At 44.5% G+C, this 57,671-nt stretch carries 48 protein-coding genes and 2 pseudogenes (2 of these 50 running past the window's edge); 20 read left to right on the forward strand and 30 right to left on the reverse strand.

What is annotated here, in order from left to right; translation table 11 throughout:
* Positions 1-210 carry the start of a response regulator gene (locus dnm_RS27875; protein WP_207680147.1) on the reverse strand. It extends 639 nt beyond the left edge of the window, so only the first 210 of its 849 coding nucleotides appear in the window; it begins with the start codon at positions 208-210; the stop codon falls past the left edge of the window.
* A 503-nt stretch (positions 211-713) separates the two neighbouring features.
* Between dnm_RS27875 and dnm_RS27880 the strand changes: the two genes are divergently transcribed.
* Positions 714-2,300 (forward strand): AAA-like domain-containing protein, encoded by a 1,587-nt coding sequence (locus dnm_RS27880; protein WP_207680148.1) that lies wholly within the window; start codon positions 714-716, stop codon positions 2,298-2,300.
* Positions 2,301-2,596: 296 nt separating this feature from the next.
* Here dnm_RS27880 and dnm_RS27885 read toward each other — a convergent pair whose 3' ends face one another.
* The 3 genes from dnm_RS27885 to dnm_RS27895 form a co-directional block, all read right to left on the reverse strand.
* Positions 2,597-3,379 carry a hypothetical protein gene (locus dnm_RS27885; protein WP_207680149.1) on the reverse strand — a complete coding sequence of 261 codons (783 nt, stop codon included), beginning with the start codon at positions 3,377-3,379 and terminating at the stop codon, positions 2,597-2,599.
* Positions 3,380-4,088: 709 nt separating this feature from the next.
* Complete coding sequence (locus dnm_RS27890) at positions 4,089-4,862, reverse strand: IS630 family transposase (protein WP_207683779.1); 774 nt, start codon at positions 4,860-4,862, stop codon at positions 4,089-4,091.
* The gene (locus tag dnm_RS27895; protein WP_207680150.1) at positions 4,787-5,020 is read right to left on the reverse strand and encodes a hypothetical protein; all 234 of its coding nucleotides are present in this window, start codon (positions 5,018-5,020) and stop codon (positions 4,787-4,789) included. The genes dnm_RS27890 and dnm_RS27895 overlap by 76 nt, the downstream gene beginning before the upstream one ends.
* Before the next feature lie 486 nt (positions 5,021-5,506).
* Between dnm_RS27895 and glnD the strand changes: the two genes are divergently transcribed.
* Both glnD and dnm_RS27905 read left to right on the forward strand, forming a co-directional pair.
* Entirely contained in the window at positions 5,507-8,119 is a 2,613-nt protein-coding gene (glnD, locus tag dnm_RS27900; protein ID WP_207680151.1) for a [protein-PII] uridylyltransferase, read from the forward strand.
* A gap of 147 nt (positions 8,120-8,266) precedes the next feature.
* Positions 8,267-8,956: a hypothetical protein gene (locus dnm_RS27905; protein WP_207680152.1), complete on the forward strand. Its 690-nt coding sequence runs from the start codon at positions 8,267-8,269 to the stop codon at positions 8,954-8,956.
* 251 nt (positions 8,957-9,207) lie between these two features.
* On the opposite strand, the gene dnm_RS27910 is transcribed toward dnm_RS27905, so the two are convergent.
* The 3 genes from dnm_RS27910 to dnm_RS27920 form a co-directional block, all read right to left on the reverse strand.
* Positions 9,208-9,855, reverse strand: a complete 648-nt coding sequence (locus tag dnm_RS27910; protein WP_207680153.1) for a hypothetical protein — start codon at positions 9,853-9,855, stop codon at positions 9,208-9,210.
* A gap of 491 nt (positions 9,856-10,346) precedes the next feature.
* Positions 10,347-11,354: a hypothetical protein gene (locus dnm_RS27915; protein WP_207680154.1), complete on the reverse strand. Its 1,008-nt coding sequence runs from the start codon at positions 11,352-11,354 to the stop codon at positions 10,347-10,349.
* Positions 11,355-11,451: 97 nt separating this feature from the next.
* Positions 11,452-11,802, reverse strand: coding sequence for a cupin domain-containing protein (locus dnm_RS27920; protein ID WP_207680155.1), 351 nt, complete (start codon positions 11,800-11,802; stop codon positions 11,452-11,454).
* Positions 11,803-12,055: 253 nt separating this feature from the next.
* Here dnm_RS27920 and pbpC point away from each other — a divergent pair, with 253 nt between their 5' ends.
* From pbpC to dnm_RS27940, 4 genes are all read left to right on the forward strand, one after another.
* On the forward strand, positions 12,056-14,467 hold the full coding sequence (gene pbpC / locus dnm_RS27925) for a penicillin-binding protein 1C (RefSeq protein WP_207680156.1): 2,412 nt from the start codon (positions 12,056-12,058) through the stop codon (positions 14,465-14,467).
* 302 nt (positions 14,468-14,769) lie between these two features.
* Entirely contained in the window at positions 14,770-15,027 is a 258-nt protein-coding gene (locus tag dnm_RS27930; RefSeq protein WP_207680157.1) for a DUF4258 domain-containing protein, read from the forward strand.
* Entirely contained in the window at positions 15,008-15,208 is a 201-nt protein-coding gene (locus tag dnm_RS27935; protein WP_207680158.1) for a DUF2283 domain-containing protein, read from the forward strand. The genes dnm_RS27930 and dnm_RS27935 overlap by 20 nt, the downstream gene beginning before the upstream one ends.
* Positions 15,209-15,580: 372 nt before the next feature.
* Entirely contained in the window at positions 15,581-16,183 is a 603-nt protein-coding gene (locus tag dnm_RS27940; protein ID WP_246556123.1) for a hypothetical protein, read from the forward strand.
* A 54-nt stretch (positions 16,184-16,237) separates the two neighbouring features.
* On the opposite strand, the gene dnm_RS27945 is transcribed toward dnm_RS27940, so the two are convergent.
* The 4 genes from dnm_RS27945 to dnm_RS27960 all read right to left on the reverse strand — a co-directional run bounded on the left by dnm_RS27945 (position 16,238) and on the right by dnm_RS27960 (position 20,562).
* Positions 16,238-17,116: a PEP-CTERM sorting domain-containing protein gene (locus tag dnm_RS27945; RefSeq protein WP_207680159.1), complete on the reverse strand. Its 879-nt coding sequence runs from the start codon at positions 17,114-17,116 to the stop codon at positions 16,238-16,240.
* A 1,332-nt stretch (positions 17,117-18,448) separates the two neighbouring features.
* The gene (locus dnm_RS27950) at positions 18,449-19,342 is read right to left on the reverse strand and encodes a hypothetical protein (protein WP_207680160.1); all 894 of its coding nucleotides are present in this window, start codon (positions 19,340-19,342) and stop codon (positions 18,449-18,451) included.
* Between the two features lie 319 nt (positions 19,343-19,661).
* Entirely contained in the window at positions 19,662-20,258 is a 597-nt protein-coding gene (locus tag dnm_RS27955) for a transposase (protein ID WP_207680161.1), read from the reverse strand.
* Positions 20,242-20,562 carry a hypothetical protein gene (locus tag dnm_RS27960; protein WP_207680162.1) on the reverse strand — a complete coding sequence of 107 codons (321 nt, stop codon included), beginning with the start codon at positions 20,560-20,562 and terminating at the stop codon, positions 20,242-20,244. The genes dnm_RS27955 and dnm_RS27960 overlap by 17 nt, the downstream gene beginning before the upstream one ends.
* A gap of 114 nt (positions 20,563-20,676) precedes the next feature.
* On the opposite strand from dnm_RS27960, the gene dnm_RS31820 reads away from it, so the two are divergent.
* Complete coding sequence (locus dnm_RS31820; protein ID WP_246556124.1) at positions 20,677-20,892, forward strand: hypothetical protein; 216 nt, start codon at positions 20,677-20,679, stop codon at positions 20,890-20,892.
* Positions 20,893-21,226: 334 nt separating this feature from the next.
* Here the strand turns inward: dnm_RS31820 and dnm_RS27970 are convergent, their stop codons facing one another.
* Together dnm_RS27970 and dnm_RS27975 are read right to left on the reverse strand one after the other, a co-directional pair.
* Positions 21,227-21,799 carry a UbiX family flavin prenyltransferase gene (locus dnm_RS27970; RefSeq protein ID WP_207680164.1) on the reverse strand — a complete coding sequence of 191 codons (573 nt, stop codon included), beginning with the start codon at positions 21,797-21,799 and terminating at the stop codon, positions 21,227-21,229.
* On the reverse strand, positions 21,784-22,353 hold the full coding sequence (locus dnm_RS27975; protein ID WP_207680165.1) for a hypothetical protein: 570 nt from the start codon (positions 22,351-22,353) through the stop codon (positions 21,784-21,786). Before dnm_RS27975 ends, dnm_RS27970 begins: the two co-directional genes overlap by 16 nt.
* A gap of 182 nt (positions 22,354-22,535) precedes the next feature.
* On the opposite strand from dnm_RS27975, the gene dnm_RS27980 reads away from it, so the two are divergent.
* On the forward strand, positions 22,536-23,852 hold the full coding sequence (locus dnm_RS27980; RefSeq protein ID WP_207680166.1) for a transposase: 1,317 nt from the start codon (positions 22,536-22,538) through the stop codon (positions 23,850-23,852).
* A gap of 329 nt (positions 23,853-24,181) precedes the next feature.
* Here the strand turns inward: dnm_RS27980 and dnm_RS27985 are convergent, their stop codons facing one another.
* The 6 genes and pseudogenes from dnm_RS27985 to dnm_RS31825 form a co-directional block, all read right to left on the reverse strand.
* A complete protein-coding gene (locus dnm_RS27985; RefSeq protein WP_246555998.1) occupies positions 24,182-25,423 on the reverse strand; it encodes an ISAzo13 family transposase in 1,242 nt (413 codons plus the stop codon).
* A gap of 175 nt (positions 25,424-25,598) precedes the next feature.
* On the reverse strand, positions 25,599-25,985 hold the full coding sequence (gene lpdD, locus dnm_RS27990; RefSeq protein ID WP_207680167.1) for a prenylated flavin chaperone LpdD: 387 nt from the start codon (positions 25,983-25,985) through the stop codon (positions 25,599-25,601).
* A gap of 104 nt (positions 25,986-26,089) precedes the next feature.
* On the reverse strand, positions 26,090-26,698 hold the full coding sequence (locus dnm_RS27995) for an HD domain-containing protein (RefSeq protein WP_207680168.1): 609 nt from the start codon (positions 26,696-26,698) through the stop codon (positions 26,090-26,092).
* Positions 26,699-27,097 (reverse strand): annotated as a pseudogene (locus tag dnm_RS28000) (Tm-1-like ATP-binding domain-containing protein); the annotation flags it as partial.
* Positions 27,061-27,318, reverse strand: a complete 258-nt coding sequence (locus dnm_RS31740) for a Tm-1-like ATP-binding domain-containing protein (RefSeq protein WP_207683782.1) — start codon at positions 27,316-27,318, stop codon at positions 27,061-27,063. The pseudogene dnm_RS28000 and the gene dnm_RS31740, both read right to left, overlap by 37 nt.
* 1 nt (position 27,319) lies before the next feature.
* A pseudogene (locus dnm_RS31825) lies at positions 27,320-28,845 on the reverse strand (ISKra4 family transposase).
* Positions 28,846-28,968: 123 nt separating this feature from the next.
* Here dnm_RS31825 and dnm_RS28025 point away from each other — a divergent pair.
* The 8 genes from dnm_RS28025 (at position 28,969) to dnm_RS28060 (ending at position 39,101) form a co-directional block, all read left to right on the forward strand.
* Entirely contained in the window at positions 28,969-29,109 is a 141-nt protein-coding gene (locus dnm_RS28025) for a hypothetical protein (protein ID WP_207680172.1), read from the forward strand.
* A 136-nt stretch (positions 29,110-29,245) separates the two neighbouring features.
* A complete protein-coding gene (locus dnm_RS28030) occupies positions 29,246-29,614 on the forward strand; it encodes a helix-turn-helix domain-containing protein (protein WP_207680173.1) in 369 nt (122 codons plus the stop codon).
* A gap of 5 nt (positions 29,615-29,619) precedes the next feature.
* Positions 29,620-30,189 (forward strand): transposase, encoded by a 570-nt coding sequence (locus dnm_RS28035; RefSeq protein ID WP_207680174.1) that lies wholly within the window; start codon positions 29,620-29,622, stop codon positions 30,187-30,189.
* A gap of 526 nt (positions 30,190-30,715) precedes the next feature.
* On the forward strand, positions 30,716-33,616 hold the full coding sequence (gene recQ / locus dnm_RS28040) for a DNA helicase RecQ (protein ID WP_207680175.1): 2,901 nt from the start codon (positions 30,716-30,718) through the stop codon (positions 33,614-33,616).
* A 158-nt stretch (positions 33,617-33,774) separates the two neighbouring features.
* Positions 33,775-34,371: a DUF488 domain-containing protein gene (locus dnm_RS28045; protein WP_207680176.1), complete on the forward strand. Its 597-nt coding sequence runs from the start codon at positions 33,775-33,777 to the stop codon at positions 34,369-34,371.
* A complete protein-coding gene (locus tag dnm_RS28050) occupies positions 34,364-34,810 on the forward strand; it encodes a DUF488 domain-containing protein (RefSeq protein ID WP_246556127.1) in 447 nt (148 codons plus the stop codon). Before dnm_RS28045 ends, dnm_RS28050 begins: the two co-directional genes overlap by 8 nt.
* Before the next feature lie 50 nt (positions 34,811-34,860).
* A complete protein-coding gene (locus dnm_RS28055; protein ID WP_207680177.1) occupies positions 34,861-36,381 on the forward strand; it encodes a methyl-accepting chemotaxis protein in 1,521 nt (506 codons plus the stop codon).
* A 20-nt stretch (positions 36,382-36,401) separates the two neighbouring features.
* On the forward strand, positions 36,402-39,101 hold the full coding sequence (locus tag dnm_RS28060; RefSeq protein WP_207680178.1) for an ATP-dependent DNA helicase: 2,700 nt from the start codon (positions 36,402-36,404) through the stop codon (positions 39,099-39,101).
* A 303-nt stretch (positions 39,102-39,404) separates the two neighbouring features.
* Here the strand turns inward: dnm_RS28060 and dnm_RS28065 are convergent, their stop codons facing one another.
* Positions 39,405-40,565: a transposase gene (locus tag dnm_RS28065; RefSeq protein WP_207678360.1), complete on the reverse strand. Its 1,161-nt coding sequence runs from the start codon at positions 40,563-40,565 to the stop codon at positions 39,405-39,407.
* Between the two features lie 261 nt (positions 40,566-40,826).
* On the opposite strand from dnm_RS28065, the gene dnm_RS28070 reads away from it, so the two are divergent.
* Together dnm_RS28070 and dnm_RS28075 are read left to right on the forward strand one after the other, a co-directional pair.
* Positions 40,827-41,126: a hypothetical protein gene (locus dnm_RS28070; RefSeq protein ID WP_207680179.1), complete on the forward strand. Its 300-nt coding sequence runs from the start codon at positions 40,827-40,829 to the stop codon at positions 41,124-41,126.
* Positions 41,123-41,800 carry a Shedu anti-phage system protein SduA domain-containing protein gene (locus dnm_RS28075; RefSeq protein WP_207680180.1) on the forward strand — a complete coding sequence of 226 codons (678 nt, stop codon included), beginning with the start codon at positions 41,123-41,125 and terminating at the stop codon, positions 41,798-41,800. Before dnm_RS28070 ends, dnm_RS28075 begins: the two co-directional genes overlap by 4 nt.
* Positions 41,801-42,373: 573 nt before the next feature.
* On the opposite strand, the gene dnm_RS28080 is transcribed toward dnm_RS28075, so the two are convergent.
* The 8 genes from dnm_RS28080 to dnm_RS28115 all read right to left on the reverse strand — a co-directional run bounded on the left by dnm_RS28080 (position 42,374) and on the right by dnm_RS28115 (position 54,366).
* Entirely contained in the window at positions 42,374-42,985 is a 612-nt protein-coding gene (locus dnm_RS28080; protein ID WP_207680181.1) for an alpha/beta hydrolase, read from the reverse strand.
* 38 nt (positions 42,986-43,023) lie between these two features.
* Positions 43,024-44,172, reverse strand: coding sequence for a ribonuclease D (locus tag dnm_RS28085; protein WP_207680182.1), 1,149 nt, complete (start codon positions 44,170-44,172; stop codon positions 43,024-43,026).
* Between the two features lie 203 nt (positions 44,173-44,375).
* On the reverse strand, positions 44,376-44,669 hold the full coding sequence (locus dnm_RS28090) for a hypothetical protein (protein WP_207680183.1): 294 nt from the start codon (positions 44,667-44,669) through the stop codon (positions 44,376-44,378).
* A complete protein-coding gene (locus dnm_RS28095) occupies positions 44,647-45,630 on the reverse strand; it encodes a UDP-glucuronic acid decarboxylase family protein (protein WP_207680184.1) in 984 nt (327 codons plus the stop codon). Before dnm_RS28095 ends, dnm_RS28090 begins: the two co-directional genes overlap by 23 nt.
* 89 nt (positions 45,631-45,719) lie before the next feature.
* Positions 45,720-46,523: a fumarylacetoacetate hydrolase family protein gene (locus dnm_RS28100; RefSeq protein ID WP_207680185.1), complete on the reverse strand. Its 804-nt coding sequence runs from the start codon at positions 46,521-46,523 to the stop codon at positions 45,720-45,722.
* A gap of 250 nt (positions 46,524-46,773) precedes the next feature.
* Positions 46,774-49,206 (reverse strand): GAF domain-containing protein, encoded by a 2,433-nt coding sequence (locus dnm_RS28105; protein ID WP_207680186.1) that lies wholly within the window; start codon positions 49,204-49,206, stop codon positions 46,774-46,776.
* A 499-nt stretch (positions 49,207-49,705) separates the two neighbouring features.
* Entirely contained in the window at positions 49,706-51,271 is a 1,566-nt protein-coding gene (locus tag dnm_RS28110) for a coiled-coil domain-containing protein (protein WP_207680187.1), read from the reverse strand.
* A 785-nt stretch (positions 51,272-52,056) separates the two neighbouring features.
* Positions 52,057-54,366, reverse strand: coding sequence for a pentapeptide repeat-containing protein (locus tag dnm_RS28115; RefSeq protein WP_207680188.1), 2,310 nt, complete (start codon positions 54,364-54,366; stop codon positions 52,057-52,059).
* Between the two features lie 738 nt (positions 54,367-55,104).
* Here dnm_RS28115 and dnm_RS28120 point away from each other — a divergent pair.
* The gene (locus dnm_RS28120; protein WP_207680189.1) at positions 55,105-56,076 is read left to right on the forward strand and encodes a 2-hydroxyacid dehydrogenase; all 972 of its coding nucleotides are present in this window, start codon (positions 55,105-55,107) and stop codon (positions 56,074-56,076) included.
* Positions 56,077-56,084: 8 nt separating this feature from the next.
* Here dnm_RS28120 and dnm_RS28125 read toward each other — a convergent pair whose 3' ends face one another.
* On the reverse strand, positions 56,085-56,891 hold the full coding sequence (locus tag dnm_RS28125) for a carbon-nitrogen hydrolase family protein (RefSeq protein WP_207680190.1): 807 nt from the start codon (positions 56,889-56,891) through the stop codon (positions 56,085-56,087).
* Positions 56,892-57,080: 189 nt separating this feature from the next.
* Positions 57,081-57,671, reverse strand: the 3' portion of a protein-coding gene (locus dnm_RS28130) for an energy-coupling factor ABC transporter ATP-binding protein (RefSeq protein WP_207680191.1). It continues 159 nt past the right edge of the window; the window shows 591 of its 750 coding nt (coding positions 160-750); its start codon lies off the right edge, out of view; it ends in the stop codon at positions 57,081-57,083.

Genomic DNA, 57,671 nt, shown 5'->3' on the forward strand with positions numbered 1-57,671 from the left:
GGCCCTCCGGATAAGTTCGATGCCGTCCATCCCGGGCATACGAATATCAGCAATAAGGATATCAATATCTGTTCTGCTCAGAATATCCAGAGCCTTTTCACCGGCCGGAGCTGTATGAACCGCATAAGAAAGGGTTTCAAGCTGCCAGCTCACAAATTCCACAAAATCAGGTTCGTCATCAACGAGGAGAATTTTTCCTTTTGAGTCCATCTGCTTATCCTTTTTCATTATCTTTTGATGTGGTGCAGAATGCTACAAACATGCCGCCCCGACGGGGCTTTACCAGCCCGGCACGATGAATGCTGTTACAAATATGTCACCCCCCACGGGGCTTGGCCGGCCCTCCCCTAAATCCGTTATAATCAGAAAATCTTTAACACACAATTGGCAGATACGACAAGAAATAAAGATGAAATAAGATACTCTCTCTTGACTTCGGGAATATGCCTATGGTTAGATGAAAAACAGTTTCAGACTGTTCCCTGATATCAGGAGTTTTACCAATTTCAGCAGATCAGAAAGTTTTAACCCCTGGTCAGATCCGTTAGCACTCATGTGACAGGGTAATATTCATCGGACAGTGTGAAAAATTTTCAATCTGCTGAATTTAATTCATTATCAGCAGATTGAAAATTTTTGAACACCTTCGGTTCTGATGATGCAGGCTGAATAAAAATTTTTCCATCTGCCAGATTATCAAAAGGAAGCACTTCATGAGACACTTTCATTCTTACGGACCAGTAAACAGCAAAACACATTTCTATGTGGAACGCAGATATCTGGTGGATCACTGCAGAGATCAGATGATCGGAGATATGGCGGACGGCGGTTATTATTTTACCATATGGGGACCAAGACAATCAGGAAAAACCTGGCTCATGGAGCAGGTGAAGAAGGAAATCGAAAATCGTTACGGTGGCAGGTTTGTCATCGGTACCATATCCATGCAGGGAATTGTCATGGAAGATGATGACCCCGACGAAGTATTTTTAAAAAAAGTCCCAAAGCTTATGCTGGACGGATTTGAACTGAACGTGGATGCGCCGGCATCGTGGGAAGACTGGTCCCTGCTTTTTCACAAAAGCAGGGGGCTTTTCAATCGGCCTGTTCTGATGTTTATGGACGAATTTGACAGTTTGCCTGCAAAGGTCATTGATAAATTGGCCACGCTTTTCCGAGATATGTATATAAATCAGAAAAATTATTTGCTTCAGGGGCTGTGTCTGATCGGGGTGCGTGCGGCAGTCGGGGTTGAAGGCAGCCGGGGCATGCCCTTTAATGTTCGGAAATCTTTGCATGTGCCCAACTTTACAATAGATGAGGTGCAAGAAATTTTTCAGCACTACCAGGAAGAAAGTCACCAGAAAATAGAGCCGGAGGTGGTGATGAGTATCTTTGATGTTACCCGGGGACATCCCGGACTGGTTTGCTGGTTTGGTGAACTTCTCACCGAGAATTATCAGCCGGGTCCTGACAAAATAATAGATCAGAAGGTCTGGAACCGTGTCTATGGCCGAGCCTGTAATGTGGAGTGGAACAATATGTTTCTGAATCTCATAAAAATGACCAAAAAAAAATACCGGCCCCAGATGCTTGAAATTTTTGCCCGGTCAGATATTCCTTTCAAGCTGGATGCGGATTGGTGCAATCATCTGTATCTGAACGGCATTATTGATGCTGAAGGCTATGTGGATGACAGGGGGGAAGAGCTGGAAGTCTGTCGTTTTTCATGTCCTTTTGTTCAGAAACGTCTCTACAAAACCCTGACAGATGATCTTGTGGGAAATTTTACGCCTGTCCTGGCGCTGAACCCGTTTGATGAAATGGAAGATGTGTTCAACGGGCAGGAACTGAACTTTCAGGCCCTGATCACCCGCTACAAAAATTATGTGGTCCGGCTCAAATCAAAAGGATTTACCCCGTGGAAAGAGCGATTCCGGAAATCAGATTTACGGTTAAGAGAGTCTTCCGGATATTTCCATTTGTATTCGTGGCTTCACAGTGTGTTAGGCAAACAATGCCTGATCAGCCCCGAATTTCCCACTGGCAGCGGCAAGGTTGCGCTGCATTTGAAATGCGAAGACAAAAAAGGCATTATCGAGGTCAGGCAATTCATAAATGCATCTGAATTCAGAAGAGCAAAACACGAGGCTGCAAAATACGCGACAGAATCCGGCCTGGAGGGCATCGCCCTGATTATTTTTGTGCCGATAGATGATGAAGATATTTTGTCAAAACTGTCAGGAGAAGAGATTATAGAGGATGTACTTGTGACGGTTATTGCCATCGGGTGGATGTAAAAGAATTGAGAATTGAAAATTGAAAATTGAAAATTGAAAATTGAAAATTGAAAATTGAAAATTGAAAATTCATTTTGTTCCCATGCATCGGCTCATCTCGTTCCCATGCCTCTGTCGGACGGGGTTTTCAACCCTGTCCGGCAAAATGTTATGCTTCTGAAAGTAGTACAGGGAAAAGGGATAAGAAAGGGAAGGTGCGTTTTCCTTTTCTTATCCCCTTTCCCTGTACTTTCGGCCGGACTGTCAACAAAATCCGTCAGAATCAGAAAAAAAGAATGTCATGCAACGTCTTCAAATTATTCTCCGATACTCACCTCAACTTCGGCGGACTGAATTAAAACCCCGTTAAAACTGATCTGAGGCTTAATCACTTTGGTAATGATTTGCTCTCCCGGGCCGAATTCATCTGACGGAACAAACCTTGCATGAATTGTCATTCCCTCTGCAAAGGGTTTTCCGAGCAGTTCAGTGAGTTCATAGCCTTTGTCATTAAACGCCTGTTCCAGCCTTTTTAATGAATTTTTCAATGCTGTGAGGCCCTTTGTATGTTCCGGCATATGCTCTGTTCTTTTACGCATCCGATGAATCTCCTGACCGACTCGGAGTGCTAATGTGTGATCGGTTGAAACAGGGAATTCCGAAGGCGGAGAATGGTCCGAAGGCCCGATAAGTCCTGTCAATTCTGATGCTGATTTAATAATCTGCGAAATAAGTGTGTTTTCAGTTTGATGAATTTTTTCGCATAAAATATCCAGAATAAAGCCTAACTTTTTTTTCAGCATGAGTAAAACGATAATCATTGCCGACAAAAGCGCGAGAACAGAAAATATCCCATATAAAAGCAGATCATGTTGAAAATTATCAGTCTGTCTTACCTCCTTTTTCCGCAACATACCCTGAATCACTTTGATCCTTTGGTTTTGTTCGAGAATTGTGTTTCTTAAAACAGCGACTGACTTTTCAAGCGAGCTGATTGTCTCGGTGAGTTTAAGGATTTCTGTTTGAAACAGCTTTCTGTCAATAAGTAAAAAGATTATCATCAAAAGCAAAAAGGATATTATGGTTATATTTTTTTTCATTTTTTACTTTTCATTTCTCAGTTTCTATACCTGATAACTTCTGATTATATACTCACCACTGGCATAATCTGAGATTTTTTCAGAAGCCTGATTTCCGGTTCCGGCAGGCAGTACTGTCACATATCCGGACTGCGAAAATTATTTTTCGAACACACACTGCGCGAACAGCGAAAAATAAGTACTTATCCATAAGTTTTCGATAGTTGACCGGGGAAGAAACTCGGTTTTTTTTTCCGGAATGACCCTCCGCCCGTGACGGAAAAAGCCGGGTTTTCTTGCCGCCCACAGAAAAAAATGTATAAAAAATTTCGCACTCCGGACGGCTGGCGTTCGTTACGGGTCTCCGTGAACCGAATATCCGGCATATTTGTTTCTTCTCAAGCTGCTGTTTTCCGGGAATATCCGCCCGGAGCTTTGTAAAAACAGATTCCCGAAATCAGAGCCTGAAACTTATTATAATCAGGATAATTTTCAAAAGCAAGCCCCGCGAGGATGATATCATTTCGGTGATACGGGTCAGGGAGAGTTGAACCAAACTAAGAAGATAATAAGCACCTATCCATAAATTTTCTGATATTTTTTATGATTCGGAGTGCTGAAATGAAATAAGTACCTGACCAAAAGTTTTTTATAAATATTTAATCAAAAATTTTTTAACTATTATGAGAACTCGACAGTATACTGAGAACCCAGATTCAATAAAATATTATCAAGATGTTCTTCCAGTTTGGAGAATGAAATATACGCGGAGAAAGGGCAGCCACTCGTATTTGATTTTACGCCACAGTATTTCGATAAGATTCAGTTCGGGAGAATATGTGGGTAAGAATTTTATATTCAGCCCTTTTTTATGCCACTCAGGCAGACATGACAGGAACTTTCTGCTCTTATGAACGGGTGAATTGTCCATGATTACAAAGGTTTTTTGCGAAATCGCCTCGCTGAAGCTGTCGAAACAGGCGATCACGAGATCAGCGTCCGTTCCTCCGCCTTCGAATATGAAAGGTGTGAAATTGTTCTCTTTGTTCATAAATGCGAGAACATTGAGACGGGAACCGGCGGCGGAGGGGACTTCGATATATTCGCCCTTCGGCTGCCAGGCGTAAGGCACACAGGGGGTCGGACAGAAACCGGATTCGTCAAAATAGCGGACATCGATTTCTCCGTTCTCCCGACGTTTCTCCAGGTCGGCGATTTTTTCCTGTGCCTTCTCAAATTTCTCATCGTCCCGTTTTCCTCTGAGAGATTTGCGGATCCGTTTCCAGGTCCGTTTCTTTTTAATCACACGTCTCACAGCGGATTTGCTGACTTTCTTACCCCGGTCATCTTCGAGGACGGCGATGATTTTGTTCACCGAACGGGGTTCCTCCTCAACCATCTGATGAATGTGATCCTCATCCTCCGGGGTCAGAACACAGGGGCGGCCGGAACGCGGACGGTCATACAGTCCTCTGAGACCGTTTTCCTCCCACCTGTCTGGCAGGTCATCTCACAGATATCCGCTATTTTTTTCACCTGCCGACCTTTGTTGCTGAGAATTATGACACGCGCCCTGTCGCGCACCCTGGCACACGGGTGATTCTTCTGCGCGGACTGCAGGGTGGTCAGTTCGGGTTCCGTCAGATCGAGGACTTTTTTCATAACGCAGACTCCTTTCGGCAAATTTCGGATTATTTTCATGTCTGCCATAAACTATATGTCATATTTTTTTATTGTCAATAAATTATTGAACAAATATTTAAATAAATATAAAAAATTTTTGGTCAGATACTTAAATCCATTATAATCAGTTTTTTTCTTGTGAATCAGTCGCTAATCTGAAATAATATATAAATATCTGATTTCAGGGCCTCAGGTTCGTATCAGTGCGCCCGCCCGGCTCGGTTTGAAAAAACTGAGCCATATTTGCCAATCTGGCAAGAGTATTAAGATAAGAATTACCTGCTGATTCTGCTTAGAAATCTTACGATTCTGTAATTAATATGGCCGAACTCTTACAATTTTGCAAGGTCTGAGCACCTTGTTTCTATGTTTTTTTCAATCATATCCATCTGAACTGAAACATAATTTAATATTTTTTATCATAATGGCATGTCTTTTGCTAATAATTAAATCAGGAGTCAGATAATGAGAAACACAAATGAACACACTTCAGATATACTTCGGAAAAATCGGGAGCAGCTGATATCAAATTTTTTAAACGGAGACGTTCCTGATTTCCTGGAGCAGAATGCCCGGCTTTTGGATGATTATTTCCGTGAAAGCTTTGAAAAAAGCATGGTGGGTCTCAGGATGGTCATAAATAAAACCCCCTATGCCATTATTGCTCTGGGGGGATATGGCAGAGGAGAACAGTGCATCCATTCAGATGTGGATATTCTTTTTCTTTTTGAAAAAAATGTTCCGGATGTGGCTGAGGAACTGATTCAGGAAGTTGTGTATCCGCTTTGGGATATCGGGCTTGATGTGGGCCATGCGACACGGTCGCTTGAAGAATGTGTGGAGCTTGCGGGTCTTGACATTGAGGTGATGACATCTCTTCTGGACTCCAGATTCATATGCGGCATGTCTTTTCTGTATTCAAAGCTGACAGAGAAGCTCAGGAAAAAAATTGTTCTCAGACGAGCAGACAAGTTTATTCGCTGGCTGATTGAAAAAAACCGGGAGCGGCATGAGTATTTCGGAGATTCAGCATATCTGCTTGAGCCGAATCTCAAGGAGGGTCAGGGGGGATTAAGAGACTACCATACGCTGTTATGGATTGCCCGGATAAGAACAAATGTCAGGCAGCCCAGGGATATGGAATACTACGGATGCCTTTCCCATGACGAATTTAACTCGCTCACAGAGTCGCTTTCATTTATCTGGGAAGTGAGAAATCGTCTGCACTTTATGGCCGGGAGAAAATATGACCAGCTTCATTTTGAATATCAGGAAAAACTTGCCAGTGCCATGAACTTCAGAAAAGTAAACGGACAGCAGTCCGTGGAGGTCTTTTTAGGCAGGCTTCATGCACAAATGGAGTTTATAAAACAGCGGCATCTCTTGTTTCTTTATGAATTGGAGAATACAAAAACGCAAAAACGCAAAAAAAAGCTTACGCAGCAGACCAAAACAGAAGGTCTGGAAGTGAAAAAAGGAACGCTTCAGTTTGCTTTTCCCGAGGAAATTTTTAACACGCCTGATCTTATGATAAAAATATTCGAGGAAAGCGCCCGCCTGAAACTCCCCTTAGGCCCGGAGGCCAGGCGTCTTATGAAAGATTTTATACATCTTATTGACGATGACTTCAGAAATTCTCCTTCTGCTGTGAAATCATTTGAACGAATTCTGGCCACGCCCGCGCCCACATTCAACGTGCTGAATGAAATGTTAAACACAGGATTCCTGATTCAGTTTATTCCTGAATTCAGCCACATTGAGAGTCGGATTCAATACGACGAATATCATCTTTATCCTGTGGATAAACATTCGCTGCGTACTGTTCGGATCATAAAAAAATTCGGCACATCCGAAGACCCTTTGAATGACCGTTTATGCGCTGATCTGTATGAGGAAATTACTGACAAAATCCTGCTGCTCTGGGGAGCGCTGCTTCATGATATTGGCAAGGGAGAGCCAGGGGGAAATCATTCGCAAAAAGGCGAGGAGATCGTTTGCAACATACTCACGAAAAAAGGTTACAGTCCTGAAGCTGTTGAAACGGTGTCATTTCTGGTTCGGGAACATTTGCTTCTGATAAAGACTGCCACAAGAAGGGATATCAATGATGAAGAAACAGCTATTTTCTGTGCCAGAAAGATAAAGGACACCCAGCGTCTGAAGATGCTTTACCTGCTGACCGTCGCAGATTCCGTTTCCACCGGGCCCAAGGCTTGGAATGACTGGACATCAACTCTCTTAAGAGACCTTTTCCTGAAAGTGTTAAGTATTCTGGAAAAAGGGGAACTTGCAACAACCGAGGCCGTTGAGATCATTGAAAAGAAAAAAGCGGATATTCTGAGGTCAGCGTCAGCATCACAGGAGCGGGAGGATATGGAAACGCTTTTTAATGTCATGTCCCCCCGATACTTGCTGAATACCCTTTCCCAGGATATTCTGGACCATATCAGACTGTATGAAAAACTCGGGAATGCTGATTTTGTGTGGGAAGTGGTCAGTAATCCTGATTTAAACACAAGGACGCTTACCATCTGTGCAAAGGACCGTCCCGGGCTTGTTTCAAAGATTGCAGGCGTATTCACATTAAACAGCATCAATATTCTCGATGTCCGGATATTTACATGGCGAAACAATATTGCCCTTGATGTGTTTGAAGTCAATCCTCCTCCGGATCAGGTCTTTGAGGAAGAAAAATGGCAGCACGCAAAGGAAAATCTTCAGGCAGCCCTGTCAGGCCAGTTGGAACTCGCTGCAAAACTCAGTGAGAAGATGTCTGATTATGGTATCTCCAAACCCCGAACACAGGAACGACCGCTTAAAATTGTTGTGGATAATGACAGCTCCAGTTTTTTCACTATTGTCGAAGTGTTCACCTACGACTTTCCCGGACTGCTGTTCAGAATTACGGATGCACTTTTCAGATGCAAGCTTGATGTATGGGTTGCCAAAATTGCCACAAAAATTGATCAGGTGGTTGATGTCTTTTATATCAGGGATTTTGACGGACAAAAGGCGGATTCTCCGGATCAGATAGCAGCAATAAAGGCGGCCATAGAGGAGATACTGCCAAATGAATGATTCGCAGCCTGATCCGGAATGACTTCAACGGACAAAATGCGGATTCCCCGGAACAAATATTGATAATAAAAAGATACAAAAAATGTACGTTTCTGATTCGGAATCGGTCCAGCATATTAGCTAAATTACGAAAGGAAATAAATCAGCATGAAAGCAGTATTGTCCTCACAACGTCCCTGTTACACCTCGGAATACAATACTTGGGAGGAAACGTGTATGAGTAAAAATACAGGCAGGTTTCTTTGGGAAGTAAAACAGCAAACCTCCTTTTCAAACATAAAAACGGTAAAAGTCAGTATCAGATATTGTCCTGGCATATTTTCAAAGCTTGTAGGAGTACTCACTTTAAACAATTTTGATATTTTTAATGCAATAAGTTACAGACAGGATGATAAGACTTCTCATATTTTCAATGTTCGCGCAATTCCTGGTCAGGTTCTTGATGATAAAGGATTTGTGCGTGCGGAAAACCAACTGGAAGCTGTTTTGTCCGGCAAATTGGATTTGTCGCTGTTAGTTCATACTAAAATGCCTGTGCCCAGGATTTTCAATTCTGGAGAGCTTCTGCAAACACCGCATGAGGTGATCGTGAGGAATGAAATTGATCTGACATTTTCAACGATTGAGGTGCATACTTATGACTTTCCGGGAGTTCTTTTCAGAATTAGCGATGCACTCTTCAGATCTGGTTTTTATGTTTGGACTGCCAAAATCAGCACAAAAGGCAACCGGGTGTATGATGTTTTTTATGTAAAAGATTTTAAAGACCAGCAGATAAAATCGCCAGAACAGGTGGCGGCAGTAAAGACAGCCATAAAAAAAGCACTGTCGATATAATGACAAAAGTGGAGAAGAGTGCGAAAATAAAATTTTCGCATAAATTTTTCGGTATAACGGAGTGCGAAAATAAAATTTTCGCATGAATTTCTCGGTGTAACGGAGTGCGAAAATTTTATTTTCGCATACATCCCCCCGTGTAACGGAGTGCAAAAATTTTATTTTTGCAAAGCCCGCAGAAACAAAAACCTTGCGAAAATAAAATTTCCACACTCCTTCTCTCATCAAACTGATGAGTATTATCAGCCCCCTCAGCCCCCGTCGCTATCACCGTCATCACTGTCATCACCGCTATCACCGCTGTCATTGTCATCTGAAGAAACCAGTGACTCCAAAGTCTGTTTAAAGTGGGCTGAGGCCTGGTCTGCTGAGATCAGAGAGCGTTCATTTGTGTCAGGAAAGTAACCAAGCATGTTCAGGGTCTCAAACAGTCCCCGAACCTCATCATCGTTTTCAAAATCTTCACATGACTGAGTAAAAACAATGGAATAATTCCCAAACTCATCCCGAACTTCAGGAGAAATGAGAATACCATTATCAGGATCAGCATCTGCATCCAGAGATTGCAGAAATCTGCACATATTGATAACATGAGGATGGGTTTCATCATAAGCGCCGCTGATCAGATCCACCGGTGTAATGATTTCTTTTGCTTTTGTCTGGCCGAGCAATATGCCTTCCAGAAAAAATGAGATTATTTCTCCCTCACCGTAGTAAAAAAGACCTTCTGCATCGGTCGTGCCGGATTGCGTCATTGTTTCGTACTCCACCCCTTCTACCGCGCTGTCCAAAAGGGTCCCTGTTTTTACAACAAAATCCGAATTGTCACAACCGGAAAATATGAACAGCAAGCTGGCAATCATCAACGCCAGGATTGAATGATTCAATGAAGTTTTCAAAACTTGTCTCCTTTCTTTATGCTGAATGTTTTATTAATACTCGATGATCAGATTTTCTGACCTGAGCCGGACAGCCTGTCATTCCTGCGAAAGCAGGAAACCGTTTTTTGCTGATGCCGAGGTTCCGGGAGCTGTGGATTCCTGCTTTCGCAAGAATGACAAAAAAAACTTGCTGATCGAGTAATAAGTGTTCCGATCCTGAATATAAAGCATGTAACAGATTGGCTTAATCTGGTAATTATGGGATTACATCCGGTTTTGGAACACTGCTCATTATCTTGAAACCTATAGTTACCATAAACTTGTTGAAAATGGAAATGAAAAAAGAATAGTCCCATCTGTTTTTTTATTTGGGAAAAGTTTTGTGTGCAGGTGCATTCCCAAACCCGAAGTTTGGGAACGATGAAAATTGGGAGGTGACGAAATAACGTTTTGAAAAATTAAAATATTATCGTATAAAAATATTTCGGAAACAGAAAATTGAAAATCTTTTAACGCTTATTTTTTTTCACCTTGGAACGCTTTAAACTTCCTTCGTACATTCTCATGGCTGCCAGCAGCTGCTTCTTTGTGGGGGTGGTTCTTAGGAATGTCTCTGCCTGTTTTTCATCACCGTTCAGCCCCAGAATCAGCGGCTTAATTATTTTTTTAACCACGCGTTCGCCTTTTCTCGTAAGTTTGCAAATGGAGTGGTTTCCCTTGCTCAACCGTATCACAAACCCCTGTTTATGGAGTTGTCTGACCGCATTTTTGGTATAGCTTTCACTTGCATATCCGGCTAAGTCGGCGAGTTCCGAGGGTCCCATGGTACGATCCGATGCTGACAGGATATCCACAATTTTTTTTATGGCAATCCGATACTTATCTTTTCCGCCGACCGGATAATCATAAGACACATCTTTTGGATTTTTTCCCGGTATCCACTGATATCCGATATGGTTTTCCCGGGAGGAAAATAAAGTATGTTCGATCAGACCTGCCTCGGCTAATTTTGCCACATGCCGGCATTTTCCGTTGCTGTCCCACACAGCGCTGTCACCGCTCAGATCCGAGACTTCCCGGGGCCCGTTTTCGTAAATATCCAGCAGCACCTGAATTCTGTTAAAATTATGCTTTTCACTGCTGTTTTTTCGGCTTGCCAGAAAGGATTCGCAATTTACTCCGATTTCAATACATTTGGTCAGCAAAAATCCCGCGACAGGCTGGATCGAATCGTCAATCAGCTGCCATGTGGGCATTTCCTTTTGAAATGATTTGTATTCCCAATAAGTATATCCCCTGATGACAATCCGCTTGAGAGATCGTTTGCAATACTGGTTAAAATTGTTCTTATTCAGGAATACAAAACCGCTAAGATAAGGAAATTCTTTTTTTAATTTTTCATCCATTTCCACGGGTCTTTGGCTTTTCATATCCAGAATGCCCCATACAAAAAACGCCTTGGGAAAAGTGTTCAGCACATGAAGTATTGTTGTGATATCCAGTTCCTTGTCTCTCATTTTCTTGTTTTTCCAAAGTTTGAATTTAAGTGTTTAAGTGTCTGATGGCCTGTGAAAATTTTGCCAGGAAAGAAACATTCAGACACTCAGACATTCATCACATTTCAGGATATCCCGAAGGAATCAGGCAGACAAAAACCAGTTGTCCATCCCCCGTGTTTTTTATCTGATGGTCTTCATTTCCGGGAATAAAAATGACACTGCCGGGGCTAACAGGTATCCATTTGTCATCACATAATACTTCGCCATTGCCTGAATGGATAAATATTTCATGTTCCCAGTCATGAGAGTGCCGGGGAGAATATCCGTTTTCTGACAATTCAAAAACTCTCATGCAAAAATGATCGGCCCCGTCAGCTTTGCCAATGGCGACCCGCCCTGTAACCCCTTTTACTGTGTCGGTATTCAAATATGTGGCTTCTGCCTCGGAATAGTGCATGATCTTCATTGTTTTTTCCTTAAGATTATGATATTTTTATCAGATAATAATTCAGAGGATTTCCGGAAAAGAACATACCGGCATATCTTTTTAGTTCGTAGTTCCGCCTTTAGGCAGTGTGACACCGCCTAAAGGCGGAACTACGAACTTATGGTATATTCATTTTTGGAAATCGCCTTATTTCCAATCAGTTGCTTCCGCATATACCATGTATCAGAAGCTTTGGCAACAATATTTTAATGAATGATAGCAGTTGGTTCTGATGAAAAAAAAATACGCATCACCAAATCCTTTTTACAGTGTCGCCATTCCTGTGGCATTTATTTTTATTCCTTTTATCATTTTTCTGATGATGGATAAAATGTTCCCGCTCTCCATGCCGGAAGATGAAAAAAGCTTCGCTGTGACAGTCATCGCCCGGGACGGCACACCGCTTAGGAGTTTCCCTGATGAAAAAGGCGTGTGGCGATATCCTGTCAGAGTGAGCGAAGTGTCACCCCTTTATCTTAAAGCCCTGCTCAGTTATGAAGACCGGTTGTTCTGGCATCATCCGGGAGTTAATATCTATGCGCTGTTTCGTGCGGTGTTTCAATATGTTCAGACTGGCAAACCGCAGTCCGGGGGATCCACCATCACCATGCAGGTGGCACGGCTTTTTCATCCTCACTCCAAAACCATACCTGGCAAGCTCAGACAAATGTTTCGTGCCCTTCAGTTGGAATTTTATTACAGCAAAAAAGAAATTCTGACCATGTACTTAAATTATGCGCCTTTTGGCGGACCCGTCGAGGGGGTTCAGGCTGCCAGCTTTGCCTATTTGGGAAAATCTGCCAAAGAATTAAGCCATGCCGAAGCTGCTTTGTTAGCGGTGCTTCCCCAGGCTCCCAGCCGTCTTCGACCAGATCGGCATGCGGGACGGGCTACCCGAGCGCGCAATAAGGTGCTGAACCGCATGGCACAGTTCGGGGTGTGGGACAGGGAAACCGTGGAAGAAGCCAAAATTGAACGGGTAACGCCGCGGTTTAATCCCCGGCCCATGATGGTGCCGCTTCTTGCCAGGCGTCTTAAATCTGAAACTCGAAACTCGAAATTTGAAACTCGAAACTCGGAGGTTGAAATTCGAAACTCGATTATTCGCACGTTTATTGATCCTTATATGCAGCAGGCTGTGGCAGACTTGGTTTATGGATTCATTCAGGGCACGCCCGAGCATACTTCCGCGGCTGCTCTGGTTGTTGAAAATAAGTCTTTGGCTGTAAAAGCTTATGTCGGGTCCGGGGATTTTTTGGATGACAGCCGTTTCGGGCATGTGGATATGATTCGCGCATACCGCTCCCCGGGTTCCACATTGAAATCCTTTTTATACGGGTTTGCTTTGGAAGAGGGGCTGATTCATTCGGAAAGTCTGCTTGTGGATGCGCCTTTCTCATTCAGCGGATATCGTCCTGAGAATTTTACCCAGGCTTTTTCAGGTCCGGTCAGTGTGAGTGAGGCATTGCAACGCTCCCTTAATATTCCGGCTGTGGATATTCTGGATCGTCTGGGCCCTAAATTCTTTGATACCCGGCTTCGTCAGGGGGGACTGCGCTTGCGCTTTCCGCCGCACCAGGAGCCAAATCTGACCATGATTCTGGGCGGGGTCGGGGCCTCGTTAGAGGATTTGGTCAGCGCATATACCGCTTTTGCCTGCCAGGGGCTGGCTGGCAAGCTTCGTTATACAACAGATGATCCCATAAGCGAGCGCCGTCTTCTGAGTCCGGGGGCAGCCTATATCATCCGACAGATTTTGCAGGAACATCGGCGCCCGGATTTGCCCGGGGGGCGTGTGTCTTTGGAGCATTCCCGGGGGGTGGCCTGGAAAACCGGAACCAGCTATGGTTTCCGAGATGCCTGGTCCGTGGGGGTTACGGATCGTCATACCATCGGGGTATGGGTGGGGCGGCCCGACGGAACGCCGTCTCCGGGCCAGTATGGCAGGGCAACGGCTGCACCGCTGCTGTTCTCCATTGTTGACAGCTTGCCCCGGGGATACGGGCCGCCTCCCTCAGTCCCGGAAAGTGTGGCACGGGCTGAGATTTGCTGGCCCCTGGGGACTCGTCCTTCTGGCAAAGAGGATTCCCTGTGTCACCAGCGCCGCCATGCCTGGATTCTGAATGATGTCATTCCTCCGACTTTTCCGGATCGTGCGGACCGCCATTGGCTGAGTAATCCCATGACAATTCTGGTTCATCCGGAGAGCGGCCTGCGTGTGGATGCGGATTGTCCGGTTCCGAATCCGGTGCGTAAAACCATTGCCCGATGGCCCAGGGCTGCGGAACCCTGGCTGAATCCTTGTACGAGAGCGGCTTGCCGTCCGCCTCGCCTGGACCCGGTTTGCAAGAAACCAGTCTCTTCCTGCGCTGAAAATATCCGGATTATGGGGATTGAATCGGACACTGTTTTTCGTCCTCCGGGCGCGGAAACCAAGCTGCCGACCATTACGCTTCAGGCTCAGGGCGGACAGGGGCGGCTCTACTGGCTGCTGAACGGAGAGCTTGTTCATCAGACCGGAATCGGTGAGACACGGTTTTATCAGTTCAAACGTCCGGGGCGATACCAGCTCACGGTAATGGATCTGGGCGGAAATTATGATGCTGTGGAGATTGTTGTGCTGGGGGGGAATTTTAGGGGCTGAAGTCGTCATACTGGGTGAATCTGCCATCTTTTCCGAAAATGATCCTGAACCGCTACCGGGGATTGATAAGTACCTCACCATAAGTTTTTAATATCTGCCCGGGGAAGAAACCCGGCTTTTTTTTCCGGAATGATGCTTTTCCGACAAAGGGAAAACCCGGGTTTCTCTGTCGCTCACAGAAAAAAAGCTGTATAAAAAACTTTTGATCAGGTACTTAAATCCGCCGGAGTAATATGAATTTTAAGATGAGAAAATTGAACAGGAACATGGGTAATCACTTTTTAAACTAACGGAAATTGTTCATGGAATATACCAGACATTTCAACGAAATGCTCGAAGAACGGAATATCCGCCGGTCATGGGCGGAGGAGACCCTTCAGAACCCGGACAGGACTGAAGACCATGAGGACGGCACACGCCATTTTATCAGACAAATTTCAGAATATGGAAATCGCTGGCTGCGCGTGGTCATCAATGTGAACGCTGACCCGAACCGTGCAGTGACAGCCTTTTTTGACAGACGACTAAGGAGAAAAAGCCATGAGAATCAGAGTAGATAAGGAAAACGACGCTCTCTATTTCCGCCTTGACGAAACCCGGATCGTTGAATCCGAAGAGGTTCAGCCGGGTGTCATTCTCGATTTTGACGAAAACAATCAGGTGGTCGGGGTCGAGTTCCTGAACATATCTTCCAGAGTTTCCGGGGAAGAGCTGGCTTCCATACAATTCCGGGCAGCATGAAAACGGAATTTGGAAATGATCCCGAAAATCCCGCAAACTTCGGAGGTCTGACAGAAATCCTGTAAATCCACTTAACAGATTATAACGGATTTAGGGGAGGGAGGGCCGATCAAGCCCTGTAAGTGCGGTATATTTGTAGCAGGTTTGCAAGCCCCGTAGGGGCGACATATTTGTAGTAGTAGTAAATCATGCTGAAAATATGCCGCCCCTGCGGGGCTTGGCCGGGCCTGCATGATGAATGCTACAAATATGCCGCCCCTGCGGGGCTTGACCGGCCTTCCCTAAATCCGTTTATAATCAGACAATAATGATGTGACTGTGATAGGCTTTGGGTTGTTGAAAAGAACACCAAAGAATAAGGAAAGGAATATTTTGCAATTAGAAAAAATTACATTACCGTCTGAAAAATATTTGCCTTTTTCAGACAAATTAAAATCACTTTACGCGGCCATGAATGAAAAATACAAAGAAGCTGCGGATTTCTATGGTTTTCATTGTTCCGGATGCGAAGATAACTGTTGTCTCACCCGGTTCTGTCATCATACGTTTTCGGAGTATTTTTATATTCTGGAAGGATATAAAACACTTAAGCATGAACAACAGACAGAAGTCAGAAAAAAAGCCTCGGATGTATGCAGAAAAACGGCTGAAGCTGACGAAAAAGGTATGCCGGTGCGGCTGATGTGCCCTCTGAATTTTGACGGTCTTTGTGTATTATATGATTATCGTCCCATGATATGCAGGCTGCACGGCATTTCCCATGAACTTCGGCGGCCAGGACAGAATGCCGTTTACAGTCCGGGATGCGAAGCTTTCACAAAACAGTCTGAGGGAAAAGGGTATTTCCAATTTGATCGGACCCCCTTTTATATTGAAATGGCAAAATTAGAAGCAGAACTGAAACAAGCCTTTGGTATTAAACAAAAATTCAAAATGACCGTTGCGGAGATGCTGACCTCGGAAATGTTCGAATAAAAAAAGCAGAGCCGGTTTCGGCTCTGCCTTTTTGTCAATGGATAATTATATCAATTATTTAAATTTTTTTCTCAGTACTGCAAGACCCGCAAGACCGGAGGCCAGCAGAAACATGGTGGCCGGTTCGGGAGTAGCCGCGCTTCCGCTTCCGCCTGAGACGCCTGTTGTATTCCCGGATGTATGGGTTTCATTGACAGCCTCAGTGACAGTACTCGGATCTATCTCGTTAAACGTATCATCAACATAAGTGGTCTCCTCAGCCGGAGTCGTTATTTCATTTTCTGTTGCCGGAGGTGTTTCCTCCTCAGTCGGAGAAGAAACGTCCATAGGCTCATCAGTTGTATATTCCGGAGGCAGGGAAGCGATTTCATCCGTTGCCGGCGGAACAGCAGACGGTGTATCTGCCGGAGCTGGAGCCGAACTTACAGGGTTAAAAGCTGCCTCTGGAACATAACCTGTGTTATACGCCGTACCAGCTTTGGCCATTACCTGAAATTCCACTTTCTCCACATCATAATCCTGAGAGAATTTTTCATAGTCTATCTTAAAAGAAAATTCAGCTTCTTTAAACTCATTCGGTGTATCCCACTTGAGAATGTTGACACTGTCCCAATTCGTGCTTCCGTCATTTCCCACACTGGGTTGGCCAGGGCCTTCCATGTTGCTTGCCTCAACATATTTTGTCATATCAATGAAGCTTCCCTCATACATGAAGCCCAGGTTCCAGTGACTCAGCGCCTTGCCATTATTTTGGGTCACTTTGTATTTCCAAGTCGTATTATCCTCTGACACGCCTGCGAAATCAATGTTGTAAGTTGAGGTTGTCGTCTTCTTTTTGCCCTCATGAGTCAGCTGCACCTCCACAGCGCCGGCAACACTGACCATCCCTGCAACCAATAACATAATTGTTAATGCTGCTAAAAACTTTTTCATTTGACACCTCCTGCAATTTTACTTTTAAATAACCTGTTCTTAAAATCCTGACTTTAGCCTTATTTATACTTAAAGCAAGAACGGTACCAAATCGTGTCAAAAAATATTTTTTATAAAATATATTTTATATTCAATCTGTTAAAAGGTATATGTTGAAAAACACAAAAATATACACTTCTGCTGTAAGTGTTCAATTTAAACATTTTGTCTAGTCAAAGTGTTCAAATTGAACACTTATTGAAAGGATAACTCAGATATTGTTTAAAAAATTTTGGCAGGGACAGCATGTTTGTAGTTTAAAAGATAAGTATTCATAAAATAAATCTTATTTCTTAGATATTGGTTATTCTGCCAGTTTTTGTGGTTTCTCAGCCTGAAGCTAAAATTATTTATTTTTAATGATATTTTATAGGTTATGATAAAGTTGCGCTATTCCGGCTAATAACAGAAATGCTTTTAAATTAGTGAGCAAATTTCGGGTTACCGACAGCAGCCAACCGTCAGCTACCAGCCATCAAAGACCATGTCATCTCGTAAATCCCTCCCCTCTCAGCAAAACATAAACAGCCTGATATTATATTTTTCATCCAATTAAATAGCACGGCTTTATCATAAAAATATAAAATATAATTTCAAGAAGTTAAAAAATTACCAATTCCGGCTTCCGCCTGAGAAATCGGGTGGGTCCCGCCTTTTACACATCCGAAAAAATCAGCCACAAAGCCACAAAGGAACCACAAAGAGACTTCGTGAAATTTTGCGCCTTCGCGGCTTCGTGGCAAAAAAACGGATGTGTCCCGCCTTTTACACATCCGAAAAAATCAGCCACAAAGCCACAAAGACACAGAGGAACCGCAAAGAGACTTCGTGAAACTTTGCGCCTTCGCGGCTTCGTGGCAGAAAAACGGATGTGTCCCGCCTTTTACACATCCGAAAAAATCAGCCGCAAAGACACAAAGACACAAAGGAACCGCAAAGAGACTTCGTGAGACTTTGCGCCTTCGCGGCTTCGTGGCAAAAAAACGGATGTGTCCCGCCTTTCACACATAAAACCTGTCCTTGTGTAAAAGGTGGGACATACCCGAGAAATCACAGAAGCCTGCCGGATAACCGATGTCTGAAAAATCAGGTTCATTTTATGCATAAGTATTTGGTGGTGTTCTAAAACTGGACTTGTTCCGATATTTACCAAATTGATTCAGAGGGTTAAAAAATTTAGCTCCACTTTTAGAACATTACCTAAGTATTTTTACGGATTATCAGGATATTACAGATTCAGATGCCTGTTCGGATATCCTGCCTGTATAACCTCTTCAAAATTTTTACTTATTTTTATGAGAAAGCCATACTGTCATTCCCGAGTTCGCATTTCAGAACGGCGGCGGTCTTATGCTTTATATCATATATGAAACAGGTTTCCTCATGCTTCCCGCAAAATTTGCCGATTCCCGATTTCAGGTCAGTTCCGTGATCCGCTATGATTTCTCTCGGTACTCCGGTTATTTTCGCGGCATGTTCGAGCTGTTGCCAGACGATCTCTCCGTCCGATTTTGTCACCGGAAGCAGGGAAATCGGCTCCGCATCCTCATGGCTGACGCATCTTTCGGGGCATGGCAGAGAGGAAAGAGGGATGCCGAGGATCACCAGACACTTCTCCGCTCCGATCTGAATCGTGTGATCGACTATCCATACCCACTTCGCCGCCTTCGTCTTCGGTCTTGTGAGCTTGTAATATCCCAGGCGGAGCAGCCACAGTCTGCCGGAATACCATGACGGAGAAGACATCGGAAGACGGAGGAACGAGATGAATATCTCAATGGCGCGGGCCGCGCCCCGGAGACATGTCGCCGATGACAGAACCAGAGAGACAAAGAGGAAAATGTGGGCAACAGAATAACTGTGGCCGGAAGGAAAAATGTCAAACTCCTCGGCATATCCCGGCATATCTGCCTTCCCGTCATCTTTTTTTTTCAATGTCTCATACTCTTTCTCTCTTTTCCGTTCCTCCGATTTTATCCGGGCAAGTTCCGCCCTGAGATCTCTCACCTGATTTTTAAGTTTCTCCCTGCCTTTTTCCAGAAAACGGACTCTGTTGCTGAGACGTTTGTTCCTCACTCTGGCGTCACGGCATTTCTCTTTCCACTGATCGCGACTTTTCTCAAAAAATCTGACCAGCTTTCTTCGGGGGCTTTTATAAATTTTTTCTCCGTTTTGCGCATCTCTCATTTTTTTTGCCCTCCTTTTTTTCTTATTTTATACAAACTGGCAGATAATATCATAAGTCAGTTTAAAACACAATCATATGACGGAACAAAAATCACAACATTTTTATAAAAGAAATCTCTCTGAATATAGCTAATTTTCATCACCCCACCCCGTACCTTATTATGCCTTCGGTTCGGAGTTCGAAATCTGAGTTCTGAGGTGCTTTTTTATGATTTTTATGAAATTTCGGGAAAAACAATGCCGGAAATCCGGCTTTTCGGACAGACCTCTCCTTCCTTCGGAATACCGGAGTGAAAGCGGAATGTCCGTGACTGTGAAATCAGCCGGGTCCGAGCTTTGTCAGGCTCTCCTCACTGATTTCGTCCGCGAACCAAAGCAGGAGAAATTTTTTCAGATTGTATGCGGTCTGACAAAGCAGGGACCATATGCGGTGTCCCTTCAGCCCCCGGTAAAGACTCCTTCCGAAGCCCCGGAGATTTTTTGCAACTGCGATGAATCCTTCCGTCGCGGAGCGGGCGCTCAGGCAGAAGTCACGCTGGTCCGCGCACACGTCGGAACTGCGTCCCATGAACACATTCTCAGTTTGCGGGGGCAGATTCTCAATATTGCCCGGGTTGCGGTATCCGCCGTCCGTGACAACCGTGACGGGAAATCCTTGCATACGGTCTGTGAAAAGGTCATAAGTGTCGGCGAAAATTTTCTTATCACCGGGATTTCCGATAAAATTTTCGACTGTTATCATAAAACCGTCACGGTTGAAAGTCATCTGCGCTGTCGTGCCGAATTCGCAGTCAGGATGACTTTTTCCCTTTTTAATCGGACGCATATCCGGATCGCTGAGAGAGACTGTCCTGTCTTTTATATGTCTCTCTCCCGCGATTTTCTGTTCGTTCTGTTCGTTAAGCCGTGTCAGCAACGTCAGCAGTTCCCGGGCTTTTTCCTTTTTCGCTGTCCGGTGCGGAGAGGTCCGCGACCTTTTCTCCGAATACAGGGAGGGCACTGAGAAAAATCATTGCGAATCCGAAAAGATATTCCGCTGTTCCGCTTCTGTCCTTATTCATATTATATTCGCGGCGGAGTTCTTTCACCTCTTTCTCATCCCACCACGGAGGGATTCCGTGATGTTCGGCAAGCCGGCTCATTTTTCCGAAAGCGTCGCAGATCAGTCCGATATCCGTGGGATAGGCAATATTGCCCGGAAGCACCGTGGAATCAGCCATTATTGTATCTCCTTTTATAACACCGGCGAGACGGAGAATTTCGGATACCTCCGATCCGATAACGGCAATTCCCTCTTCTCCGAGCCGCTGCCGTATTCTGCAGAGAGTGCTGTCATGCATGAAAGTATGCAGATCACTGTCGGCAACATTTCAGAAATACTGCATATAACGGTTCTCCCTGACCTGACTGACAACCTGCCGGTCACTGAGCAGCCGGAGTCCGGCAATAATCAGGACAGCAACGACTGTCCGGAGCGACACACCGACGCGTCCCTTTGTATCATTATAAAAAGGGGGTCAGCCTCTCCGCTATTTTCTGTCACGGAATGATTTTTCTCAGGACAACGAGTTCGTTTGCCTGATCGGTTATATTATTGCTTACCCATTCCGGGGTGAAAGCTTCCTCAAAATTTTTTTCAATCATTTTTTTCCTCCTCCGTGTTACAATTTTGTCAGAACTCCGTCTCAGGCTCACAGAAGCCTTTCAGAACGATGAGTAAACTGTACCATATAAGAGTATGGAAATCAAAAGAAAATAGAAAATCAGCAGATACTACTTACCTTCTGAGGAGAGTGGTATCGGAAAAGCGGTAGTGACAGTAACCTGCATGGCGAGCCTTGTCTTGGCAGACGCTCTGCATCGGGTAACAGATATTATTTCCCACTACAACAATGATCCGTCCCATCGTCTGAAAAGATCATGTTCGATTCCCATGTAGTCAAATATCTTTCCGATGGTCTGATTGAGAATATCGTCAATGGTTTTTGGCTGGTGATAAAAGGAAGGAACCGGGGGCAGAATATGTGCGCCCATGTCCGCGGCCATTGTCATGAGCCGGAGATGTCCTTTGTGAAGCGGTGTTTCCCTCACCACCAAAACCAGTTTCCGCTTTTCTTTTAATGTCACATCAGAAGCCCTCACAAGGAGATTAGTGGTGTAGGAATTGGCAATTCCGGAAAGGGTCTTGATGGTACACGGAATAACCACCATGCCTTCGGTCAGGAAGGAGCCGCTCGCCAGAGCCGCCCCCACTTCTTTGTTATCATAAACAAAGTCCGCCATGGACTCAACTTGCTCCGCACTGTACTCTGTTTCAATCTCAATGTTTCTTTTTCCGGATTCAGATATGATGAGGTGCGATTCGATATCTGTCCTGTCTCTGAGCAGAGTGAGCATTTTTACGCCGTAAGTCACACCGCTTGCCCCTGCAATTCCGATAATTATTCGTCTTGCCATGATTTTTTTTCCTTTCTGTCTTGGACAGATTCGCAACGGCTCTGAGGCTGCCAATCGTCATAAGGGCGGTCAATAGATCTCATTATGTTTTCGTACCTACCACTTTGACGTAATTTTTTTATCTCGGATGTGAGGATATTGTCTGTTTCTCCTCCCTGTCCGCCTTTGGGTAAAACTATTTTTACTTCAAAAACCTGGTATAACTCTCTTCTGATATTTTTAAAATTGTGTTTCCTAATGAGCGGATCCGAGGCCGTATCTGCAAAAATAAAACCGTCTGTCCTGCCCATATTTACTTTTGTCAAACTGCTTTTAATTCTTGAGGAAGGATGAATCGGAAAGTCAAAATATTGTGTATGGGCCAGATCTGTTTCTATGTAATAATCCTTAAGCCTTTGTTTGTGAAGCACCTTGTTTTTATTTGAGTACAGAACAAAATTGACATGAAAAATCGTTTCCGCAGAATGGTCATAATCCAAGGAGTCTTCACTGACAGTAGGATTTTTTATCAGCGGAATATGAAAATCCGCCTTACCGATTTTGACATAATACAAGGACCTTTTGAAGGGAACCACTCTGATGTTTATAGTACAGCAACTTGTAAATTCGTCCCCCCCTTTTCAGGATATTTTACCGGATAAAATTCCTTTGCTTTTGCCAAAAATTCTGATATGTGGCGAACAGAATGTTCGTGTTGCATATGAAGATAATTAACAAATTCCCAAGGAGGTCTCAGATGTTCGTTGAAGGCGCGGCAGAAAACAGTTCTTCGGAAATACCCTGCGAAAGTGTGACGGAAAGCAGGGAAGATACGGAATTTCCCATGACGGAGAAACAGAGAGATATCCTTGAACAGATGACTCGTCGTACCGCATGTGAGAAACGGCTGTGGGAAAGAAGTGAGATTATTCTTCTGCATGCGGACGGGATGCCGAAGAAACAGATTGCGGAGGAGACGGAAACGGATATAAAAACAGTTCGCAAATGGTGTAAAAGATGGGAAGAATCTCAGCCGAATCTGAAGAATGCGGAAGAAGCGGGAGAAAAGGAAATCAGCCCCGCCGAGTATGAGAAAAAGGTTGCGGAAATTCTCGGCGATGCTCCGCGTCCGGGCGCTCCGCCCCGTTTCTCGCCGGAACAGGTCGTACACATCGTGGCCATCGCCTGCGAGGTCCTCGACGACTCCGACGGACCGGTCAGCGGCAGGACTTATAAGGATATTGCCCGGGAGGGGGTAAGCCGGGAGATTGTGGAAACGATATCGCCGGACAGCGTGGGACGGTTTCTGAGAGAGGCTCAGGTGAAACCGCATAAATCGAGGTACTGGCTGAATGCGAAGTATGATGATGAGGAGCAGTTCGGAGAAGAGGTCAGGGCCGTCTGCGACATATATCGGCAGGCGTCCGAACTTCACAAACAGGGGACACATGTTGTCTGCAACGATGAGAAGACGGGCATTCAGGCGCTGGAAAGGTGTCACGTCACGCACCCCGCCGAACCCGGAGGAAAACCGGAACGTGTCGAATACAACTATGAACGCCACGGCACGCTCTGTCTGATCGCCAACCTCGAAGTCGCCACCGGACGGATCATCGCACCGACGATCAGCCCGACAAGAACCGAGGATGACTATGCCCGGCATATCGGGCGGACGATTGACACAGATCCCGAGGCAAAGTGGATATTCATCACGGACAATCTCAACACACATCAGTCCGAATCCCTGGCGGAACTGGTCGCCCGGAGATGCTCCATCGGCACTTTTCTCGGAATAAAAGGAGAAAGCGGAATACTGAAATCGATGGAAACTCGCAAGGAATTTTTGTCCGATCCTTCGCATCGCATTCATTTTATATATACTCCGAAACATGCGTCCTGGCTGAACCAGGTTGAAATATGGTTCTCAGTTCTTTCCCGGCGTCTTATAAGACGGGGAAACTTTTCTTCCACGGAACATCTCCGACTTCGGATGAGAAAATTCATCGACTTTTTCAATGAGACCATGGCCAAGCCCTTCAAACGGACTTATACCGGCCGTCCCCTGGCAGCTTAAAATTCCTGTTCAGGGGGGGGACGAATTTACAAGTTGCTGTAATAGTATGTTCAGATACCTCATCTATCGCCTTAATCAGGTCTGTCAAAACACCTTTATTTTCACTTTCAGCATAAATTGGCATGTGGGCGATAGTTGCCCTCAGCATTTTTGCATATGCTGGTATTTTCCCGGCACTCAGAATTAATGTTACCAAGAATAAGAAGGCTGTTCTCTTGAAGAAAAACATATTCATTCCCCCCAGAGGCGAATAAAAAAATATTAGCTTGCTGAGTATTATATGTCAGGAGCAAATGTCTAAGGAATCGGTATTAAATAACTTTCCCATTTTAATTTATTGGAATTGCACGATAATTCCATTTGGGTAAAATTTTGTCGAATACAATTCGCATTTCTGATTTAAAAGTTTCAGCAACTTTTCGACCGGTTTCATAGACTTTATCAATAACATGGACAAAGACTTTTAAACCTTTTTTGGTATGTGTTTTGGCTATCAGATCAGTCACCACCTCCAAACTTGAAAAGATTACTCCCTGACACGCACGAGTAATATGAGGAAACAGGCGATGTTCGATCGGATTAAATTTGGAACAATAGGGCGGGTAATGAGCGATTCGGATTTCAATCCCGATTTCATCCGCCAGAATTTGTAAATCTTGTTTGAAAAGGTAATGTCGGGAACTGTTGCTGCCGCCACCATCGCACAATATCAAAACTGACGTGGCATTTGGATATATTCGGCAACCGTAACCATACCACCAATGACGGAAACTGTCACAGGCAAATTCACTGGTATCATGACTTGTTCCCACCTGAACATACCCGATATTGAGTCGCAGGTCATAAAAACAATGCGGAATTATGACACCTTCGGCAAAACTTGTAAAATCATGATCGAAAACTTGCAATTCCTCCAGCGTATATAGTCGGCCTTTCCTGTAAAAATTTCCAAGATATTCTTTTTTCTTGGTATCCATGCTGATAACGGGATTACCGGCCTTCCGGTATTCTGATCTGAGTTTCAAAATATTGTCAAACTGAGCGTCGCGATCTGGTACGTTTTTTTTCATAGGTTTGCGTTTCTGAGCTTTACGCAACCGATAGTCATGCTTTTTGAGCAATTGACGGACAATGTTACGACTCACTTTTACTCCGTATTTTTTTTCCAGAGCCTCCGCGATTTCCCACTCCCTCAGATTTGTCCATCGTACCTTTTCATCCATCGGATCTCCTGCTGTATGCTCACGCACCACATTCAAAAACTGCTCGTCTATTTCAGGGTGCTCAGTCAGATACTGTTTGCGTCCGCCACCTTTTTTACGTATTTCAGAAGATTCAGCAGGAGATTTTCCAATTTGTTTTGCTACGATGTGTCCGGGCAGGCCGCTTACTTCGATCGCTCCTTTGCGCACAGTCCGCCTGCTGCAACCCAAGACTTTGGCAATATAATTTTGTCCGCCATGTCCCAATTTCAAAGCTTCAATACCGGCATATCGCCGGCGGTCTTTTTCATTCAGACTCTCATAGTATCGCCGCATGATTTCTTCTACTTCTAAGGAATAGGGTTGCATAATAATCTCCTTTTGATAAAGTGATTTTGAAATACACTTTACAGGATTACGCAATTTTTTAACATATAAAAATCAAAATGGGCATATTATTTCATGCTCATTCCTAAGCTTTCATATTACGTTGCAGACGCGGGATATGACTGTTATTAACAAATTGTGTTTTATGGAAAAAAACTCATTTTTGTGACCCTGTTATGATCTTCTCCAAAATCATATCCAAAAGAGACCTGCTGTTTTGAACCACAGTCTGAATCCCCTCTTTGGTGAGATTGTCCCAGTGAATGCCCGCGGTTACAACAACCTGAGTATTCAGTTTTGCAGCCAAAACTTCCGAGATGCTCTTCGCCAATGCATCTTCCTTGTGTCCCAGCAGACAGATGACAGAAGCCGTGGCGCTGGTTACTTCGGGATCTCTGAGGCTCGGTCTCGGCTGTGCCACAGACACCGCACCGATGTGCGGCTTTTCTCCGCCTGATATGGCTACCAACACATCCTGCCCGATAAACCTGACATATGCCTCTATGTCATAGGCCCCTTTGTTTGTCTTAACTGTAAAATCCATTGGTATCCTTTGGGTGTTGGGGTGTTAGGTGTTAAAGTGTTAGGTGTTAAGAAAGAATATGTAAAATTTTTTCCTGACACCTAACATCTTACACTTAAACACAATCAAACACAATTAAACAAACCGGAATTTTTGGCTAATGCTTTAGAAGAAGTTATGCCTGTCCGGGTTTTAAACCAGCTTTTAAGTCCTTCTCGCAGATAGGCTATCCAGTGCTGACCATCTTCTCCTTTCAGATAATCCGGTCCGAAAATATCCTCAAACCGTCTGAGGCTTTCCAAACCATAACGGTCCAGTCTGTCCGCTTCCATTACCAGAGTTGCTGAAGGATTTTCCATGGCAAAAATTTTTTCCGGTATATCATGGACCGAGATGATTGAAACAATGACACAACGTTTTACAGGATTATATCCGATATCTTGTAAAATCTTATTCGCCAGTTCAGCTCCCCGCTCCATATGCAGATATTTGCTTCTGGTATGATTTGCAAGGGCAGGCGGGGCGTTCGTAAAATCCTGAAATTTGATCTGGCTCCATCCGATATCATGCAGATAAAGTGCCGGAATTATGATATCTGCTTCTCCTTCCTCATGTTGCAACAAATATCTGCCATAGTCAAGGGTCCGGGTCACATGCTCCCAATCTCCCTTACGTCCTTTTCTGAGCAAGGGTTTTGCAATCTCTTCCAGCCGCTTTTCAATGGATTTATTCAATTAAAAAATCTCCATTGACGCCTCAGTAATTGCATTGGTAAATTTGGCATCCTCCATGTTGGCATCAACTTCAAGAATTTCAATGCCCGGGTTCAATGTTTCACGAAGTGCCCGGGTGAAGACCTGATCTTCTTCAGGATCATAAGTCGGATTCCCCGGACAATCCGCTCCTGACCATCCTTGAAGCGGTATCAGAACCTTTACCGGCCCCCGGGCCTGATTCAGTTTTTTTGAAAACGCTTCTGCAACTGTTTTTAATTCATCAGGCGAGAGGCGGACCCATGTCCGAAATTTATCCAGTTTGTATTGTCGCCGCTTATGGTATTCTGGTTTGTATTTGGATTTGGCCGGGGTCATGTGGTTCACACTGCATGTGGATATAATCTGGGGAATACCGGCCCTTCCGGCATTGCCTCAAAGCTACTCCCGCCGACTGATGCTACACGATCCGGAGAGATATCTGTCCGGAATGAGGCTGCTGTCCCTTTTCGCATGGAGATATCCATCAGCAGGGGAGTCAGTCCGAGGTTTTGTATCCTGTCTTTTAAGTATAATGTCTCCTTCCCCTTGGTGTCCAGGGTGGAAATGATCAGAGTGTAACCTAAATGCGTTTTAGTAATATCAGGACGCTTTCCTTAATATTTGCTGATGATTAACGTGATTCCCCAATTCATCATAATCATCAGTTATTCCCAGGGCACTTAAAGCATCATGATAATAAAAACTTCTTTCCAATTCCATGTGAAACTGCCAGTACGCATCCCAGTCGCTGCCGGTATAAACAGAACGTAAAAGCAGTATGGCTTCCGCTCCGTCTGCTGACCAGCGCCGCCCGGTGCCTTCCGTCCGATCTTTGCAGTATGGCCGCATGTTGATTCAACCACGCCTGACCCGATGGGATAACCTTTTTTTCAAATAGTCATCATAATGCATCCATTCCTGATGATTTTTAAAATACCTTATTGCCGTTTTTACGGATTCGGTCCGAGCCGCGCTGAGAGTCCCCTCTCCCATCATGTGTTCCAGCCCTCCGATAACCCATTGGACACGACCTTTCAGGATGAGAAGCAGATTATCATAAACCCATTTCCTTCCTTCAGGTGTCCTTTCTCCGAAAACAGCATTGGCGACTTTCCAGAGATACTCAGTAACATGAATAATATCCGGAATACCTGTATGTTCAACCCCGTTAAGTATCTCTGCAATCAGAGTCCGTAATGACAATGCCCCGTCCATAACAACGACCAGGGGATTTTTGTTTTCAGGATCACGCTGCCGGGCGCAGTTCACAATCTCTGTCATCACCTCGCTTCTCGGACGCTCCAGGCCTGCCATTCGTCTGATATTTTCCGCACGGACCTCGGATTTTTTGTTATCTTTTTCCTGCTTTTCAGAGTATACCAGATTTCCGGCAACTTCCTCCGGATTTCTTTCTTTGGGCGCAATTCCATAACTGACACCCACCATTGCCTCTTTTTTTTTGGCGTTTTTCGCCTTTGCCAAGGCGGTATCTTATTTTGGCAGCCTCGCTTTTGATAACTGACACGCCGATACCGTCTACCGTCAGACCCTATGACATTAATTGAACCTTCGTCGTTTTTTTCAGGAGGTTCCTTCTGACCATAATACTGATCATAATTCATGTATGTCTCCCGGCTTACGGATTCAAACCGGTTTGAATATACTTTGATGCCCATAAGCTTTTCCAGAGAAACAGATGATTCTTCAAAGGTGTTTCGGATACATAAAATATCCATCCATTCCTGAAGGAGATATGAATAACAGTTGCGGGGCAAGTTGGCACGGGCATCCAAAGGCATGACACCAGGTCTGCCCTCACAGCGGTAACAGGTACGGGGAACTTTGAATTTGTCGAATACTGAAAAATAGTCCTTACCCCGAAGACCACTTTCACGTTTTAAAACATCCCCGTCCTCCGATGTCAGTTCCGGCCCCTCATCCCCTGTGCCTTTCGCAGCAAAATAGCACTGCATGGCTGTCAGGCCGATTTTCATAACATATGAAAAAACGGACTGCTCCATTTCATATGCTTCAAGTTCCGATGCATGTTCCTTAACAAATTCAAAAAGTTCGCTGACCTGCAAATTACCATTTACTATACTTTCTTCCATTGAAAATGCCTGCATGATTCCCCCTTTCTGTTTCCTGTATAATATTATGCAATAAAGAGGGACAGATAGCAAGCATCTTATTTTAACTATTCAATATTAATATTATTGTTACTTACAACACATTTAGGTTACACTCAAATGATTGAAAAAAATTTTGAGGAAGCTTTCACCCCGGAATGGGTAAGCAATAATATAACCGATCAGGCAAACGAACTCGTTGTCCTGAAGAAAATCATTCCGAGGCAGAAAATAGCGGAGAGGCTGACCCCCTTTTTATAATGATAAGTATCTGACCAAAAGTTTTTTATATTTATTTAAATATTTGATCAATAATTTATTGACAATAAAAAAATATGACATATAGTTTATGGCAGACATGAAAATAATCCGAAATTTGCCGAAAGGAGTCTGCGTTATGAAAAAAGTCCTCGATCTGACGGAACCCGAACTGACCACCCTGCAGTCCGCACAGAAGAATCACCCGTGTGCCAGGGTGCGCGACAGGGCGCGTGTCATAATTCTCAGCAACAAAGGTCGGCAGGTGAAAAAAATAGCGGATATCTGTGAGATGACCTGCCAGACGGTTTACACCGTCATAAGCAGGTGGGAGGAAAACGGTCTCGGAGGACTGTATGGCTGTCCGCGTTCCGGCCGCCCCTGTGTTCTGACCCCGGAGGATGAGGATCACATTCATCAGATGGTTGAGGAGGAACCCCGTTCGGTGAACAAAATCATCGCCGTCCTCGAAGATGACCGGGTAAGAAAGTCAGCAGATCCGCGGTGAGACGTGTGATTAAAAAGAAACGGACCTGGAAACGGATCCGCAAATCTCTCAGAGGAAAACGGGACGATGAGAAATTTGAGAAGGCACAGGAAAAAATCGCCGACCTGGAGAAACGTCAGGAGAACGGAGAAATCGATGTCCGCTATTTTGACGAATCCGATTTCTGTCCGACCCCCTGTGTGCCTTACGCCTGGCAGCCGAAGGGCGAATATATCGAAGTCCCCTTCACACCTTTTATATTCGAAGGCGGAGGAACGGACGCTGATCTCGTGATCGCATGCTTCGACAGCTTCAGCGAGTCGATTTCGCAAAAAACCTTTGTAATCATGGATAATTCGTCCGTTCATAAGAGCAAAAAATTCCTGTCATGTCTGCCTGAGTGGCATAAAAAAGGGCTGAATATAAAATTCTTACCCACATATTCTCCCGAACTGAATCTTATCGAAATACTGTGGCGTAAAATCAAATACGAGTGGCTGCCTTTCTCCGCGTATATTTCATTCTCCAAACTGGAAGAACATCTTGATAATATTTTATTGAATCTGGGTTCTCAGTATACTGTCGAGTTCTCATAATAGTTAAAAAATTTTTGATTAAATATTTATAAAAAACTTTTGGTCAGGTACTTAGAAGAGGCTGTTAACGCCCCTGCAGGGGTTTTAGTAGCGGCCGCTCCTAAGGAGCTTGGCAGTTTCTGTCTGATTCGTTATAATCCGGAAAAAATTTGGCTCACTGACTGCCTGAATACTGTTTTTACCCCATTGACAAGCCTGCTGTTCTTCTATAGAAAATTATAAGCTGTCTGTTCTGTCATTGTACAGGCTTTGTGAATCTTACCTCAGTTACAGCCTCAGTCCGAACCCTGTGATTGTTTTTATCGTCTGATTTAAATTTTAATTATTTACAATGCTTTTTTTTTTATGATAAAGAATCATATTTGGTCAGATCAGTTAAAATCAGGGTTCTTTAATCACAATTTTCAGGCCAGTGTTCCAAAACCGGGCATGATCCGATATTTATCATATTGATTCAATATGTTAAAAAAATAAGTCCAGTTTTGAAACACTGCCAGTTTTCAAATCAGATGATAAGGTGGCGGGGATGGAACCATTACAACAAATTTCTCCCAAATCTGTATTAAGAGACTATTTCGGCTATACCCGTTTCCGTGAACATCAGGAAGAAATTATCCAGGACCTGATAGCAGGAAAAGACGCTTTTGCCCTCATGCCCACTGGCAGCGGGAAATCCCTCTGCTACCAGATTCCGGCAATGATCCGCCCCGGGGTGGGCATTGTGGTTTCCCCTCTGATTGCGCTAATGCAGGATCAGGTGGACGCGCTGAGGCAAAACGGCGTCCGGGCAGATTTCCTGAATTCCAGCCTGACCATGGAAGGTGCCAGGGAAGTCAGTCAGCGGGTGATTTCCGGACAAACCGATCTTTTGTATGTGGCTCCGGAACGGCTTATGACCACTGGTTTCCAACGCCTGCTGACCCAGACCCGTGTGGCCCTGTTTGCCATTGACGAAGCCCACTGTGTTTCTCAGTGGGGACATGATTTCCGACCTGAATATTTGCAGATTTCCATTCTTCTGGAACAATTCCCTAATATACCGAGAGTTGCTCTGACAGCAACAGCAGATGCTGTGACCCGCAAGGAAATTTTAGAAAAGCTGAGTTTAAAAAACGCGGGGCAGTTCATTTCAAGTTTTGACCGCCCCAATATCTGTTACAGCGTGGAACTGAAACAAAGCGGAAGAAAACAGTTAGCGGATTTTCTTCAGGCCGGACACTCCGGGGACGCGGGAATTATCTATTGCCGAAGTCGCAATAAAGTCGAATCAACCGCTGAATGGCTTTCCGGACGGGGATACACAGCGCTTCCGTATCATGCAGGAATGGATCAGGCCTCAAGATTACATCATCAGCGCCGGTTTCTTCAGGAAGACGGCGTGATTATCGTTGCCACCATCGCCTTTGGCATGGGGATTGACAAGCCGGATGTCCGTTTTGTGGCGCATCTGGATATGCCAAAGAATATGGAGACGTATTACCAGGAAACGGGCAGAGCCGGACGTGACGGACTGCCTGCAAATGCCTGGATGGTTTACAGCCTCGGAGATGTGGTCGCGTTGCGCCAGATGCTGGATAAGTCCGCAGGCAATACGCAGTTTATAAGAACCCAGCAACGAAAAACAGAGGCCATGTTGGGATTTTGTGAAACCACCCAGTGTCGGCGTCAGGTGCTTTTAAGTTATTTCGGGGAAACTCTTCCCGAGCCTTGCGGAAATTGTGATACCTGCCAGGGAAAGGTTGAGACCTGGGACGGAACTGTTGCCGCGCAAAAAGCCCTTTCCTGTGTGTATCGGACCGGCCAGCGTTTCGGGGCGGAATATCTGAGTGATGTGCTTACAGGAAAAGATAACGAAAGAATCCGTCGTTTCAGACATGACAAAGTCTCGACCTTTGGCATTGGCTCGGAACTTTCTAAAAAAGAATGGAAATCCGTATTTCGCCAACTGATTGCCGCGGGGCTGCTTTGTTCGGACATGGAAACCAAGGGCGGATTCTATCTGCCTCCTCAGAGCCGCCCGGTTCTGAGAGGAGAACAGCGTGTCCTGTTTCGCAAAGACCCGGTTCCGTCAAAAAAAGAACGGGGATTCCGATCCCCTGGTGAACGAAAAGAAGAATTCAATGATCCCGCGTCCATGCTCCTTTGGGAAGGATTACGGGATGTGCGCCTGGAGATTGCGAAACAAAAGGATGTCCCGCCTTATGTCATCTTTCATGACACCACTCTGAGAGAACTGGTGCTATATCTTCCCCGGTCTTTGGAAGAAATGAGGAGAATTTACGGAATTGGCAGAAAAAAACTTGAACTTTACGGAGAGGCGTTTCTGGAGGTTATTCAGCAGCATGTTCAGGAATACGGCGTTCCGGATGAACTTCCTGAAAGACTGAAAAAACGGGAGCAGGTCCAAACCGCGCCGCTGACAACCAATTCTTTTTCTTCCACTGTGATGGAGACGCTGGCACTCTTTAAAAAAGGGATGACACCGGAGCAAATTGCCGAGCATCGGGAATTAAAAACAGACACCATTTACACCCATTTCTCAAAAGCCATTGAGGAAAATGATCTCTCTGTTGATGAGATCATATCTCTGACACAGGAAGAAGTTTTTGAAATTGAAAAGGCTTTTCATGCCTTGCCATCGGATCAGAAAGAGGCCTTAAAACCGATTTTTGATCAGTTTCAGGGAAGGTATGACTATGGAATATTACGCTGTATTCGTGCGGGGCTGTTTGAGAACCAGGATAAAAAACAGAACCGTTTTGACAAACAAATGGTATGTCTGGCTGTATCCCGTAAATATTCAAGGTATTGTATCGCGGGAAAAGTACTTTCCTCCGCTGTTGGCGAATGGATCAGACCTGTAAGCACCCGGGAAAACCGGGAACTTTCGATAAATGATATCCTTCTTCCCAATAAAAAAATCCCAAAGCTCCTGGATATTATAACGCTCTCACTCATAAAACCTGCCCCGTATTCCTATCAGACAGAAAACCATATCATAGATGAAAACCGATCCTGGATAAAAACCGGAGAATTCTCCCTGTCAGATATCCCCAAGCTGTGTGACTGCCCTGAATCCCTGTGGACAGACGGATTTCACAGCTACAATGGTTTTAATGACAGAATTCCCCAGGAAATGGCCGATGAAAAACTGTCATCCTCTCTGTTGTTTATAAAACCGGAGAATGTGTGTATCACCGTGGGCCAGGAATCCTATGATAAAAAGGTACGCGCAAAATTCGATTTTAATGATAAACGCTATTGTCTGGTCATAACTGATCCTGTCATGGAAAGCAAATATCTTAAAAAAAATGAGGGGCAATATCCTGTCAATACAAATCATCTCTATTTTTGTGTGAGCGTCGGCGAACCTTATAACGGCTATTGCTATAAGCTTGTGGCAGGAATATTGGGATTTGATAATTGATAATTGATAATTGATAATTGATAGTCAGATGGAAAATTCACACACATTCTTGTTCCCACGCGAAGCGTGGAAACGAGATCGCTAAAGATCTTTTCCATTTGCTGACACTTGATAATTCTCAATTCTCAATTCTCAATTGTTTATGAGGTTAAATATAAATGAATAAGATATACACCATTGGTCACTCAACGCACGCTTCAGACGCGTTTGTCAGATTGCTGTCAATCCACTGTATCACAGCTGTTTGCGATGTTCGTTCAAGCCCTTATAGCAAATTCAATCCCCAGTTTAATCGCGAGACAATCCGGCGAGAACTGAAACGACATGGGATTTCATATGTTTTTCTCGGAAAGGAATTAGGACCGAGAAGTGATGACCCCGCGTGTTATGAGAACGGTAAAGTGCAATACAGCAAGCTTGCAGAAACAGATATCTTCAGCAAAGGCATTGACAGATTAAAGAACGGAATGAAATCATATCATATTGCGCTGATGTGTTCGGAGAAGGATCCGATCACATGCCACAGAATGATTTTAATATGCCGCCATCTTCGCTCTCACGATATTGAAATTCAACATATTCTGGAAGATGGCAGACTTGAGAATAATCGTGATTCGGAGAAACGGCTGATGGAAATGCTCAAGATTCCCCCGGCGGACTTATTTGACAGTGAGGAAGACCTTATTCAGCGCGCCTACGATAAACAAAGTGAAAGAATAGCATACATCATAAAGGAAACAGAACCACATGAGTAAGATAAAACTATTTACCATAGGCTTTACAAAAAAATCCGCGGAAAAATTTTTTACAACATTAAACCAGGCCGGTGTAAAGCGCGTCGTTGATGTGCGTCTTAACAATGTTTCTCAGCTGGCAGCATTTGCAAAACGAGATGATTTGTGTTATTTCCTGAAAACAATATGTAATATAGATTACATACACATACCAAAACTTGCGCCAAACAAGGACATTTTAGATGAATATAAAAAAAATAAGGGGGACTGGTCCGTGTATGAAAAGCAGTTTCTGAGTCTGATGTCAGAGCGGAAGATTGAAAAAAATATGTCTGGTAACCTGAAGCACGGGGATTGTTTGTTATGCAGCGAACATGATCCGCTTCAGTGTCATCGTCGGCTGGTGGCGGAATATCTGAACGAGAAATGGAGAAATATTGAAATAATGCACCTTATGTGAAGTGAGAAGTGAAAATTTTTCACTTCACAGTTTGGAAGGAGAAAAAAATTTTGAACATAAAATCAATCTATAAGAGCCTGCTACGCAAGAGCATTCGCTTAAAAATAAGCGCAATTCTCATTGTACAGACAACCATTATCATGGCGTGTTTTGTTATTTTCAACTACTTCACGACTAAATCAAATATGGATAATGAATTAAAATACTTGGCTGATATTACCGTGGAGCGGCTGGCAAAAAATCTTGCTGTTTCTCTTTGGGATGTGGATAAGCATCTTGCTGAAGAAACAATATTGTCCGAAATGATGGAAAAACGGATTTATGCGATTATTGTAAAAAGGGAAGATGGGAAGACCGTATTTATCGGTAAAGAGAGAGACGACAAATGGGCCATTACGGAGTCGGACAGCAAAGAGGGGATAAGTATTGCCAAAATCAGAAAGCATAAGGTCAATATGCAGATGAGCAGGGATATCATGAAAGACTATGAAGGGTTAGGCGTTGTCGAGATTTATATCTCCTCGAAATTCATGCTGGAGGAGCTGTTTAATTCTGTCGTATATCTGGCCATTACAGCTTTTATTATAAATATCGCCTTAGTGTTCACCCTGTTTGACAGTATAAAGCGATTTGTTATTCGACCCATTAATCACGTTGTTAATGGCCTGAATCAGAGTGCTTATCAGTTGGCCGCCACGGCCGAGGAAGTCGCTTCAACCAGCCAGTCTTTGTCCGAAAATGCGGCAGAACAGGCAGCGTCCGTGGAGGAATCCTCCGCATCATTGGAAGAAATGAGCGCGATGAGTCGGGAAACTTCGGAACTGACCCTGGGGGCGGAGGACCTGATGAATAAAAATATAGAAAATTCTGCTCAGTCTCTGAAATCGCTGATTGAACTCACGCAGCAGATGAGTCAGATTGAGGCGGACAGCGGGCAGATGAGTCAGATTATAAAAACCATTGATGAGATCGCTTTTCAGACCAATTTGCTGGCGCTGAATGCTGCCATAGAAGCGGCCAGGGCCGGTGAGACCGGAGCCGGATTTGCAGTTGTGGCTGAGGAAGTAAGGAATTTGGCCCTGAGATCAACAGAAGCGGCAAAAAATACTCAGCTGTTGCTGAACACCACGGTGCAAAGGGTGACTCAGGCCGCACGTTCAATAAAGGATATTAATAATGATTTTGAAAAGATCATTGAGTCCGCCACAGTGATGGGTGAGAAAACAGCCTCAATCACCCAGGCAAGCAAGGAGCAATCCAAAGGAATTGATCAGCTCAACCTGACAGGAAATGAAATAGACAAATTAACCCAGCATATTGCTGCCAGTTCCGAGGAATCTGCCGCAGCGTCCCAGGAACTTTCAGCCCAGGCGGAACAAATGAGAAGTTTCGCGGACAAACTTACAGCCATGACCGGGGGCGGCGTGCATGATAAAGCTGTTTCCCGGACACAAGACAGGCAGACCGTGAAAACACATAACGAGGTGACTCCGTATAATAACTTTGAACCAATAAAAATAAAGCCAAAATCACTTATTCCTTTGGACAATGATGATTTCGAGGATTTTTAGATGGTTCGGAGACCTGTTTTATGTTAAATTCATATCCCCATGAAATACAGCAGCTTGTTTTCATATATGCCCATACTGGTTTGAAAGCGGACAGAAATAATCGTATTTATTCTGTTGCCGCGGCAATTCTTGACACGGACAAACCCAAAAAAGAATTCAATTCTCCTGTGCGGTATTCATTGCTCACCGGCAGAGAAAAATATTATTCCAATATCTCCAAAGAGGCGCTTCACAAAGCTCCCCTTCATAAAGATGTCATTGCCGACCTCGGAAAATTTTTAAACCATCAGAAATTTGTCTTTGCTTTTGATCATCATGACACGCTTGATGAATTGCGAAAATACTGCGGACATGTTCCCATTGTGGATATCAGCTTTGCGGCCGAATTTTTTCTTCCGCATCTGGAATCTTATACGCCCAGGCGGCTATGGGAATATGTTTTTGGAAGAACACGGGACAAAGTCAGTTTCACAGCCGAGGAACTTGTTGATTTATCTGTTGAAGTTGTAAAACATATCTGCGGCGAATCGCTCAATGACACCAGGACTCCCCGCGCAGCGGCAGTTCGGTATTTTCTTGAAAAAAGCGACACTCTTTTTGGTGATGTCTTTGTTCATATCGCCCGAAATTACAAGAAATATTTTGGCGGACTTTTTGATTCATGCGTTGTTAGGGATACTTCAAATTGGAAACAGTTCCTTGAGATAGCGGAAAAGCCGGCTCAGAAAAAGAACAAAAATACAGCCATTAAAAAAATATCCCCGGATCATCTTGAGAATCTTTACCAGGGAATGGCCGACGCGGACAAAGACTATATATTCAGGCCGGAACAGGCTGAGTATGGGCAGCAGGTCGCGGATGCCATTAATGACGGGGCCGTCCTGACCATTGAAGCCGGTACCGGAACCGGAAAGACACAGGGATATCTGATACCGGTCATGGAATTTCTCCGCAAAAACACAAGCGCACGGGTCGCTATTTCCACATATACCAAAAGCCTCCAGCAGCAGATTTTCCAAAGAGAGCTGGCTTTTACCAAAGACATCTTCAAGCATTATCAGGATATTCCGGTCGCGCTTTTAAAGGGAAAATCAAGCTATATCTGCGCGGAGAAGCTTGGCCATATATATGAAGAGGATTTAAAAGGCCAGCGGCTTCTGATATGGCTGTATTTTCTCAACCTTGTATTCTGTTTCCGAGATGCGGACGGAGATACGGCCGGGGAAAAGATTAAATTTTATCTCGGGAGTGATTTCTTTTTTTATCGGACATTGAACGAAATATCGGCAAGAGACGGATGCACGCCCAGGCATACGCGATGTCCGGCCCAGGTTGTGACAGCAGAGGCGTGTTCGGCCCGCCTTATTGTTACGAATCATCATAAACTCGCTCTGCTGGACAATGACACCCTGTTATCGGGTCTGTTTCGAAATTATGTGATTGATGAGGCCAACCATTTTGAAAATGCAGTGCGGGGGGCCTTGGGAGCGGAGGTGCGTTCATGGGAGATTTCAGGGGTTCTCAGAACCCTGGAACCGGCTGTGACACGGATACTGAAAAAAGCGGCTGCGAATCTCGCAAAGGATATAAACACATCTCTGACAAACATGAACACCGTGCGTGAGCTTATCAAAAAACTCTGGCGTTCGCTCACTGCCATGAATCCCGGAGCCAGACCGGGCCAGGTCAGCGAGCTTCAATGGGACCATCCGGGTTTCAAACGCGGTCATATCAAAGCGCACATGATGTCTTTGGAATATGCTTTACAGGATATTGGCAAAAATTTAAAATGGGTCAGAGACGCGAATCTTTGCCGGATGCTTAAAATACAGCCGCGGACTGTCCAAAGAATTAAAATTGCCATGAGCCAGTTGGATGACTATGCAGAATCGCTCAACATCATTGAGGACAATCTTGTTTCACAGGATAAAGTCACGGCGTATCAGTGCTTCAGTAAAAACTGGACATTGGCTGCCCAGTCCGTGGATGTGGCGGATCTGATTCGAGAGCACATTTATAAGGAAAAAGACTGTGTCATTTACACTGCGGCAACCCTTTGCCACAGGGACAGTTTTGATAATTTTCAAAGTATAACCGGCATGGACAGGCCCTTTGTTGCCAAAGAGGGAACAGAACCGAAAGAATTCCGCTTTCAAGTAATTCCTTCGCCTTTTCCCAAAGATGCAATGGATATCATAGTTCCGAAAAATGCCGTGAATGGGAAATTTGACAACAAAGCCTTGTGGGTCAACACGCTTGTCACAATTCTTCCGGAACTTATAGAGAAAAACAAGGGACGTACCCTTGTATTGTTCTCAAGTTACAGTGATCTGAATTTAATCGCGGAAAAGGTCGCAGAGTCCATCACAACCTATCCGCTGCTTATCCAGCACCAGGGCTGCTCCACCATTCATCTGTGCGACGAATTCAGAGAGATGAGGGAGAGTGTGCTATTCGGAGTGGACACCTTCTGGTATGGCGTTGATTTCAAAGGCGATACGCTGACACAGGTTATTATTACCCGCATTCCGTACCCCACGCCTTTTGATCCGATTCAGATGGCAAGAAAAAAGCTGATGTCCCCGAAAGCATTTTGGAGCAGGTACTACTACGACACCGACATAAAGATGAAACAGGGCATTGGGCGGCTGATTCGCTGCGATACGGACAGAGGAAAAGTGGTTATTCTGGATTCCCGGTATCGAGGTTTATCAGAATAAAGGTTTAATTTGGGCGGCAGCGAGAGTTTTCAAAAAACGTCTTTACAAATTATTCTGTTTAGGTTATTATAAAAAAATTATTTATCTGATAATTCCGAAATGCTTTTATTTCTTTGATACTGTAATATTAGGAAAAAACTGCAAATGAAAATGTTCACGAATAATGTTTCCGAAACCTTTGTTCCTGCCGGCCTCTGCTTTTTTCGCACACTCGGAATTTTAAATAATATTCCGGGCTCATCAGAGAAACTGAGAGATTATGTCCGGCCGGTAATTTAAAACAAGGCATATTGTAATAACTCGTTATGTGTTTAAAATGGGAAGACAGAAATGGTTACGGAGAATAGCTTCGAGATCGCATTCCCTTCTGATTTTTCGCATGATCTCCGTGACGGACATTTTCAAAAAGGGCTTCCTCATACTGAGCCTTGTCGCAAGTATATATGCGATTACCTTTATTAACAGGGCCGCATGCAGGCCGTCACCCTGAAGGCGCATGGCCTTTATCCCGAGTACCGACTTGAGGATTTTCCAGAAACACTCGATAATATGGTGCTGCTTCCATATATGCCAGATTTCAGCGCCGCGCAGGGGAACCGGGCTGAAATCCATGAGATAATAAGTACGCGTGGAGCTTTTTCGGAAAAAGAAAAGAATGACACACCCGAAGGTCGGGCTGAAAGCAGCGGTTCTCAGGGAGGGAACATCGATTCCCCACTGATCTCTGATCAGTCCGAGTGTTTTTTTCCATGAAGAGGCTTTCTGTTTTGCCTTGCCGATTGTAAAAGTATAATTGCCCTTGCCCGCGATGATAATTTTTTCAAATCCCAGGGCGCGGAGCCGCTTTTTCAGATCGTCGGATGCGAACCATGAGTCAAAAGTGAGGGGGAAGGCGGTCAGATCAATACCTTCCCTGGAAAATTCCTCTTTAAGCCGTGTCAGCATGGAGATCAGAAGAGCCGGCTTGTCAGTGTTGGCCCGACCCTGTTTGGAACAGAAAAGCAGATGCAGAGGAAAGGCAATGCCGCCGATCGTCATCACAATTCCCATCAGATCGTTGCCGCTGACCACTTTTTTGCAACGGCCGCTGTACCAGCTCCATGTGCAGCGGAGCAGTTTTCCCAGACGCTCGATCACGCTGTTGTCAAATGTCAGAGTTATACCGGCCCGGGATATGGTCGCATCACTTTTTTCCAAGAGAGGCCCGAGTTCCTCGGCAGCCTGCCTTACCATAAAACGGACAAGCATTTCTCTGAGATAGTAAATGCTCCACCCTTCTATGGCTCTGTAAAGGCCCTGATGGGGAATGTCCAGAAAATCGGCAAGCTGTTTCGGATTGTAAAACCCGAAAAAATGAGCTGTCGCCAGAAACATGAGAGTTTCAAAGGCAATGCGTTTATCCTGACGGAACTCTCTGCTGAATATGACAAAGAACCATTTTAATTCTTTATTTAAATCCGACATAAGATTATCCTCCTTTTGTTTTTGTATGACAGTTTTTATCTAAGATAATCTTTAAATGGTAATCAGTCAATTTTTCCGAATATCCCGGAACATTATTCAGAATTCCGGGTATGCGGAAAAATCTGAATCCGGCAGGCGCAAAGGCTTCGGAAATATTATTCGTGAGCATTTTCATTTGCCTTTTTTGTTCTAAGCAAAACCTGTCAACGGGATACAATCATTTCGGAATTATCAGTTTATACAAGATAGGAGGTTGGCAAATTGTCAAAACTTAGTAACTTCCAGCTTACCCCCCGGGCAGAGATTTGTCTGAATCGCCTAACTGACTATGAAAAAGACGGAGTGGTCAGCGCACTCAGCGAGGCCCGCTCGACAGGATTCACTCCGCCTGCCGCCTCAAAACTGAGGGGTTACGGAGATATTTATCTCATTCGTGCGGGTGAGAACCTGAGGGTAATTTTTCAGGCGGCCAGGAATGCCTCAACAATTCTTGATATTGTCCGGCATGAAAAATTGCAGTTCATATCGGATATGCTCAAAGATGATAGGGAGGACGCGTGAAAGATTTTCAGGCATTTGAATTTGATCCGGTTTTATGCGGACAGGAACTGGACAAGTTCAGGAACTTGCTCGACACAAAAGCGGAATTGTCCGAACAGGGAGAGCTGCTGCCCCTGTTCAGAGAATCTGAAAATTTTACGGCTCTGATAGGAAACCTGCATCCCGGCATCACAAAAGTGGATAAAATTGCACAGGAGTATGATTTGTTCGGTGATTTCGTCTGTGACTTTGCCGTGGGTGATTCCAATCGGAATGCGTATTGTTTCATCGAACTGGAGAACGCAAAGCGTAACAGCATATTTAAAAAAGGAACCAGAGCCACATCAGAATGGGGATATCGTTTCGAACATGGGTTCAGTCAGGTTATTGACTGGTTCTACAAACTTGATGATGAGGAAAAGTCATATGCTTTTGAAGATCGTTTTGGTGCCAGAAGTATTGATTCAATGAGCATGCTCATTATCGGCAGATCAGAATTTCTGGCTTCTTCGGAGCAAAGAAGGCTGAGGTGGCGGGAAAGGCATGTGATTGTTCACTCGCAACAGGTGAGATGTCTGACATATGATGAGCTGTTTCAGGAGTTTCAATTCATGTTAAGCATATACCCCATTGCCCTGAATGCCGAGGCAGAGACGGGGGAGAGTCAGTCCGAAACAAACAAGGAGACATCTTAATGAACCTCTCTGCAAACATTTCAAAGAAAATGCTTGACTTTCCTGAAAAATCAGGCATTTTTCAATCAATCAAGAGGTACGCTCGGACTTTGTAAGCTTCGGGAAATCGCTGTCATCAGACGCCGCCTGTTCCTTTCCGCCTGAAAGCAGGATGAGAGGACAGCCGGCGTTTTTTATTTCCGGAGTGCAAAAATTTTATTTTTGCATGTGACACAATCCGGAGTGCAAAAATTTTATTTTTGCAAATTGTCCGAACCCTGATTCAACTGATTTAAAGATTTTCATGATTTGTGCCGGGCCTGTTCCGATGTCCGAAGCTTAATAACCCTACAACGACACTTATAGGATAAAGTCAATAATTTCAAAAAGTTGTGGATATGAGTCATTTCGTTCAAATTCTATGACTTCAAGTAATTATCTGCTAAGTGTCGTTGTAGGGATAATGAATCGGCCAACCCGGGCGGTCAGACAGAAATCCTGCCAATCATTCAATCAGGTGAGTCAGGGTTCGGGGACAGCATCTGCAAAAATAAAATTTTTGCACTCCGGATTCTTTTTAGTCAGCCCTGTTCCTTATTCTTGACCCACAACCCCCTCCAAAATCCCCTGCAATTTTTCAAGATGTCCTGAGTAGAAGTGACCCGCGCCTTTTATTATTTCCAACCGGGCTTTTGGATTCCATATGGGAACCATATCTTTTATGAGGTCGGCCCGCGCAATCTCATCTCTTTCACCGGAGACAACGAGTTTCAGGCATGGCATTGCGGATACAGGCTGAAAATCCATAAACCCTGCCGGCGGAGAGACCATGACCATATTCCGCACCAGATCATCATTGCAGGCAACCTTGGCGTTTACCCATGCCCCAAAAGAATATCCTGCAAGATCAATCTGTTTTATGTTCTGTCCAAGAAGATATGAAATTGCGGACCTGATATCTTTCTGTTCTCCGACACCGTTGTCATACATTCCCTGGCTTCTTCCGGCCCCTCTGAAATTAAATCTTAATGTGGTATATCCGCTTTTTTTATACGCGTGAAGGATTGCCTCAACCACATAATTATACATGTCTCCGCCATAAAGCGGATGCGGATGGGTGATGACAACGCCCTTTTCTCCGTCGTTTTTTTCAAAAAGCCCCTCTATTTCATACGCTTCTGACACGAATATAATTTTTTCTTCCATCTGCCTTCCTTTCTTTCTGAAACATAACCGAACCCGCCCTACCGGACTTTGCGCAAAACCGTAACAATATCTCTTCCAAATGCCTCTTGCTGCCAGTTTTTCATTTCCTCAATGCTCTCAATTTCCTCTGTATTGCGAGGATTTTGTACGGCAATGACGCTGATCAGGGCCTTGTTACAAATCAAAGCAGGGTCTATGTCGAGCTTTTTAGCCCTGGCATCTCTCCAGCGTTTGATGGCTTTGACTCTTTCAGGCACTTTGGGCGACAGTACAGGGCCTTTTTTTCTCGGATACACAGGGAGGTCTTTCGCGGGAATTTTCAGGGCTTTTCTGACCCGGGCCACGATAATATCACCATACATGGCGGTCTGTTTTCGGCTCAACGCTTTAATTCTTTCCAAATGCTGCAAAGTTACAGGCTTTGCTGTTGCAATTCTCATCAGAGAATTATTCCCGAAAATTTTAAAAAGCGGCTTGTCCTTCTTCTCCGCTATTTGTTTACGAAACTGAAGAAGACTCTCAAGGACAGCAAGATTTCTGGGGCGAAGCCGCCCCGCCCCTTTGAATCTCAAATACAGCGGATCATCATCAGACGAAGCGCATCTTACCTTGCTTAAATCATGGCATTCTTCATACACCCAGGAAAGCCGGCCTTTTTTTTCAAGCCTTTTTTCAAGAAGTTTGGCAAGGGGAACAAGATAGACCGCATCTTTCGCGGCATAATCCATCATGTCTTCCGGCAATGGCCGCTGAGACCAGTCTTTTTTCTGATATTTTTTATCAAGGCTGATATGAAACTGTTTCTGAAGCACCGCTTCCAAACCGGTTTCCGGGATTCCCAGGAACCGGCACGCAATTTGTGTGTCAAAAAGATTGTTGATTTCGATATTAAAATCTCTGTACAGGGAACGCACGTCATAATCTGCCCCGTGAAAAATTTTCCTGATATCATGTCGGAAAAAGATAGGTTTCAGCGGAGACAAATCATTAATCTGTAAAGGATCAATGATGATATTTGCCTGCTTTGCAGCGATCTGAAGAAGGCAGACTTTTTCTTTAAAATGATACATGGAATCTGCTTCCAGGTCAACCGCGACGGTTTTCTCCTTTTCAAGGGCAGTTGCCAACTCTCTGAGTTCGGATTCGGTATTAATGATCTGATAGGCAAGTTTGTTGTTATCTTTCATTTTTCAATGGATACTTCTTAAACCAAAGGCAGCCAAGTCTTCAGGAACCGGGAATCCATATGCGGCCGTTCCCGATTGCTCCTTCGGACAGACAACCTGAAAGCTTGTTCTGCAGATTTTAAGAAAAAGACTATCCGGAGTGCGAAAATAGAGCGCAGCGGTTTTTCGCACACAACACAAACATTTTCTTAAAAGCTATAATTCTACTTTTTACGGGTCAATGGTTTGGTCTCCTTGCCGTCAATAATTATAACTATCTGATTTTCATTATTTTTTGAAATAAATACCTCAGCCTCACGATCTCCCGCGAGTTCAGGATATCTGCTTCTCAGACGGGGAAAATCAAACTCTTCCAAAATTGTTTTCAGGATATCAATTTTTTGTTCAAGCCGCTCCAGGTCCGCGTCGGCTCTGAAATATTGGGAAAGACACCGATTATAAAGTTTTTTTGCTTCTGTTTCAATACAATGTTTGCTAAGATTTATACTGATCTCCATTTTTATCTGTCCTGTTTTTCGTCATTAAAGCATCAAAATAGGCGATGGTGTGTTTCAGCCCTTCTTTCAGAGGAATTTCAGGCTCCCATCTCAGATTCGCTTTGGCAAGCCGAATATCCGGCCGCCGCTGTTTCGGATCATCTGACGGCAATGCCCTGAACACGATTTCTGAAGAAGAGCCTGTCAGGCTGACAATTTTCTCAGCCAGTTCCAGAATGGAGAACTCCGCGGGATTTCCCATATTGACCGGGCCTGTAAAATCATCCGAGGAATTCATAAATCGGATAATGCCTTCAATGAGATCATCCACATAACAAAAAGAGCGGGTCTGTGATCCATCTCCGTAAATAGTGATGGGCTGACCTCTCAGGGCCTGAATAATGAAATTGGAAACCACCCGGCCATCATTGAACTCCATATGCGGGCCATAGGTATTAAAAATACGCGCAACCTTTATACGGACACCATGCTGGCGATAATAGTCAAAAAAAAGGGTTTCCGCACAGCGTTTGGCTTCATCATAACACGCTCGCAACCCGATACAGTTCACATTTCCCCAATAGCTTTCCGGCTGCGGATGAATCTCAGGATCACCATAAACTTCGCTGGTCGAAGCCTGAAAAATTTTGGCTTTGAGACGTTTCGCCAGCCCCAGCATATTGATGGCTCCGTGTACATTGGTTTTGGTCGTCTGAACCGGATCAAACTGATAGTGAATCGGAGAAGCCGGAGAAGCCATGTTGAAGATTTCATCCACCTCCACATAAAGCGGAAAAGTGATATCATGCCGCATCATTTCAAAATAGGGATTATCCAGAAGATGCAGAATATTATCCTTTGAACTAGTGAAGAAATTGTCCACACACAGGACATCATGCCCCTCTTTCAGCAAACGCTCGCACAAATGGGAGCCCAGAAACCCCGCACCGCCGGTAACAAGAACTTTTTTTTGAATATTCATCTTATAATATTATTCGCCTCCGCTCAAATTTTCAATTTTCAATTTTCAATTTTCAATTTTCAATTCTCAATTTTCAATTCTCAATTATTCTAGGCAACCGGATTACTCAGACTGCCGATGCCCTCAACACTGATCTCGACCACATCACCGGATTTGAGATATACCGGAGGTTCGCGTACAAAACCGACGCCGCTGGGGGTTCCGGTCAGGATAACCGTGCCTGGAAGAAGCGTGGTGCTTTCGGATAGGAATTCAATCAGTTCAGCCACGGAGAAGATCATATCGGATGTGTTGCTGTCCTGCATAACCTCATTATTGAGAATGCACCTGAGCCGGAGGGTCTGAGGATCAGGAATCTCATCTGCTGTGACCAGTTCCGGGCCCAGCGGACAGAACGTATCAAAGCTTTTGCCTCGCACCCACTGACCTCCGCCGGCGTGTTTTTGCCATCGTCTTGCAGATACATCATTTGCAGCGGTATATCCCAGCACATAGTCAAGCGCGTCTTTTGCGGACACATCTTTGGCGGGTTTGCCGATCACTACGACCAGTTCAGCCTCATAATCCACCTGGGGAGGTTCCAAGCAGGAGGGCGGTAACACAACAGGGTCTCCGGGATGGGTGACTGCTGCGGGGTTTTTCATAAACAGCACCGGATAATCCGGAAGCTTTATCCCGGTTTCTTTGGCATGTTGACGATAATTCAGCCCGATACACAGAATCGCTGTCGGCTGCAACGGTGCCAACAGCTTTTTCACACGAACCTCTGGTCCCGTGTCCTCTGCTTGTTGTCCGCCGAACAATTCACCTTTCAGCGGGGTGGCAATATCGTCATGGTAATTATATCCATAACATTCGTTGTTGTTTTCATCTAAAAAGCGGATGATACGCATTCGGTAATCCTTTCATTTAAATTCGGAAAATATTTTCCGATCCGGAGTGCCAAACTTACAGTTTGGCAAATCTTACAATATCCGCAAACCTGAGCATTTTTGCCAAACTGTAAGTTTGGCACCTCGGACAGTCCTATAGTCTCCCCCCATCTTCTATTTTTATGAAAAGAAACGGAAAAAAAATGAAACTGACTTTTTTGGAAGAAAAAAACTGCGGTATTGCTTAAAACAAATTATGCTTTCACACGATTTACTTTGATTTCATCACCCACGTACCATCCCAGTCGTCAGGAGGGGGATCCTCTTTATAATGGTTACACCGATCTATATATACTTGCGAAAGCTTATCATTGGGATTAAGTCCGAGGGCTGTCTGGAACGTCTGAACAGCTCTGTCCCACTCCCGTTCGAGATACCGGGTCCGGCCATCTTTGAAACAGCCCATCACCTCTCCCATGTTGGGAAAAGTTTCTTCGGTATAATAATCAAGGACTTCATAAATTCCGACCGGCTTGGTCTTTCCTTTCACCACCACCCGGTCAATTTCACGAATACGGTAAGTCCCTTTCAATTTCTGAAAAGTGAACTCACTGATCAGAATACGGGCGTAGTACTGCTTGCAGGCACTCTCCAAGCGGGAAGCAAGGTTCACGCCGTCGCCAATCATTGTGTAGTCCATGCGCTTGGGGGAGCCGATATTACCGGTAACAATCATGCCGGTGTTGAGCCCGATGCCCATATCAAGGGGTTTTATGCCCTGAGCAATACGTTGCTCGTTCCAGTTGTTCATCTCAGTGAGCATGGAAATGGCCGCACGCACTCCCCGATCCTCGTCATCATCATGGGGCATGGGAATACCAAACGCGGCCATGGTGGCATCCCCTATGAATTTATCGAGCATGCCCCCCTCATTCTGAATACATTCCACCATAATGGTAAAATATTCATTCAGCAAAGAAACAGTGCCCTGAGCTCCGAGTTCTTCCGTCAATGTGGTAAAACTGCGTATATCTGAAAAAAGTACCGTGGCTTCGGTGCTTTTGCCACCGAGAACCTCATCGCCGCCCGCCAGAAGCTGATCAGCCACATCCGGGTCCATATATCGGGACATGGTTGATTTCATACGCTTTTCACTGCTGATGTCCTCGATCATAATCATGGACCCCAGTTTCTTTTTCTCTTCTATGACAACTTCCTTGTCCTCTATCATTGCCCGCTTTTTCTCTATGCTGAACAAGGGGAGAACATTCAAATTTGCGGATACTTTTTCTCCTCCGAATTCAAGTTCCTTATCCATCAGAACTTCATTTTCCTGTGTTTTTTCAACATTTTGAACTCTGTCCAGAATCCATTTGTTGGCACCGCTAAAAAAATCTTCAGCCCGATGTTCAAGAATCTCGTCCTCAGAAGCAACCTTCATGATCTTCAGACCTGCCGCGTTGCAGGTTTTTATTCTCCTGTCCTCATTTAAAGTGATCACGCCGTTTGACATACTCTGCAGCATGCTTTCACTAAAGTTCTTCATGTTCTGAACATCATCAAAGAGCTTTGCATTTTCCAATGCTATGGAAATCTGAGCCGTAAATGCCTTCAGGCGGGACTCATCCTCTTCATTAAAAGGTCCCCTGCGCTTGTTCAACTGCTGGATAACCCCGATGGTCTTGCCGTTTTTGTTGACTACCGGAACACAGAGAATGGATTTGGTGAAATAACCAGTTTTTTTATCAAAGCCCGGATTAAACCTGAGATCGGCATAAGCATAAGGAATATTAACCGTTTCGCCTGATGTAAACACAGTACCGGCGATCCCCAGATGGTTAGGGAGACGAATTTCCTCATCTGTGCCGGCAGCTACTTTTGAAAACAATTCATTTGTTTTCTCATCATTGAGAAAAAGTGTCGAACGGTCAGAATCAAGCATTTTCGTGGCCTGGGCCATAACTTTCTGCAAGATGGCTCCGAGATCAATTTCTGAGGTGATATCCGCAATGACCTTGTTTAAGACCTTCATCTCACGCTCACGGGACTTCATATGTTCGACGATCTGGGTGGTCTTCAGTGCGACCGCAGCCTGACTGGTCACAGCATCGAGGAGTTCAAGGTCATCCTGCGTGAACCGGCCGTTTCTCTTGTTGAGTACCTGAGCGACACCGATAATCTCACCTTTGACCGTTTTGATCGGATCACAGAGAATGCTTTCAGTTTTGTAGCCGGTTTTTTTATCTACACTCTTGTCAAAGCGTTTATCTGAGTATGCGTCATTAACAATAGCGCCTTTGCCTTTCATAAAGACATAACCGGCAACCCCCTTGTCCATTGACATTCTGATTTCGTGATGAAAATTTCCTCTGGCAACAAGAGAGTACAATTCATCGGCTTCTTTGTCATGTAAGAACACTGTGGCCCGATCCGCATCCAATGCTGAGACGATGATGTCAACAAGCGTTCCGAGCATTCCGTCCAAAGTTTCAAACCCTGCCATTTTTTTGGAGATATTAAGCAGCATCTCCGCACGTTTCAGAGTCAGTTTCCCCTTTGTTGCCGAACTGTCAGACTTCTCTTCGCTGATCAGGATGTCTGGCTCTTTTTCACTGATCACAATGTCCGGTATCTCTTCGCTGATCACGATGTCCGGATCCTCCTGATTAACAGGGTGCAGCTTGGGTTGATTGTAACTTTGCATTACATTCCTCAAATTTTTATTATTTGATTTCCGCTTTTTTATTATGTTGTTTACAGATGTCAGACGATTTCCGGAAAAGAACATCCCCGACATAAAATCGCCTTAAGCATAATCGCAGATAGGAAGGAGAGTGTCATCACTCAGCCTGACAAGAAAACCAAATTTTTTCTTACAGGGTCATGCCCGACTTGGTTACAATAAAATATGCTGATTGTGTACTGTCAAAGGTCATAAATTGGGATTCTGGATTTTGCTGAGTTACGAATTTTGCAAGGGCTGAGACGGATTTGAGAATCCCCAATCATGCCTTTGCTCAGTATAACGGATTCAGGGAAGGCCGGTAATGCCCGGGAGGCAGCATATTCACAGCATGATTTACTACAAAGATGCCGCCTTTACAGGGCTTGGCAGGCCCTCTTCTAAATCCGTTGTTATAATCAGAAACTATGAAAGTGATATCTGAATATTTCACTTTTCATTTTACTTTTCACTCTCGCTATCACAAAGGCAGTCTTGCCATTGTTTTTGCTCGTGCTTTAACCACAGTCTTTTGTTCACTCCTCTTTTCTATTTTATTACGTTGGGCCGTGACTGTGGCTTGGAGTTCTGTAATTTTATCCTTGAAGTGATCTTCAGTTTTTTCTTTTAGTTCAGAATATTCAAGTGTTATCTTTTTTATCTGACTGCGCAGTTCGGCCACGGTCTCCCTGAGTTGCTTAACCTCTTCATTGGTTCTGATCACGGATCCGCTTCCGGTCTCTTTTTGTCGAAAGTGCATCCGTTCCATTTCATCACGTTGAGCAGCCACAATCGCCCTGATATCCCGAATTTCATCATTAAATCTGACTCTTGTCCTGCGTTCGATCTCGGCCTCTTCAAACTGCATGAATTCCATTTTGTCACGCAGCGCGCCGATGGTCTGCGTGAGTTCTCTGATCTCCTCATCGGCTTTGCCCGCTGCCTTGCGCTCGATCTCAGCCCTTTCAAACTGAAGTCTTTCCATTTCATAGCGTTGAGCATCCACGGTCTCTCTGAGCTGTTTGATTTCATCCTCAAATCTGACAGCGGCTCTGTGTTCGATCTTGGCCTCTTCAAACTGCATACTTTCCATTTTGTCGCGCTGGAAAGCCACTGTATTTTTGAACTCACTGATCTCATCTTTGAATTTGGCAGTCACTCTCCGTTCGATTTCCGCCGCTTCAAACTGCATACTTTCCATTTTGTCGCGCTGGAAAGCCACTGTATTTTTGAACTCACTGATCTCATCTTTGAATTTGGCAGTCACTCTCCGTTCGATTTCCGCCGCTTCAAACTGCATACTTTCCATTTTGTCACGCTGAAAAGCCACTGTATTTTTGAACTCACTGATCTCATCTTTGAATTTGGCAGTCACTCTCCGTTCGATTTCCGCCTCTTCAAACTGCATGCTTTCCATTTTGTCACGCAGCGCGCCGATGGTCTGTGTGAGTTCTCTGATCTCCTCATCGGCTTTCTTCACTGCCTTATACTCAACTTCCGCCCTTTCAAACTGAAGTCTTTCCATTTCATAGCGTTGAGCATCCACGGTCTCTCTGAGCTGTTTGATTTCATCCTCAAATCTGACAGCGGCTCTGTGTTCGATCTTGGCCTCTTCAAACTGCATACTTTCCATTTTGTCACGCAGCGCGCCGATGGTCTGTGTGAGTTCTCTGATCTCCTCATCGGCTTTGCCCGCTGCCTTGCGCTCGATCTCAGCCCTTTCAAACTGAAGTCTTTCCATTTCATAGCGTTGAGCATCCACGGTCTCTCTGAGCTGTTTGATTTCATCCTCAAATCTGACAGCGGCTCTGTGTTCGATTTCAGCCTCTTCAAACTGCATTTTTTCCATCTTATCGCGTTCTGCGGTTACCGTATTTATGAGTTCTTTAATCTCATTATTAGCTTCGGCTCTGGCAATTCGGATGTTTTCATCATTTTCAATTTTCAGTTTTTTCAAGGTATCATGCAGTTCGCCTACAGTCTTTTTTAAATAACGATTTTCTGCCTGAAGCTGATTCAGTTCATCATTTTCTGACGGAAGGGCCATTTGATGCACACTCATATATTTAAAGAGATTTCAACTGATATTACACGCAATTCGGAGTGCAAAGCAGGCTTTGCACTCCGAACAATTTTTTTGTTAAACTGCTGAAGCAGAATAAGAGATAAATCTTCCCTAAGATTATTCGTAATTATTCAAGAGTCACGAATCAAAACAGTCCTGAAATATTCTCCGAATTTCCTGGAACGGATATGGTCTTTTTTATGGATTTTTTCCACGGACACAGATTTCAGGAGATTACAGGCAATTTATTCATTCTGAATCCTGAATAATTACATTATCAGATTTCTTCATAAATAAATAACATTATCAATATTTGAAGACATTGTAAAGAGGAAGTTCATCATATCTTTAATAAAAAGTTCTGCCACCCTATAAATCAGCCTCCTGAATTTGCCAATCCGAACCCAACAGGGGCAGTACTCCCCCTTCGACAGGCTCAGGGAACTCCTTACCTTTTCCCTGTACTCTGAGAGAATCCCCTGAATCCTGAGAAAACGCCCCCTGCGCCCTGAGAGAGGCCCCTGAGCTTGTCGAAGGGCAATCTTGCCGCACAGAAAATGAACAGATAAATGCAGGTGATTCAGACGGCATGAATCAGATTACCTTTCTTATAATCCTTTTACCATGAAAATACATTTGGAAAAGCCGGGTTTTTTTGTCTTTTTTCACCATATATTTTCATGACCGGGGATGAAAAACCCGGCTTTTTTATGAGCGTTTCTTATACAAAATCCTTGTAGCAAAAAAGAGAAATCAGGCTTGTTGTTTCAGAAAGAAGGAATTCCGGTCGTGTGATCCACAATTGCTTTTTCAAGCTGCTCACGGGTAAGCTCTTTCGCATCATTCAGACCTGTTCCGCTCAGGTCCGCACCGTTGAGATTTGCCCCTCTCAGATTTGTCCCGTTGAGATTTGCACCGCTCAGGTCCGCGCCATTGAGATTTGCCTCAATCAGATTTGCGTAGCTCAGGTCCGCCTCGCCCAGATCCGCATCCCTCAAATCCGTGTGAATCAGGTCTATAAAGCTCAAATCCGCATTGAGCAGGTCTGCTTCACTCAGGTCTGCCTCACTCAGGTCTGCCCCGCTCAGATTTGCATTCATCAGGTTCGCGTGTCTGAGATTAGCCCCGCTCAGATTAGCCCCGCTCAGATCCGCATCGCTCAGATTTGCGCCGCCCATGTCTGCTACGAGCAAATTCGCGACAATCAGGTCCGCACCCTTCAGATTCGCGCCCCACAGATTTGCATAGCTCAGGTCCGCCCCGCTCAGATTCGCTTCACTCAGATTTGCCTCACTCAGATTTGTATAACGAAGATTTGCGTATCGCAGATCGGTTTTGTTCATGTCCGCGGCGCTCAGACTTATTTCACTTAATGAAGCTTTCCTCAGATTGAAGCCATGGAGATGGAAATGATGATCGGAGAAATTACCATATTTTACGGCATTTAAAAGGCAAATAAATTTGTAAAAATCATCATGATTCTCGAAAAGGCACAATTTGCCATCTGCATACCCTTCTTTTTTTTCTTTTTTTGAAAAGATATTAAAAATTTCTGTGAGCCAGTGAAGCAGCGTGGATAAGACATTCGCTTCGGTTGTCAGAGGATCCGCGTTTCGCCCATTTTCATGTTTCAAAAGATAAACATGAGTTTGCGCCAAATTGAAAAACATTTCCAGCGGTTCAAAAAGTTCTTTGGCTTCTGCCTTGCGATCAGCGATCACATCCCGCAAAAATGCGACATGGTCTTCATGAGAGATCACTGCCCGACCGGAAATAAAATAAATATCACTTGCCATGGCATCACAGCTTTTCTCAGGCCGTCCGGGGCGAAATATTTCTGTTGCCTCATTGAACAGATCAAAAAGCGCTTCCACGGTGAGATAGTCCTTGATCGTCTTATGAATAAATGAAAAAGCGTTATCTTCCAGTTCCTTGAAAAAAAAGCTGACAGCCAGGGTTCTGGAGATATCTTCTAACTGCTGATCATTTTTAAGCTTGACAACTTCCAGACCGTAAAGTGCATTGTCTTTTTTCAATGACTCAATCAGGGTGCCGACCTTGATGCTTTCCTGACCATGCTGAAAAAGAATAAACGCAACAATCCGCAAAAACTGGTTATATGTTCTTTCATCCGGCAGATTAGTTCGGTTCGGCTGATGCTGCCATTTTTTCAGATAGGTCCATTTGATGATCATTCTGTATATATCCCCCCGGGAAATCTGTCCTCTGGGCAGATTTCCCAGGAGTTTCCGGCCTTCTATGTCAGACAGAATCATTGAAGATATGGTGAGCAAAATCGGCTGATGAATCAGGTCCTCAAGATGCCAGTCCACAAAATCCTTGTATTTCAGGTGCGGCCTGATCTGCTTTTTGCCACAATATTTTTTCAACCAGGTATCCACCTGGGCTCTGGAAAAATCTTCAATTTCATAAAGATGATAATCCGCGCTGAACGAAGGCTGTACCTGTTTGACGAATTGGGAACGTCCGGTAAGAATGAGATTGAATTTTGAATCTTCACGCTGATTGATTTCCGCTGAAAGATGAAACATATGCCGGATAAATTCCTTGAGTGCGATATCACTTCTGTCTGTCACCTGCCGCTCATCCATGCCGTCTAAAATCAGAACCGTGTTTCTCCCATAAAAAAAATCTTCTCCCCGGACAAACGGTGTCCGCGTGGATAATACCCGGATTTCGTTGTCATCCAGTCTTCCCAGATTTTTAAACTCATATATCAAAACTGTAGCGGGTTTTGTCTGTTTCTTATTCCTTTCATTTGTGACAATCTCATGGGTCAGCATAAAAACTGCGGAAGTTTTGCCATGGCCGGGCTGCCCGTGAATGACAATGGGGTCGGCTGAGTTTTCAAGATTATTGAGAAGCGATTCAATGAGATCGGGAATTTTTTTTGTCTCTTCTTCGTCTGTTTTGTCTTTGGTTCCGGTGTTCCAATATTTGGCGGAGGGTACCACATAAACCTGCCAGAGAGTGAGATCAGGATCAATGGGTAAGGGATCACTGGCAAGGGTTCTGAGAATTGCATTGGTATGTTCGGCTACCTGGTCTGCTGTCATTTTAGCGCCTCTCTGATATATATTCTTTAATAAACTTCAAAAAAACTGGGAAAAAATGTGCTTTAAAATCCCCGGACATATATTTTTCAGTTCAGAGTGTGTCAGATGTCCCAAATTTCTGATATGTTCGAATAGTGGAAAATTTTTGTCCAAGTCTCTGAAACGTCCCAAGTCTTGAAAATCGGGGATGTTTGTTCTGATTTTTTTATTTGGTTCACAAGTTGTTCGTACAAAGTTAAATTGACAACTACTTCATAATTTATTAAAAATCAATTTTAAATTTTCAAAATTTTTTAAGGGAGTCATCAGGGGCCAGTTGTCAACGGGAATAGTGAATATCAGCCGATGGAAAACCTTTGGCGATCTTGTTCCCACGCTTCGCGTGGGAATGTGGCAAGAATGCTTCGCATCCTGATTTCGCGAAAGCAGAAATCCACAGTTCTCAGAATATGGCATGGGCCAAAAATGAATTCCTGCTTTCACGGGAATAACAGATTGTAGCGGATTCCTGTTTTCGCAGAAATGACAGGCTACCCGGCCGGATCGGATCAGAAAACCTGATTATCGAATGATATCTGTCCTTGATTATCGAGTGATATCTGTCTGGAAAAGAAACCCGGATTTTTCCCGTGATCATGCTCTCATCCTAACAGAAAAAAGCCGAATTTCCCGGCCGCTCGCAGGAAAAGATGTATAAAGACTTTTGCTCAGATACTTATATTTATATTGGGGGAAATAATGAAAAAAAAGGTTTGTATAACAAATCAGATTCCTGAAATCGGAATACGTCTTTTAAAAGAAAAATATCATGTGGAAATTTGTCAGAAAGGTGCTGTTGATGAAACTTTTCTTTCCCAAATCAGAAACTGTGACGCCATTGTCTCTCTGCTATCAGATAAAATAGATGAGAACATATTCTCTGTCGCGCCAAAACTGAAAATTGTGGCAAACTATGCTGTGGGATATAACAATATTGATCTTAACGCTGCCAAAAAATATAAAATAATGGTGACGAACACACCCGGAGTATTAACCCATGCAACGGCTGAAATTGCGTTTGCCCTGATGATCAGTCTGACAAGAAGAATCATCGAAGCAGATAAATTGACGCGGGCGGGCCATTTTACGGGCTGGGAACCAATGCTGCTTCTGGGCGATGAACTGAATGGAAAAACTATGGGCATAGTGGGAATGGGAAGAATCGGGCAGAGTATGGCCATAAAATGCAGGGCGTTTGGAATGAACATCATTTACCATAACAGAACTCCTCTGGATGAAAATACGGAAAAAGCACTGGAGGCAGCATACTGCTCCTTTGATGAATTGCTGCAACAGTCAGATGTCATCTCTCTTCATACGCCGTCAACCCGGGAAACCTTTCATTTAATCAATGAAGCCGCGTTCAAAAAAATGAAAACCGGTGTTTATCTGATCAACACTTCGCGGGGAGAGGTGATTGACGAAGCAGCACTGGTCAGCGCGTTGCGGTCCGGCAAGGTAAAAGGGGCCGGGCTTGATGTGTATGAATTTGAACCAGAGATTACCCATGAACTGTTTTCCATGGAAAATGTCATATTGCTTCCTCATATTGGCTCTGCTACAACCGAGGCGAGAAATAAGATGTCGGAAATGGTTGCAAGAAATGTCATTGCGGCATTAGAAGGGAAAAACCCTGAAAATTTAGTGCCTGAATTAGAGGCAGACGGGTAACGCAGTGGTCAGGGCGCACCTTCGAAAATTCCGGTCCTGCAATGTTGAAGCACCGGCAGTTTTGAACGCACTTCACTGAGTCTGCTGTGTTCAAGTTCAACCACAAGGAGTTCTGTTCCCTCTCCGGCTTCGGCTTTGGGAATCCCAAAGGGGTCAAACACGGCACTTCTCCCGCAAAAATCAGAACCTGCCAGATTCACACCGGCAACATAACTTGTGTTCTCAATGGCTCTTGCACGGAGCAGCGTCAGCCAGTGATCTTCTTTAAGCGGGCCGGAATACCATGCGGACGGAATAATCACAAGGTCCGCCCCCCTGAATGCAAGGTCTCGGAAAAGTTCGGGGAATCTGAGGTCATAGCAAATGGCTGTCGCAATTTTGAAATCATTCACCGGAACCACTTCAGGCGGCTCTTTTCCGGCGATCATGAAGTCAGATTCCCGGATGTTCAACGCATTAAAAAGGTGGAGTTTCCGATAAGCAGTAAGTGTTTTTCCTTTGGGTGAAAGCATGACAGCCGCATTTCTGACCCGCGTTTTTCCTGGTATCCTTTCCCATATCCCGGCGATAATATGGAGACGGAGTGTCTTTGCGAGTGTGCCAAGCGATGTGACAAAGGGACCGTCTATGGGTTCTGCAACATCAGCTAAGGATAACGACTTACGGGGAAGTGACATAAACATTTCAGGAAAGACAACAATCTCAGCCCCGCGTTCAGTAGCTTCGGCACATAAATTCCGTGCGGTTTCCAGGTTGTCTTTGGGAAAAGGGCTTCCCATGACCTGAGCCAGCGCGAGTTTTAACGGGTTTGACATCAATACTCCTCACATTACAAATAGTTAGGCGATTTCCGAAAAAGAATATACATTCAGTTCGTCGTTCCGCCTTTACGCGGTGTCACACGGCCTAAAGGCGGAACGACGAACTCAACCAACGGTAATCTCGAAATAAAAACACAGGTGATATAACGTGTCAAGATATTATCCTGATGCTTTGTCATCAAATCAGATTGGCCCGTTGTGATGCTCATGAGACACTTTTCCCATTTTATGGCTGTGATAATGGGTGTGCAACATGGAAGAGTCACCATTATAAATGATCTGTCCGTCTTTCATGGTGCAAATGTCATTTGTGGTGCGGGAAAGGAAATCATATTCATGAGACACGATGATATAGCTGATATCAAGGTTGTTCAACACGCTGATAATGCGCTCCTTTGTGGCTTCGTCAAGGCCGGTGGTGGGTTCGTCCAGCAGAAGCACCCGGGGCTGCATGACCAGCACGGTGGCTAACGACGCCAGCTTCTTCTCTCCTCCGGATAATTTATGCGTCACCCGGTTTTCAAATCCTTTCAGATTCAGTTGTTCCAGCGTTTTCAAAGACAGTTCACGGGCCTCTGCCGGGGACTTGCCCAGATTCAGCAGCCCGAAAGCCACGTCCTCAAGCACTGTGGGGCTGAAGAGCTGATCGTCCGCATGTTGAAACAGAAGACCGATCTTCTGTCTTACCACACGGAAATCCTTTTCAGTCCTTACCTCGTTTCCCAAAATCCGAACAATGCCGGCTGAAACCGGTAAAAGCCCCATGATGATATG

It is taken from the genome of Desulfonema magnum, from assembly GCF_017377395.1.
Taxonomy (GTDB): domain Bacteria; phylum Desulfobacterota; class Desulfobacteria; order Desulfobacterales; family 4be13; genus Desulfonema_C; species Desulfonema_C magnum.

What these genes read in the sequence shown, in the direction of transcription:
- dnm_RS27935 (WP_207680158.1), top strand. Translation starts at nt 15,008, where the DNA reads ATGAGAATCAGAGTAGATAAGGAAAACGACGCTCTCTATTTCCGCCTT.
- dnm_RS27950 (WP_207680160.1), bottom strand. Translation starts at nt 19,342, where the DNA reads ATGAGAGATGCGCAAAACGGAGAAAAAATTTATAAAAGCCCCCGAAGA.
- dnm_RS28045 (WP_207680176.1), top strand. Translation starts at nt 33,775, where the DNA reads ATGAATAAGATATACACCATTGGTCACTCAACGCACGCTTCAGACGCG.
- dnm_RS27895 (WP_207680150.1), bottom strand. Translation starts at nt 5,020, where the DNA reads ATGAAAAAAGTCCTCGATCTGACGGAACCCGAACTGACCACCCTGCAG.
- dnm_RS28060 (WP_207680178.1), top strand. Translation starts at nt 36,402, where the DNA reads ATGTTAAATTCATATCCCCATGAAATACAGCAGCTTGTTTTCATATAT.
- dnm_RS27930 (WP_207680157.1), top strand. Translation starts at nt 14,770, where the DNA reads ATGGAATATACCAGACATTTCAACGAAATGCTCGAAGAACGGAATATC.
- lpdD (WP_207680167.1), bottom strand. Translation starts at nt 25,985, where the DNA reads ATGGATTTTACAGTTAAGACAAACAAAGGGGCCTATGACATAGAGGCA.
- dnm_RS27985 (WP_246555998.1), bottom strand. Translation starts at nt 25,423, where the DNA reads ATGCAACCCTATTCCTTAGAAGTAGAAGAAATCATGCGGCGATACTAT.
- dnm_RS28080 (WP_207680181.1), bottom strand. Translation starts at nt 42,985, where the DNA reads ATGGAAGAAAAAATTATATTCGTGTCAGAAGCGTATGAAATAGAGGGG.
- dnm_RS28100 (WP_207680185.1), bottom strand. Translation starts at nt 46,523, where the DNA reads ATGCGTATCATCCGCTTTTTAGATGAAAACAACAACGAATGTTATGGA.
- dnm_RS28125 (WP_207680190.1), bottom strand. Translation starts at nt 56,891, where the DNA reads ATGTCAAACCCGTTAAAACTCGCGCTGGCTCAGGTCATGGGAAGCCCT.
- dnm_RS28050 (WP_246556127.1), top strand. Translation starts at nt 34,364, where the DNA reads ATGAGTAAGATAAAACTATTTACCATAGGCTTTACAAAAAAATCCGCG.
- dnm_RS28090 (WP_207680183.1), bottom strand. Translation starts at nt 44,669, where the DNA reads ATGGAGATCAGTATAAATCTTAGCAAACATTGTATTGAAACAGAAGCA.
- dnm_RS28095 (WP_207680184.1), bottom strand. Translation starts at nt 45,630, where the DNA reads ATGAATATTCAAAAAAAAGTTCTTGTTACCGGCGGTGCGGGGTTTCTG.
- dnm_RS27970 (WP_207680164.1), bottom strand. Translation starts at nt 21,799, where the DNA reads ATGGCAAGACGAATAATTATCGGAATTGCAGGGGCAAGCGGTGTGACT.
- dnm_RS27885 (WP_207680149.1), bottom strand. Translation starts at nt 3,379, where the DNA reads ATGAAAAAAAATATAACCATAATATCCTTTTTGCTTTTGATGATAATC.
- dnm_RS28105 (WP_207680186.1), bottom strand. Translation starts at nt 49,206, where the DNA reads ATGCAAAGTTACAATCAACCCAAGCTGCACCCTGTTAATCAGGAGGAT.
- dnm_RS27980 (WP_207680166.1), top strand. Translation starts at nt 22,536, where the DNA reads ATGTTCGTTGAAGGCGCGGCAGAAAACAGTTCTTCGGAAATACCCTGC.
- dnm_RS28085 (WP_207680182.1), bottom strand. Translation starts at nt 44,172, where the DNA reads ATGAAAGATAACAACAAACTTGCCTATCAGATCATTAATACCGAATCC.
- dnm_RS28110 (WP_207680187.1), bottom strand. Translation starts at nt 51,271, where the DNA reads ATGGCCCTTCCGTCAGAAAATGATGAACTGAATCAGCTTCAGGCAGAA.
- pbpC (WP_207680156.1), top strand. Translation starts at nt 12,056, where the DNA reads ATGAAAAAAAAATACGCATCACCAAATCCTTTTTACAGTGTCGCCATT.
- dnm_RS28120 (WP_207680189.1), top strand. Translation starts at nt 55,105, where the DNA reads ATGAAAAAAAAGGTTTGTATAACAAATCAGATTCCTGAAATCGGAATA.
- dnm_RS27880 (WP_207680148.1), top strand. Translation starts at nt 714, where the DNA reads ATGAGACACTTTCATTCTTACGGACCAGTAAACAGCAAAACACATTTC.
- dnm_RS27920 (WP_207680155.1), bottom strand. Translation starts at nt 11,802, where the DNA reads ATGAAGATCATGCACTATTCCGAGGCAGAAGCCACATATTTGAATACC.
- dnm_RS27945 (WP_207680159.1), bottom strand. Translation starts at nt 17,116, where the DNA reads ATGAAAAAGTTTTTAGCAGCATTAACAATTATGTTATTGGTTGCAGGG.
- dnm_RS27915 (WP_207680154.1), bottom strand. Translation starts at nt 11,354, where the DNA reads ATGAGAGACAAGGAACTGGATATCACAACAATACTTCATGTGCTGAAC.
- dnm_RS28115 (WP_207680188.1), bottom strand. Translation starts at nt 54,366, where the DNA reads ATGACAGCAGACCAGGTAGCCGAACATACCAATGCAATTCTCAGAACC.
- recQ (WP_207680175.1), top strand. Translation starts at nt 30,716, where the DNA reads ATGGAACCATTACAACAAATTTCTCCCAAATCTGTATTAAGAGACTAT.
- dnm_RS28025 (WP_207680172.1), top strand. Translation starts at nt 28,969, where the DNA reads ATGATTGAAAAAAATTTTGAGGAAGCTTTCACCCCGGAATGGGTAAGC.
- dnm_RS27960 (WP_207680162.1), bottom strand. Translation starts at nt 20,562, where the DNA reads ATGGCTGATTCCACGGTGCTTCCGGGCAATATTGCCTATCCCACGGAT.
- dnm_RS27905 (WP_207680152.1), top strand. Translation starts at nt 8,267, where the DNA reads ATGAAAGCAGTATTGTCCTCACAACGTCCCTGTTACACCTCGGAATAC.
- glnD (WP_207680151.1), top strand. Translation starts at nt 5,507, where the DNA reads ATGAGAAACACAAATGAACACACTTCAGATATACTTCGGAAAAATCGG.
- dnm_RS28030 (WP_207680173.1), top strand. Translation starts at nt 29,246, where the DNA reads ATGAAAAAAGTCCTCGATCTGACGGAACCCGAACTGACCACCCTGCAG.
- dnm_RS28065 (WP_207678360.1), bottom strand. Translation starts at nt 40,565, where the DNA reads ATGTCGGATTTAAATAAAGAATTAAAATGGTTCTTTGTCATATTCAGC.
- dnm_RS31820 (WP_246556124.1), top strand. Translation starts at nt 20,677, where the DNA reads ATGCATGAAAGTATGCAGATCACTGTCGGCAACATTTCAGAAATACTG.